Genomic DNA, 55,343 nt, shown 5'->3' on the forward strand with positions numbered 1-55,343 from the left:
GAACGGAACGGTTGTGTATTTATATTGTGATCCGTATGTTATCGCAGAACGTCTACGTGAAGATACAACGCGTCCATTATTTCAAAAAGAAAATATAGAAGCGTTTGTAGAGAAATTTGCGGGGCGTCGGGCATATTATGAAGAAGCCCATATACATATTGATACAACAAATAAAAGTGTGGAAGAGATTATAGAAGAGCTAATCTGTAAGATTAATGTGTAAAAAAAGTGGACATAATAATCAAGTAGAGGTGATGATAATATGTCTACTAATGATTATGTGCGTTTTGTGACGCAACAATTTGTATCATATATGGATGCTCCCAAAGAGGATCGAAAGCAGAAGAAAGAACAACGCCGTGCTGAAAAAGCACCGTTTTTAAACAGATGGTTTGGTATGATGCCGCTTAGCGCAGCTTTGTTTTATCAAAATGTAAAGAAGAAAAGAAAGAAAACAAGTTAATAAAAATTGGAATGATTTACCGCTAGTAATGGTGCTGAGTGGTATAGTAAAATTTTGGAGATGAGTGTATACTTGTCATCGATTCGACAGATCAACCTATAAAAAATCCCTCGGCGTAATGTTGCGCCGGGGGATTTTTATTATTTTTTTGATAATTTATACCTTATTGGGTAGACTCATTCTGTTCAGTTACCGCGTGTATTTTATTATTTACCCATACAAATCCTATGCCAATACATATGGAGATTCCCCAACCAACAGCGGTCATGATTGCTCTCATTTCACCATATCCTTCTACACCAAAAACAGAGATGAAATAGATTTTTAAAAAGCTTTTTAAAATGAATTGTAAACCGAAAAATAGTGTTAAATACTGCAGTGCTGGATATATGCGTTTATCGCGGTAAAGGGCACGACTCTTATCTCGGTCATGTCCTTGCAAGGCTGCGATATCAGCTGCGAAATATAACATGAGGGGTTTCTTAATAAAGATTGTACAGATGACAATGCATCCAAGTACGATATGGTAATATGCGTCATTCCAAAGCATTCGCTCAGCAGAGCCAGATAGTAAGTCTACTGTCGTGTTAGCAATGAGGGTAATCAGAATAAAGAACCCTGTAATGTTGAACTGCTTTTCTTTTTTAAAGCAGTACAGTGTATAAAGAATTCCCGGTACGGAGGAAATAAGCATTGCATAATAAGGATCAATATGTGTTTTTGCAAATTTCCAAAGGACAAAAGGGAAGATGAGATAAAAGACAATGTCGAATATAGCTTTCTTATTTTGATTCATTGTAGGCCTCCTTAAGTGATAGGTATATTTTACAATATAATTTCTGAATATTGTACATGATTAATTGATAATCGAAATCAAATTAAAATAATTTTAATTTAGTATTGACTTTAATTTGATAACTTGTATATAATACAAATTGTAATCATTATAAATTAGAAATTAATCTCAATTAGTTTTAGGAGGATGAATATAGATATGACAAAACGTTTAGTAGGGAAACAAGCACCACGTTTCGAAATGAATGCAGTAATGCCAAATAAAGAATTTAAAAATGTTAGTTTAGAAGAAAACATGAAAAATGATAAATGGACAGTATTATACTTCTATCCAATGGACTTTACTTTCGTTTGTCCAACAGAAATTATTGCACTATCTGATCGCTACGATGAGTTCGAAGATTTAGATGCAGAAGTAATCGGTGTTTCTACAGATACAGTACACACACACTTAGCATGGATTAACACAGATCGTACAAAAAATGGTTTAGGCGACTTACGTTACCCATTAGCAGCGGATACAAACCATGTTGTATCAAGCGAATACGGCGTGTTATTAGAAGACGAAGGAATCGCACTACGTGGATTATTTATCATTAGCCCAGAAGGCGAATTAATGTACCAAGTTGTACACCATAACAATATTGGACGTGAAGTAGACGAAGTATTACGTGTTCTTCAAGCACTGCAAACAGGCGGGCTTTGCCCAGCGAACTGGAAACCAGGACAAGAAACTCTATAATTTATCCCGCTATTTGCGGGCAGTAAGACCCCCACCTCAAAATTCAGCAAGAGCAAAGAAGTTAGGTGGGAGATTAACTGCACGTAAAAGCCCGATTGGTGCGGGCTGATAATCAGTGGGGGATGAAGAAAAACCCTACTGATTAAAGTTTCACTTTATAAGTCATAGGAGGAATAGATAGAATGAAATTACGTGAACAAATGCCATCATTAGAAGGTGCAACAGAAATTTTAAATGACGCAGTAACGAGTGAAGATTTAATTGGAAATAAGCCGACATTAATTCACTTTTGGTCTGTAAGCTGTTACTTATGTAAAGAAGCGATGCCAGAAGTAAATGAATTACGTGATGAGTACGATGATCGCTTAAACGTTGTAGCGGTTCATATGCCTCGTTCAGAAGAAGATTTAGACTTAGCAGTAATTGAAAAAATGGCAGAAAGCCATGACATCATTCAACCAATTTTAGTTGATAGCAAACATGCGATTACAGATGCATTTGAAAATAAATATGTTCCTGCTTACTATGTATTTGATAAAGATGGTAAGCTTCGTCATTTCCAAGCGGGTGGAAGCGGTATGCCAATGCTTCGTAAACGTCTTGAGCGTGTATTAAACGAAGCAAACGAAGCGTAAGTCATAGTTTAGTAGAAATAAAAAAGATTGCCACTAGCGTGGTAATCTTTTTTATTATATAATAATTAAAACGCTTTCATTTTTTAAAAGTTTGTTCACAAAATTGACGAAAACTTAAGTTATTCCTATCGTCATGTTGTTTTATAATGAAACTAATCATCTATACATGCATACAATATTGTGAAATAAATAACATAAATAATCTATATAAATGTAAACGTTATCAAAAAAGAGAGGTGGAGACAATGAGTAAATTTTTCTTCAATCATAATCCAGCAACAATAGAGGATGGAAGGCTTGTAGAATATGCTGAAATTATTTATGGTGAAGGTGGCCGTTCTGTATTAGAAAATTTAATGGTGAAAGCATCTATCAGGTTGCGTGATCGTTATCCGCATAAATCTGACGAACAGATCTCTCATCTCGTAAATCAAGGCTTACACGATATGTTTCAGAAATATGTGAAGGAATAAGAGGAGCGAAAAGCTTCTCTTATTTTTGTATAAGGATTGCCCCTCTAGCTGACAATAAGAATGAATTTGAAAAACATAAGGGGTGAAAGAGATGAGTAATGGCGTAGGACGTTCGAAAAAGAATCTTCCAACAGATGCAAACCATGTAAGTGCAAAAGACAGAGAATATCAAAAGCGAATGACAGAAAAGCAGCAACAAGAACATAACGATGGCCGGAAGTATAATGGGAAAATATAAGAAAAGCTCCTTCTCATATGAAGGGGCTTTTCTCATGAAAAAAATGATTAGCGGTTACATAAAAGAGCCCACCATTTATAATTTGCATTGTAATATGCGGTTCGTATTGCTCTTGTAATGCTTGCTTTTCTATTTCGTAGCTTTCGGGAAGCGCTTCACTTTCTTCGTAAAAGCGATTTAGAAGTGCTAAATCATGATTCCAGCGTACACGTGCTTCTTCAGCCCATGTATGATCATCTGCTGCGATAAGGTTTTTTAATGCATCTTCTATTCGCTGTAATCCACTTTGTGGTTTAATAATTGGAGTAAGTGTAAAACTGAAATCTGGTATTTTTGGCGTGAGCCGAATTTTTGCTAATGTTTCATGAAAGTTTGTAATCATTGTTCCAGAAATAAGATGAATCCCAATAGAATGAAGCATGTCTTTCTTTCGATCGCATTGATAACATACTTTTACATTGACACCAAGCCATGGATGAAGTGGTGTATGAGTTGTACCACCTGAATTCACTTCTTCGAATAAACGTATGTATGATCCGAGTTCTTTTGTTGTTTGAAAGATTTGATGCAGGCGAGGAGAGCCGTAGTGAATAAGCTCACCCTCCTCTTCGTCATTCTCTGGATCTGTAATGAGAGTGAGTCGCATGGGATTTGGTATACCGCCTGTTTTCTCAAGGTAATGCCAATAAAAAGGGCGATTCATCAATAGTTTATCCATCTCAATTGTTAATTGTACATCTAGTAGATGCGGGGAACGCTGGGAAATTTCACAGTCGTTTGCCTCAAAAAAACCCCATAAGTAATTATGAATTTCATGTTGCTGCATAACCTTGCACCTCTGCTTCGTTTCTCTTCGCAAAGTCGATGATAGACGTTAAATTTTCCATCTTAATTCGAATTTCTCCTTCACTCTTTGACCCTGCGAAAATCTCTTGAATATGCGCATCGATATTTTTCATATTGATTCTTGTTAAAATCTCATCAAGTTCACCGATGACTCGCTCAAATAAATTGATTTTTTCATATAGAAGTTTCAAGATATGTTCTTCAACTGTATGTTTTGTTGCTAGGTTATAAATATGGACATCATTTTTTTGACCAAGCCTATGAATACGTCCAATCCGCTGTTCAAGCCGCATCGGATTCCAAGGCAAGTCATAGTTAATCATATGACTACAAAATTGTAAGTTAATTCCTTCACCGCCTGCTTCTGTTGCGATTAACACTTGCGCATGATTTTGGAAGAGTTCTTTCATCCAATCTTTTTTTCCGCGTTTGAATCCACCTCGAAAGGGAACAGATGAAATACCATGTTGTTTTAAAAACCATTGTAAATACATTTGCGTTGCTCTGTATTCTGTAAAGATGACGACTTTATCATTAATTTCTTTTATAAGTTCTAGTGCTTGATTTGCTTTTGAATTAAAAGGAATATGATTGATTTTATTCATTAAAACATCGATATATGGGTCTGGTATATAATTCTCATTTTCTTTTTGTCTTTTTTCCACATGCTTTTTGAGTGAGTAATAAACCGCTTCACGGCTACTACATACCTCTCGTTTCAAAGTTAATGATGAAAAGGCAGAGGTAAAAGCGTCTTGTCCTTTCCAATTTTCAATTGCATCATATAAAGCTTGCTCTTCCTCATTAAAATCAATAAATATTGTGCGGACGTGTCTTTTCGGCCATTCGATCCCCGTACCATTTCGCCGATTTCTTACCATCACTTTGTTAATGAGTGCTTTTAAATCTTCATCTGACTCCGGTGAACGATTTTTGGAAGCATAATATTCTTCGAAGTTAGATTGATTCCCTAAATGACCTGGTTTTAATAAGGAAACAAGATTAAAGATTTCATCGATTTTGTTTTGGACAGGTGTTGCGGTTAGTAATAAACAAAACTTCTTTTTTAGACGCTGCGCAAATTCATAGTTTTTTGTTTTATTATTTTTGAGTTTATGTGCCTCATCAATAATGATGAGATCATACTCTAAGTTTAAAACGATATCACGATGCGGTGAACGCTTTGCTGTATCAATGGATGAAACGATGACGTCAGCTTGTTCCCACGAGTAGCTTTTTCTCTGGGCAACTGCAGGGATAAAAAACTTTGTGTTGAGTTCATATGCCCACTGGGAAACAAGGGAGGCTGGAACGAGTATAAGTACTTTTTTAACAAGACCGCGCACCATATATTCTTTTAAAATAAGACCTGCTTCAATTGTTTTTCCAAGCCCAACTTCATCTGCTAGTATTGCTTTTCCATTCATTTGCTCAATAACAGTTTGTGCTACTTCTAGCTGATGAGGAAGCGGCGTGAAATGAGATAAGTGTTTCGGTGCTTGTAAACCATCAAATGTAGGGACAAGCAATGATTTTTCTGTTTTATAGGCTAAATCATATAGTTCCCAATTTGTCCAAGGGCCGTCTTCATCAATTCGTTTTAAAAAATTATTTTGCCATGTCCGATCTACGGAAATATCGACATTCATTGAAACTCTCCCACCTTCTGTAAACTAAAACGGTTATTGTTATACCCTTCACCAAAAACTATAATTTCTAGCATTTTCAGGTGAAGTCGTTTTTGTAAGTATAAGAATAAAAAATTCCAAATTATTTTTTATGCTAGAATATTGATGAAATAGATCGAAAAATGTTAGGATAATGGTGTGAAATGTATGGAATCTTTCGTATTTTATCCAAGAAAGTACTTTTTTATTTACGCTTTCATAAAAAAATGCATTGAGATTCCGTATATCCCATCTTTTCTGGATAAAAAATGTTTAGGTACGGGAAGCCAACTTTTATTGATTTGTCATAGACAGCATAAGGGGGAAAGAACATGATTACATTACAACGTACACCGCTATTTGATGTTTACGCGAAGTATGGTGGAAAAACAATCGACTTTGGTGGTTGGGAATTACCAGTTCAATTTTCAAGTATTAAAGAAGAGCACGAGGCTGTTCGCACAGCAGCGGGTCTGTTTGATGTGTCTCACATGGGAGAAGTTGAAGTCACAGGTGCAGATAGTTTAGCATTTTTACAACGTGTTGTTACAAATGACGTTTCTACCTTAAAGGTAGGAGGCGCACAATATACAGCAATGTGTTACGAAAATGGTGGTACTGTAGATGATTTGTTAATCTACAAACGTGACGAAGAAGACTACTTATTAGTAATCAATGCATCGAATATCGAGAAAGATTACGAATGGTTAGCAAGTCATGTAATTGGCGATACGAAAGTAGTCAATGTTTCTAGTGAAATTGCACAGCTTGCAATTCAAGGACCAAAAGCAGAAGGCATTTTACAAAAAGTTGTGTCAGAAGATTTAAAAGAAATTAAGTTCTTTAAATTTAAAAACGATGTTCTTGTAGATGGCACTCCTGCCCTTGTATCACGCACTGGTTATACAGGTGAAGACGGATTTGAAATTTACTGCAAGAGTGAAGATGCTGCAAAACTTTGGGAGAAACTTCTTGAAGTTGGAGCAGAAGACGGCTTAAAACCATGTGGTTTAGGAGCACGTGATACACTTCGTTTTGAAGCAACACTTCCACTTTATGGGCAAGAATTATCGAAAGATATTACACCAATTGAAGCTGGAATTGGTTTTGCAGTAAAAACAAACAAAGAGGTAGATTTCTTTGGGAAAGAAACACTAAAAGAATACAAAGAAAACGGTGCACCTCGTAAATTAGTCGGCATCGAAGTAATTGAGCGCGGTATTCCTCGTACGCATTATCCTGTATATGTAGGCGAAGAAAAAATCGGGGAAGTTACAAGTGGCACACAATCTCCAACGTTAAAGAAAAGTATTGGTTTAGCATTAGTTGATGTAAAATACGCAGCAGTTGATACAGAAGTAGAAATTGAGATTCGTAATAAACGCGTCAAAGCAGTAGTCGTTCCAACACCATTTTACAAACGTTCAAAGTAACGGGGAGAGGGGTAGATTTCATGTTGCATCGTTATCTTCCAATGACAGAAGAAGACAAAAAAGAAATGTTACAAACGATCGGCGTTCAAACGATCGATGAATTATTTTCCGATATTCCAGAAAGTGTTCGTTTCATAGGGGATTTAAAGATTAAACAAGCGAAGTCAGAACCAGAACTTTTAAAAGAACTGTCTGAACTTTCTCGTAAAAATGCGAATTTAAAAGATTATGCTTCCTTCTTAGGAGCAGGTGTATACGATCATTATGCGCCAGTAATTGTTGATCATGTTCTTTCTCGTTCAGAATTTTATACAGCTTATACTCCATACCAACCGGAAATTTCACAAGGGGAATTACAAGCGATTTTTGAATTTCAAACAATGATTTGTGAATTAACAGGAATGGATGTAGCAAACTCCTCTATGTATGACGGAGGTACAGCGTTAGCAGAGGCGGCAATGCTAGCAGCTGGTCATACTCGCAAAAAGAAAATTCTTGTTTCTAAAGCAGTTCATCCGGAATCAAGAGCAGTACTTGAAACATATGCAAAAGGTCAACATCTTGAAGTTGTTGAAATTGATCATAAAGACGGTGTAACAGATTTAAATGTATTACAAAGTGAAGTAGATGATACAGTCGCTTGCGTAATCGTTCAATATCCAAACTTCTTTGGGCAAGTGGAGAAATTAGCTGATATTGAGAAAATCGTTCATCAGCAAAAATCATTATTTATCGTTTCTTCAAATCCGTTATCATTAGGTGCGTTAACACCACCAGGTAAATTTGGTGCTGATATTGTGATTGGTGATGCACAACCATTTGGTATCCCAACACAATTTGGTGGACCACACTGCGGTTATTTCGCAACAACGAAAGCATTTATGCGTAAAATTCCAGGGCGTCTTGTCGGACAAACTGTGGATTCAGATGGAAAACGCGGCTTCGTATTAACACTGCAGGCTCGTGAACAACACATTCGTCGTGATAAAGCGACATCCAATATTTGTTCAAATCAAGCATTAAACGCGTTAGCAGCGTCTGTTGCAATGACAGCACTTGGAAGACAAGGTGTGAAAGAAATGGCACGTCAAAATATTTCTAAAGCACAATATGCAAAACGTCAATTTGAAGCAAAAGGATTCACAGTAACATTTGCTGGACCATTCTTCAATGAATTTGTTGTAGATTGCAAACGTCCAGTACAAGAAGTAAATGATGCATTAGTACAAAAAAATATTATCGGTGGTTACGACTTAGGCCGTGATTATAAAGAATTAACAAATCATATGCTTCTAGCGGTAACAGAACTTCGTACAAAAGAAGAAATTGACACACTTGTAAACGAAATGGGGGCTATCCAATGAAGAACCAAGACCAAGCACTTATTTTTGAAGTGAGCAGAGAAGGACGCATAGGATATAGCTTACCCAAATTAGATGTAGAAGAAGTAAAATTAGAAGATGTGTTTGAGAGCGATTATATCCGTACTGAAGATGCTGAGCTTCCAGAAGTATCTGAACTTGATATTATGCGCCATTACACAGCACTTTCAAATCGTAATCACGGCGTTGATTCTGGATTCTATCCATTAGGATCTTGTACGATGAAGTACAATCCAAAAATCAACGAAAACGTGGCACGTTTCCCAGGCTTTGCACACATTCATCCACTTCAAGATGAAAAAACAGTGCAAGGTGCAATGGGATTAATGTACGACTTACAAGAACATTTAATCGAGATTACTGGTATGGATACTGTTACACTTCAACCAGCAGCTGGTGCACATGGGGAATGGACAGGGTTAATGTTAATCCGTGCATACCATGAAGCAAACGGTGACCATAACCGTACCAAAGTTATCGTTCCTGACTCCGCGCACGGAACAAACCCAGCATCTGCAACAGTAGCAGGATTTGAAACAATTACAGTAAAATCAAATGAGAATGGTCTTGTTGACTTAGAAGATTTAAAACGTGTTGTGAATGAAGAAACAGCCGCGCTTATGTTAACAAATCCAAATACACTTGGTTTATTTGAAGAAAATATTTTAGAAATGGCAGAAATCGTTCATAATGCAGGCGGTAAATTGTATTATGATGGTGCGAACTTAAATGCAGTATTAAGCCAAGCACGCCCTGGCGATATGGGATTTGACGTTGTGCATTTAAACCTTCATAAAACATTTACAGGTCCGCATGGCGGCGGTGGCCCAGGTTCTGGTCCAGTAGGTGTCAAAGCAGATTTAATCCCATTTTTACCAAAACCAATTTTAGAGAAAACAGAAAATGGTTATCACTTTAACTACGATCGTCCACAAGCAATTGGACGCGTGAAACCATTCTATGGAAACTTTGGTATTAACGTTCGTGCTTATACGTATATTCGTTCTATGGGTCCAGATGGTCTACGTGCAGTAACAGAATATGCTGTATTAAATGCAAACTATATGATGAGAAGATTAGCGCCGTTCTATGACCTTCCATTTGATAGACATTGTAAGCATGAATTTGTATTATCAGGTCGTCGTCAAAAGAAACTTGGTGTACGTACGCTAGATATCGCAAAACGTCTGCTTGATTTTGGCTACCATCCACCAACAATTTACTTCCCGTTAAATGTGGAAGAATGTATTATGATTGAGCCAACAGAAACAGAGTCAAAAGAAACATTAGACGGTTTCATCGATAAGATGATTCAAATCGCAAAAGAAGCAGAAGAAAATCCAGAAGTTGTACAAGAAGCACCACATACGACAGTAATTAAACGTCTAGACGAAACAATGGCTGCACGTAAACCAATTTTACGTTATCAAAAGCCAGCTCCTGTACAAGTTTGAGTAAATGTAAAATGAAAAGAACTCGTTATACGCGGGTTCTTTTTTTGTGGAGAAATTGTGCAGAGATTATGAAAATAATGTAAAATTTTTTTGTATTTTATGTAACAGTAGGGAAGGAAGGTGATTTTTAAGCTTTTTTGTTGAAAAAGTCGGTTTGATAAAATTTTGTATTTTTGTTAGAATTTTATTGAAATTAAGAGGATGTAATGAGGAGAGTAACTCATTTTTAAGTATATGTGAAAAAACGAACAATTTGGGGTGAGGGAATGGGCTATAAGTGTTATAGGATGGTGTATCATTTAGAAAACGGTAAAACGATTAAAGATATAAAGGAATTTTGTTATCGAGATCATGGGAAAATGTTAGAGCGTGTAGCACATCGTGTAATGGATAACGCAGAAGTGACAGCGATTGATAAACAGGGAACGATTATTTCAATAGCTTGTGATGACATTGTAAAGGTAGAACTCGATTATATAAAAGAAAGTTAACCTTGAGTCATATCAAATTATTCGATAAAATATACTGTTGAATGGTGAAGTGAGAAGAGAGGAGTTTATCATGGGTAGTACAAGACACTTTTATATGTTCGTTTTAGCTTTTGTGCTTGTTGTGGCATTAACGGTATATTTAATAGTTGATAGCAGCTGGTACAATGCAGTACATCCGGCATTTCTTATTTTTATGTATGTAGGAATTGCGGTTGTTAGCTTTGGGATGAGAGATGAAATGTTAGAGCGATTTGAGAAGTAATACATATACGGAAGACCAACAGGAAATTGTTGGTCTTTTTTTCTTGCCAAAAATAGGATGTTGTGTATATACTGTATATATATAGTATATACAGTATATACACAGTGGAGGAAAACATGAATATTATTATTTCAAATTCTTCCCCAGACCCTATTTATGAACAAATTAGTAAGCAATTGAGGCAGCTTATTTTAAATGGTGGTTTAAAGGGTGGAGATCAATTGCCGTCTATCCGTAGCTTAGCGAAAGAATTGCAAATTAGTGTAATTACGACGAAACGCGCGTATGAGGAACTTGAAAAGGAAGGGTACATTGAAACGGTTGCAGGGAAAGGAACGTATGTCTCCATGCAAAATAATGAGCTTATAAGGGAACAACGATTGCGTTTACTAGAAAGTAAAATAGAAGGGATTGTTAAAGAGAGTAAATTTTTGAAAATTTCACTTGGAGAGTTAGAGCAGATGATTGCGTTTCTATATAAGGGGGAATAAGGAACATGCTAGAGTTAAAAAATGTTTGTAAAAACTATAAAGATTTTTCAGTGAAAAATATAAGTTTTACATTGCCACGTGGATATATTATGGGATTTGTTGGGCCAAATGGTGCTGGCAAGAGTACAACGATTAAAATGATTATGAACTTAGTAAAACAAAATAGTGGGGATATTACGATTTTTGGAAAAGACAATCAAAAAGCGCAGAAGGAAATTAAACAAAATATTGGATTTGTATATGATGAAAATCACTACTATGAAGAGTTAACGTGTGAACAAATGAAGCGAATTATCGCACCATTATATAAAAAATGGGATGAAGAAAAATATCAATCATACATGGAGCGATTACAAGTCCCGAAAAACAAAAAGATTAAGCAGTTATCCAAAGGGATGAAAATGAAATTTGCGATCGCAATGGCATTATCACATCATGCAGAGCTCATTATTATGGATGAACCAACATCAGGGTTAGATCCTGTTGTTCGTAGTGAACTGCTCGATATGCTGCAAGAAATTGTAATGGAAGAAGAAATATCGGTATTATTTTCGACACATATCACAACAGACTTAGAGCGCATTGCGGATTATATTACGTTCATAAACGAAGGAGAAATTGTCTTTACTGGTGAGAAGGATGAGATATTAGAAAATCACGTAATTGTAAAAGGCAGCAACGACTTATTAGAATTAGATCCAGAAGGAAAAAAACTCTTTATTGGTTTACGGAAAAATAAATTTGGCTTTGAAGGGTTGGCGAAAGATAAGCAAGCGATTGAAGATTGGTTTGGACAAGAGGTTGTGTTGGAAAAACCGAATTTGGATGAAATTGTTGTTTATACAGCGAAGGGGAGAAAAGTCAATGCGTCAGCTCATATTTAAAGAGTTATATATGCAGCGTGGTCTAGTTGTTATATATATCATTTTATCAGGTTTTGCTTTCGGTTTTGATATGAAATCACAAAATGGCTTTTTAATCAGTTGTATACTTCTTTCTATCTTTGCGATGTCTACGTCATTGCGTATTGATGAGAGAAATAATAGCGATCGGATATTAAACAGTCTACCTTTATTACGTAAACATGTAGTAATTGCAAAATATATATCATTTATATTATTTATATTGATGAATATATGTATAACTGTTTTTGTGTCATTTGGTTTCTATGTAATAGGTCAATTAGATAGAATAGTAGCAGAATATTATCCTCTTTTTGGTGGTGCGGTACCATGGGAATTAGCAATAGTAGGTTTCGGAGTAACTTTATTATAGGCAATTTTAATACTTCCCATTGTATTTGCACTTGGAGGGAAAATAGCTACTTATGCTGCGATGATATTACCGATAATTATAATGATATTTAATAGACACATATTACCTCAAATTTTAAATGTATTAATGTTTGTACAACATATACTTGGAAATATGTCGACAGGGACTTTATGGGGAATAGGAATTTTCTTATTAGGTTTGTTAACTAGTATTTCTATCGGTGTATCAATTCAATGTTATCGAAGACGTGATTTGTAATGAGGAGGAAGAGAATACATGGGACAGCTTATATTGAAGGATATCTTTTTGCAAAGGCACATGTTCATTCTTTATTTTGTTACTTCCGTACTTATATTTGTTTCAATGGCACCAGAGCAAAATGGATTTGTTATTAGTTGTATGACATTAGGGGTTATGGGGATTAGTGTTTCTATGTATATAGAAGAGCGAAATCAAAGTGAAAGTGTGCTTATTAGTTTACCTCTTTTACGTAGAGATATTGTTATAGCAAAGTATATATCCACTTTAATTTTTCTTAGCGTTTCCATTGCGATTACATATTTTATAGTTTTATGTGTAGGGCAGTTAAATAATTGGAAGGAAGGATTTTCGAATCGATTCTTGTAGATATTCCGTGGCATGTTGTTCTTACTGGTATACTTTGTCCCATTATTTTTTGTGCCTTTACACTTCCTGTGCAGTATTTGGTTAAATATCAGGTTGTCAGGGCATTATCTATACTTGTTATATTTCCAATCGTTATGATATGTGGAATGTTCGGAAATATTCCAGCTAAAAAAGTAGGACCGTTATCAGAGTGGATAACAAATTCGGATCGGCTAATTAGTTTACTGGTTATTATAGTTGGCGTAATAAGTTTATATCTGTGCTCTTTGTTTTTTTCGATTAAGCTGTTTCAGGATAAAGATTTATAAAATGAGTGAATCATTTAAACCAGGGGGTAAGTAGTACGATGAGACAACTCATACTCAAAGACTTTGTTGTACAATGGAAGTTTTTAATTTGGTATTTATTGTATCCTCTTTTGCTATTTGTCATCAGTAAAGATAGTCGAAGTGTATTTACAGCTATCATTATTATCATTCCAATATTGGCTGTCATGACAACATTTTATAATGATGAGAAAAATGGTAGTGAGAAAATATTAAATAGCTTACCAGTGACTCGAAAGCAAATTGTATTACCAAAGTATGTGTTTATATTTTTAATCCTTATAATGAGCGTTGTAGTTTCAAGTTTGCTGGTTAGTATAGAGTTTGGATTGCAAGGAATCAATTTTATAAAATCTATGGTAGTTAGTAGTATAGGCATTGTCATAATTTATTTAAGTTTTGCAATTCCAATTCACTTCATATTTGGGTATCGAAAAGGTAGATTTATCACATTTATTATATTGCTAGTACCAGTATTAATCGGAGAACTTTTCTTTAAAGTAAACATTGAAAAAACAATACTTCAGTCTAGCGTATTATTGTCAATTTGTGCAATATGTTTATTATTTATCTCGATTCTTGTTTGTACGAAATTGTATGAACAAAGAGATTTATAGAAAAGAGGAGAGAAGATGATTATGAAAATCATGGGTATTTTGTTCATAATTGCTGGACTTTTCCTTATCATCGGAACTGGAATCGGAACAACATTCCGTGTTATTCCTTCATCTATTTCAGTACCTACATGTCTATTGTTCGGAACGGTTTTTGTAACAACAGGAAGTATCATTAGAAAAAAGGAAAAGCGCACAATATAAAAGGTGTCTCATCACAAGACACCTTTTCAATAGGGAAAATAACAAAGGAGTAACTTATAAACTAAAACGGTACTTGGCATCTCTTTTGGTGCATGTAAGATTAGGCTGAAACATATTACAAAGAAAAGAAATAAGAAGAATAACAATAGGATATGTTTATGTATGGAATTTTGCATGTAACCAGCTCCTTGGGGATAGTATGTCCCGCAAGTTTAGAAATATGAATAGATTTCAAAAAAGTGGGAGGGGTATGAAATGATGAGAAATCGTACATTAGTAGGAAAAATACTAATTGGAATGGGATTAATTTTGTTTAATTTAGGTCTTATACTACTTGGGTTTTACTCAGATATGAATTTATTTGAACGCACGAATAAAGAAATTGGCACAGGTGTCTTTATTCTTGGTGTACTGTGTCTTATAGCATCCAATTTCTTTAAGTTACCAAGAAATAAGAATTATTAAGTAAAAAAGACAGTTACTTCATTTTTCAGAAGAACTGTCCTTTTTACTTAATTTGCTCCAAATCTTGGCGATACTCCAAATGATAATAATTACAATGGACGCGATAATCGACCAAACGATGGATACAACTTCAAGTGCCATGTTTGGAAGGAATGTAAGAACAGAAATAACTTTATGGAATAGCCATTCTATCATATGAAAGCTTATTTGCAGTAGAATAACGATTCCAATCAGAATTCCTGTCAGAAGCTGTTTCCCTTTTTCTTTCCACATGACATTCACCTCACGTTAGCTCATTAATTTTAAGCCAACTGCACCGCACAAAATGCAGCTTAAGAAGGCAAGACGACGCCAATCAGCTGATTCGTGGAAGATAAGAATACCTAAAAGTGCACTTCCGGCAGTTCCGATTCCAGTCCAAATCGCGTAAGCTGTTCCCATCGGTAATGAGTCCATTGCAAGTGATAAGAAGAAAAAGCTGACGCCAAAGTTGGCGATTAAAATAAGCTTTGGTGTCCACCCTTTCTTTTCAGTGGCTACTTTCATAAACAGTACACCAACAATTTCACAAATACCAGCAATAATTAAAAATACCCATGCCATTTTATGCAGCCTCCTTCTCTTCTTGTTCACCTGTTACTCGTTTTAATCCAATAACGCCAAAGAAGATTAAACCGATAAATAAGATTTTTGTAATGGAAAAAGGTTCTCCGAAAATGAAGATTTCTGTAAGAACGATTCCACCAGCTCCGATTCCTGTAAAGACCGCATATACAGTTCCAACAGGTAGATCTTTATAAGCTTTAAATAATAGGACGAAACTAATTACGATTATAAGAGCAACACCAATCCATTCAAGAGGTGTTGTAGCGTGCTTTAGTCCAATCACCCAAAAAATTTCAATAATGCCAGCTAAAATTACATAAATCCATGCCATATATCATTTCTCCTTCCTACCAGTCGTTAGGTAAAGGGCTGAAAAACGACGCATTGCAAAGTAAGCAATCCGTCATTTTGAAAGGCCACGCCAAAATACTTTCCAAGAGGCGTTTAAGCGGGTCTCAAAGCGATTTAAACCTGCGTATAATAATTCAACCATCAGACCATCAAGTAAGCATAAATAAGCCTCTAGAGCGTCTTTTATTTCAATGTTATGCAGTTCATCTTGTTCATTTGCCTGTTTGAATACAGGAAATAACAGCTCTCTAATATTTTCAATGTGAACATTCGCTTTTTCAATAATTTGTTCGCGAAATGCATCAGGTGGAAAATAAGAAGTACGTAACCAAAACATTGACTCCTCACTTTCACCAAATCGTTTTGCATAACTTTTTAACAGATTTACGAGCAATGCTTCAGTAGACGATTTTGAAAAGTCTTTTATATCGTTTGTAAAGCTTTGTAAATCTTTTTGCAGGGCTGCTTCTAAGCAGATGAAATATAGTTCTTCTTTTCCCTTAAAGTGTGCGTAAATCGATGGTTTTTTAATCCCGACTTCTTGTGCAATATTTGCTAATGAAGTCCCTTCATAACCGTAGCGTGCGAAATGAGAAAGGGCTACAGCTTTAATGCGGTTTGCGGTCATTTTTTACCCCCTACCTACCGTTCGTTAGGTTAATTTTAATAGATAATCAAAATAAAGTCAATAAGTCAGATGATGAAAAAGAGTGCCAAATGCAGCAGGCACTCTTTACACAGTTTTTCGTTCAATTAAACGGAAAGGAAGTTCTTCGGAGTTCCCTATGATTTGTTCACTAAGTATTTGTTTATGAAATAAAGAAAAGGCAAGAGTCCCCATTGTTAGTCCGGGGTGCTCAATTGTTGTAATTTCTAATGCCTCCGAAATCTCATGGTTATCAAAACCGAGGATTGCTAAATCTTCTGGAACACGTATTCCGTTTTTCCTTGCTTCTGTTAATAAACCAGCGGCCACTTGGTCATTAGCAGCAAAAATAGCAGTTGGACGCTCTTTCATGTTTAACATGCTGTGTAAAACTTTTGCACCATCTTGCATCGTGTAGCATTGGTAAAACATCCAATCTGGTTGAAGTCTTTTTTTGACAGTATGGAAAACATCAGAAAAAGCCTTTTCACGCTGCTTTGTATTTACACTTTTTTGTCTTGCTAAACAAACGCCAATTCGCTCATGACCTTTACTTAGTAAATATTCTGTACCAATGCGAAATCCTTCATAATGATCAACATACACGGATGAGATAAGCGGATGCGTCATTTTTTCACAAGAAATAATAGGAGCAAATTTTGCAAATGGCTCAATTTGTTCCCAAGAGCTTGTTCTGGAGCAGATGATCATGCCGTCAAACTGTTTCATTTTCATCATTTCTAGAACTCGAAGTTCTTCCTTGCTATCGTAGTTTGTTTGGCAAAGATTAATGTGGTAGCCCGCAGTTAACGCTTCATTTCCAATCCCTTCAATAATTGTACTGAAGTAGGGTAAATTGATAAAAGGAAGCATGACACCGATTGTGAAAGTCTTACCCTTTATTAAATGTACTGCATTTATATTTTTTGCATAATTTAATTCTTCAATAGCGTCTAAAACACGTTTTCGCTTTTCATCGCTCACATATGGATGATCGTTTAATACGCGTGAAACTGTCGTTATCGATACTCCCGCAGTTTTCGCAATTTGTTTTATATTTGCCATATGTTTCACCTCTCACTTAATTATAAAGGGAAATGGGCAGGAATGGAAAATTACTTAAAAATGCTTGACCTGAAAAGCTTTTCATAATCTATTTTATAAACAAAGCTTTTCACTATTCGCGTAACCTTACTTTAGGGCGTAAGAGTAGTGAAAAGTCTTTTTTTGTCTGAAAAGATACTACATGTCAAAATGTGTGAGATAAACGAGGAAAGTTTTCAAAGGGAGAGTGGACAAGTGAAGCGAATATGAACAACATATTAACGCTTTGTTCGTAGAGAGAGCGGTATGAAAGGCGGAAACAAATTGAAAAAAAGAATCATTTGTTTCGTGTTTTCTAGTATTTTGCTTAGCTCATGTTCATTCCAACAAACGACGAAAGAAGAAAAACAATTTGTGGGAAATGCGGATGGAGCTGTGGATCGTGTATCTGGTCCTGTTTCGTTAAAGAATGCAAAAAAATATTTTCCGGAATCATTTAAAGCTCCGACGTATTTACCGTACGATGTTATAGGTGATGTAAAGGGAGAAGTAAGAACAATTGGGAAGAAGAACGCTGTCTTGACGATAAAATATAAACAACAAGAAAAAGGAAGAAAAGATTATGTAGAATTAACAGTTGCTAATTTTTCCTATAGTTTTCCTTATATTGTGGAACAAAATCGATTTCATGAAAAAATGAAATTGGATAATGGTTCAGCTGCCTATTTTAAAAATAGGGATGAGTTTGAACAGGGAGAAGAATTTGCGACGCTCATATGGAAAGAGAAAGGATTAGAGTATCAATTGTTGTACCGTAATGTAGAATCAAGAAATGAAGAAGTAGTAAAACAAAACTTATTGTATATTGCGAACAACATGGAAGAAAAGAACTAGCTGATGAGTCACGCTAGTTCTTTAAAATATTATTTCTTTTTAATTTTGCCTGTCCAAGATTTAAATCCACCTTGTAGTTGGTAGAAATCTTTGTAACCTTGTTTTTTTAGATATTGAGCTGCACGTCCTGTACGGAATCCACTTTGGCAGTATAAATAGACAGGTTGGTCTTTACGTAGCTCTTTGTAACGCATACGGATTTGTGATAATGGAATGTTACGAGCACCTAAAATATGACCAGCGTTAAATTCATCTGCTTCACGAATATCGATAAGCTGTGCTTTACGGTAGCCAGCGCGAAATTCTTCTTCTGAAAGTGTTTTAATTAATCTTTTCTGATAGAAAAACATCCATACAGAGTAGCCGATGAATGCTAGAACTACGGCTAGTATAATAATTAAATTTGTTGACACGATTCTATCGCTCCCTTTTTTCTTATCCTACTTTCAATATTATAATGCCCATATGTATTTATGCAACAGGTTCGTTCGGTGAGAAGAAGAAATTTCGTATTCTTTCACAAATTTTGTCGAATTTGTTAGACTAGAGATTGTGAAAAATAATTGGTTATATGAGGTGCAGGATGGGAAAAGAAAAATGGTGTTATATTAACTCTGGTCAATGTTCACCGGCATTTAATATGGCGTTAGATGAATGTTTGTTAAATTGGCAAAGCGAAAAGAAAATGCCACCAACAATTCGTTTTTATGAATGGGAAGTGCCAACATTAACAGTGGGGTATTTTCAGCGTGTAGAAAAAGATATCAATATGGATGTAGTAAATGAGAAGAAATATGGATTTGTTCGCCGTCAAACAGGTGGTAGAGGCGTATTGCACGATAAGGAATTAACGTACAGTGTTATTGTCTCTGAAGATCATCCGAATATGCCTAAAACAGTTACAGAAGCGTATCGCGTAATTTCGCAAGGGTTATTGGAAGGTTTTAAGGCACTAGGATTAGAAGCGTACTATGCGGTTCCAAAAACAGAAGCGGATCGTGAGAACTTAAAAAATCCACGTTCAGGTGTATGCTTTGATGCACCATCTTGGTATGAAATTGTTGTAGAAGGTAGAAAAATTGCTGGGAGCGCTCAAACGCGTCAAAAAGGTGTTATTCTGCAGCATGGATCCATTCCATTAGAAATCGACTTAGATGAACTGTATGATTTATTCTTATTTCCAAATGAACGTGTGAAAGAACGTATGAAGAGTATGTTTTCTTCTAAAGCGGTCGCAATTAATGAATTAACAGACCGTACATTTACAATTGAACAGTTGATTGAAGCGTTCCAAGTTGGATTTGAAAAAGGTTTAGATGTGGAGTTAGTTCCGTATAAACTAACAGAAGAACAGCTCCAGGAAGTGCAAACATTAGCGAAAGAAAAGTATGAAAGTACTGAATGGAATTATAAAAAATAAGGAGATGGCATTTGCCATCTCCTTATTTTTATAGTAAATTTAGTACTTTTTCTACTTTAATTCCTTTTTCTTGTAAGGAACGAAGGCGATTTACAACATCCATAATTTCTTTATCAAAAGTAACGCTAATACCTTGGCTTTGTAATTCTTCTTTTAAATTTTCAATAGAATCATCTATATCGATGCCAAGCTCGTAATCCTGACATACTTCAATTGTCTTTTTCACAAGCTTCACATAATTTTCTTGTAGTTTAGAATTTGCTTCAGCTGGAGCCGCTTGTTTTGGTTTGGTAGGCATAGCCGTAACCGTTTCTTGCTTTGCAACTGGAGTGGGTACTTCTTTTTTTACAGGTGCTGGAGTAGGTGCTGCTACAACTGTCTCTGAACGCACCGGCTTTGGTGCTGGTGCCGGAGTAGGCTTAGGGGTTACAACAACAGGTTCTTCAACACGTGTAACGGGTTTTGGAGCCGCTGTGACTACTTTAGGTGCCTTTTCTACCACTACTTCTTTTTTTGGAGCAGTTTCTACAGGTGTTACTTCCTGTTCAGCAGCTTCTTTATTTTCTTTACTCCACATAACGCGTTCGATTTGCAATGAAACATTGTTTTTGTTCATTGCTGTTAATGTAACTTTACCAACTTCGGCATTGCCAGTGAAATCGACAATTTTATAAATCACACTTTTGTTCCAATCTACGTTTCCGCTCAAAAATAATTCTTCGTTACATTTCGGCGTTAAGCCCTCGATTTTAATTTCTGCATTTACACCGTTCTCACTATATACCATAATTAGCGAAGCATTTACATCTTCGTCTGCTAACATTAGTTCACGTACCATTTTGCCGGTGCGTACTTGCGTTTTCTTCTTAAGTGACATCAAATTTCCCCTCTCAAAAATTCAGTAATAATAAAAAAATCGTATAACGAAAAATAATTGCTCACGAAGAAATATGATACCGATAATAAAAGCATTACGTCAACAATTAACTTTAATTATTTTGCATTTTTCTTATTTTCTTTATGAAATTTTTCAATTTGTAAAATTAGACAGAAGAAAAACAGCCTTTTGAAAGGCTGTTAAAAGTTTGCGTTTTTTATTATTGAGCTCTACCATATCTTGCGCTTTCATCCTCATCACTCTCCCTGTAATAAATTATTTACTGTCGTTGAAACCATCCCCCAGTTTTCTTTGAATTCTTCTAGCTGTTCAAACCCTTTATCCGTTACGTGATAATATTTTCGCTTTGGTCCAAGGCTTGAAGCTTTTAATGTACCAGCAATCAGTTTTTCTTTTTGCATTCGTAGTAAAAGGGGATATATGCTGCCTTCACTTACAAATGTAAAGCCATGTTTATTTAATTTCGTACTTAGCTCATATCCATACACTTCTTCTTGGGAAATGATGTATAAGATGCATCCTTCGAGTACACCCTTTAGCATTTGACTATGCATTCATTCACCACTTTCTAGTAACTTGTTGTGCAAGGTAGTTGTTGTTTGAATTATAACATTCAGTAACTTGCTACGCAAGTTACTAAGGTGGAAAACTTTAAACAGCGTTGTTAGTGTGCGTTTGCGCATACTAAAATGAAGGAGGTAATCGTATGAAGCCATTTATGCCAAAGCTTGTTTATTTTGAACCACAGGCACTCCAATATCCACTTGGAAAAGAGTTGTATAAGAAATTTACAGAGATGGGTCTAGAAATTCGAGAAACAACATCACATAATCAAATTCGCGATTTACCTGGAGAGAATGATTTGCAGAAATACCGGAATGCTAAAGCGACGCTTGTTGTTGGAGTAAGAAGGACACTGAAGTTTGACACATCTAAGCCATCAGCTGAATACGCAATTCCGCTTGCGACAGGTTGTATGGGACATTGTCATTATTGCTATCTGCAAACAACACTTGGTAGTAAGCCATATGTTCGTGTATATGTGAATTTGGATGAAATCTTTGAGAGAGCGAAACAATATATGGATGAACGAGCGCCAGATATTACACGGTTTGAAGCAGCGTGTACGTCGGATATCGTCGGAATCGATCATTTAACGCATGCCTTAAAGAAAACGATTGAATTTATTGGAAAGAATGAATATGGTCGTCTGCGTTTTGTGACTAAATACTCCCATGTTGACCATTTATTAGATGCAAAACATAATGGGAAAACGCGTTTTCGCTTCAGTGTTAATTCTCGTTATGTCATAAAAAACTTTGAACCGGGTACCTCATCATTTGAGGATCGAATTGCAGCTGCACGTAAAGTAGCGGGAGCGAATTATCCACTTGGTTTTATTGTTGCCCCGATTTATATGCATGAAAGTTGGGAAGAGGGGTATCGTGAATTATTTGAACGCCTTTCTGATGCGTTAAAAGATTTAACACTGCCAAATTTATCATTCGAATTGATTCAACATCGCTTTACCAAGCCAGCGAAGAAAGTAATAAAACAACGTTATCCGAATACGAAACTCGAAATGGATGAAGAGAAACGAAAATATAAATGGGGACGATATGGCATTGGAAAATATGTATATCAGAAAGATGATGCAGTAAGGTTAGAGGAAACAATGCGAGGGTATATTCACGAATATTTTCCGAATGCTGAAATTCAATATTTTACATAGAAGAATCTGTATATACATACAGATTCTTTTTATGTTTCATGTCTTTTGGCTTGCTTCCACCCTTGTCATGATATCCTTTCTGGTGTATCATTTTATTGATTGCTTAGTGCGGAAAACACAAAATGAAATTGGATGGAGGAAACCGATGCCTACCCCTAGTATGGAAGATTATATTGAACAAATTTATTTGTTAATTGATGAAAAGGGATATGCCCGCGTATCTGATATTGCTGAAGCGCTTAGTGTACATCCATCCTCTGTAACGAAAATGGTACAAAAGTTAGATAAAGATGAGTATCTAATTTATGAAAAATATAGAGGGCTTGTATTAACATCAAAAGGGAAAAAAATCGGGGAGCGTCTTGTATATCGTCATGAGTTACTAGAACAATTTATGCGTATCATTGGTGTGGATGAAAGTAAGATTTATAATGATGTAGAAGGAATTGAACATCATTTAAGTTGGGAAGCTATTGACCGCATTGGTGATTTAGTACAATATTTTGAACAAGATGAACTTCGAATTGAAACACTTCGCGGTGTTCAAAAAGCAAATGAAGAGCAGGGAAAGTAAAGGGAACGAGATGCGTTTCCTTTTTTGTTTGTAAAAAAGAAAGACCGCATTTCCTAAAAGGAAGCGCGGTCTTTCTTTTTATTTTTTTTACCTTCAATCACGGTTAAATGAGACTGTTTTCGTTTCTTTTTTAACAATGATGAATTGCCTTTTTTAACTTTGTCATCGGAAGCATTTCGTTTTAATAAAGAATTGCTTAGGGGTGCTACATTTTGTTTTCCGTATTTTCGGTTCGATTGTTTCGCAGCACGCTTATAAGAGTTTTGCGAATTGGCTGAACCGCTGGAGCTTGTAAACATTTTATATAACAAATAAAACACACCAACAACAAGTAACATAATGACAATGTTTTTTACCATACCATATGGATCTGTAATTGCAAATGATACGAGACCAAATATTGCTAACCCAATAATAAGCACGAATAAAGCGAACGTAAACGAACGACCGTTCATAGGGAACACCTCCTAAATAACATATATTAAAATTAGTATATTAGCGACAAGGGAAGGAGTTGAGTACCATTTTAAAAATTATTGTTGTTTTTCTTCTAAACGTAATAATTCTTCAAAGGATGCAATCGCAACTTCAACTTGATCATCTTCTGGTTCTTTTGTTGTTAATAGCTGAAGCCATAACCCTGGGTACCCTAAGGCGCGTAAGATCGGAATATCTCGTAATCGATTTGTAAATTGTAAGACTTCAAAAGAAATACCTAGAACAACTGGGATTAATAAAATTCGATTTACCACTCTGACCCAAAGAGGATCAGTTGGAACAAGAAAGTAGACAAACATTCCGATAATGACTGTAAATATAATAAAACTACTACCGCAACGATAATGGAGACGAGTTTGTTTTTGTACATTTGCTACTGTCAGCGGAAGATTGTTTTCGTAAGCGTTGATGACCTTATGTTCCGCACCGTGATATTGAAACACACGCTTAATGAGCGGAGTTAGCGACACAATATATATATAGCTCAGTAATAGGATGAGCTTAATGATGCTTTCGACAATAATTTGCCCGGTATGAGATGGGAAAATTGGTCGTGTCAATTCCGCTAAAAGTGCGGGAACTGCTGTGAAAATAATTTTGCCAAATATGAACGATAAGACTCCGACTGCGGCTACTCCTAATATCATTGTTAGCTTTGATTGTTCTTCTTTTTTGTTTGCAAGCTGTTCATCGTCTTTAGGATGAACATCAAATCGCTCCGAAGCAAAGTTTAAATGCTTTGCTCCATTAGCACTTGCATCAACGATAGCGGCGATACCACGTAGAAATGGAACTTTCTTTAGCGCAGATAATACTGTATTGCGCACGCGTGGTAATCGATAAAATTCGATTGATTTATCTTTACGACGAACCGCTGTAACAGTATATTCTCTACCACCAAACATAACTCCTTCTATGACCGCTTGCCCACCGTATATTTGTTTTGTCTCCTCTGCCATGTTAACACCAACCTGTATTTGTTTCTCTCTTATGTAGAAAAGAGGCAATTGCCACACTTGGTTCTGTCATTGTGAGATTTGACAATCACCGAGTTTCCTTTATTTTATCGACAAACACAAGCTGCTGACAAGGAAAATTGTTACGGAGGCCAGACATTTCTTCTTCTTTTTATAGACAAATTTCGCATGATTTAAACATGCTTCAAAATAGTTTCGGACATACTAGTAAGCGGAGGTGTTGATGTGAAGCAAGAACAATCAGGAATAAATAAATTTGTACAGATTGGTTTATTTGGTGGTTTTTTTTGGGGGAGTATATGGTATTTTCTTCATATTTTTTCATTTACGGAAGTTGGACCGAACTATTTGCTTTTACCATTTGCGCTTGGGAATTGGAAAGAAGGAGTTTGGGGAAATGTATTAGGCGTTGTCTGTGTAGGACTTCTTTCTGTTTTAGTGGCATTTCTCTATAAGGCCCTTTTCAAAAGATTCGAAGGGGTACTACCTGGGATACTTTATGGTCTCTTTTGGTGGACTATTTTATTTTTCGGGCTTGGTTCTATTGCGCCTATTATTAAGAATGCACTTCATTTACCGAAAGAAACAATTGTCACAACGATATGTATTTTTATTTTATATGGTGTATTTATCACATATTCTGTTTCGTTTGAAGCGAATAATGTGAATCTGGGGGAAGGGAGAGAGTAGACGAACTATTCAAACAAGTGGCTCCTGTGTTAAAATGTTGTATAGACATTTTTATATTAAGGAGTTTACAAGTATGAAGAGATTACTCCTCGTTAACGGTCCTAATCTAAATCGCCTTGGCGTTCGAGAGGTGAATGTATATGGGAAAGGAACGCTAGCGACACTTGAAACAGAGATGAAGCAAGAAGCAGAGAAATTGGGAGCGGAGTTAGAATGTTTTCAATCGAATCATGAAGGTGCTCTTATCGACATCATTCATGAGGCTGATGACATATATGAAGGAATCATTCTAAATCCAGGGGCATTTACGCATTATAGCTATGCGATTCGAGATGCGATTGCGAGCATTTCGATTCCGGTGATTGAAGTACATATTTCCAACATTCATCAGCGTGAATCGTTTCGTCATGAATCTGTGACGGCAGCAGTCGCGACGGGACAAATTGTTGGATTTGGTTTTTATGGTTATAAGTTAGCGTTATTTGCATTATTGGAGAAACTTAGGGAGGCATAAACTGATGGAAAAGATCACGAAGTTAAGAAGTGCATTTGGTGAAGCTGGTATTGATGGTATTTTATTAACGAATGAATATAGTCGTAGATATATGACAAACTTTACAGGGACAGCTGGTGTTGTACTTATTTCTAATGATCGTGCTCTATTTATCACAGATTTCCGCTATGTGGAGCAAGCTAGTAAGCAAGCTGTAGGTTATGAAATTGTTCAACATACAGGACCAATTCTTGATGAAGTTGCGAAACAAGTGAAAGAATTAGGAATTCAAAAGCTTGGGTTTGAGCAAGATACGCTTACATATAGCTCTTATACAGCACATAAAGAAGCCGTTGAAGCGGAATTTGTTCCAACTTCTGGGCTTGTAGAAAAGTTACGCTTGATTAAGACGGATTCAGAGATTAAGATATTAAAGGAAGCTGCACAGATTGCAGATGCTGCCTTTGAACATATTCTATCATTCATTCGCCCAGGCGTATCTGAAATTGAAGTGTCAAATGAACTTGAATTTTTCATGAGAAAACAAGGAGCAACATCTTCTTCGTTTGATATTATCGTTGCTTCAGGACTTCGTTCAGCATTGCCGCATGGTGTGGCATCTGAAAAAGTGATAGAAAAAGGAGATTTCGTAACATTAGACTTCGGTGCTTATTATAAAGGATATTGCTCTGATATTACACGTACGATTGCAGTTGGCGAACCATCTGATAAATTAAAAGAAATTTACAATGTCGTTTTAGAAGCGCAGCTTCGTGGTGTAAACGGCATTAAAGCTGGTTTAACTGGTCGTGAGGCTGATGCATTAACACGTGACTACATAACTGAAAAAGGATACGGTGAATATTTCGGGCATTCTACTGGTCATGGAGTGGGTCTTGAGATTCATGAGGCACCTGGTTTAGCGTTCCGCTCTGAAACGGTACTTGAGCCTGGTATGGCTGTGACAGTAGAACCGGGTATTTATATTCCGGGTGTTGGCGGTGTACGTATTGAGGACGATATTATTATAACAAGTGAAGGTAATGAAGTAATCACGAAGTCTCCAAAAGAACTTATTATTTTGTAATACACAGGAGGATTTTTTGCATGATTTCAGTAAACGATTTTCGTACAGGTTTAACAATTGCGGTGGACAACGGCCTTTGGCAAGTTATAGATTTCCAACACGTAAAGCCAGGTAAAGGTGCTGCGTTCGTTCGCTCTAAATTACGTAACCTTCGTACAGGTGCTATTCAAGAAAAAACATTCCGTGCTGGTGAAAAAGTAGAAAAAGCACATATCGAAAACCGTCGTATGCAATATTTATACGCGAGCGGTGAGTCTCACGTATTCATGGATAATGGAACTTATGAGCAAATCGAACTTAGTGAAGCTCAGATCGAGTATGAACTAAAATTCTTAAAAGAAAACATGGAAGTAGCTATTATGACATACCAAGGTGAGGTACTTGGTGTTGAGCTTCCAAATACTGTTGAGTTAAAAGTTGTTGAAACAGAACCAGGTATTAAAGGTGATACAGCTTCTAACGTAACAAAACCAGCTACATTAGAAACTGGCCTTGTTGTACAAGTACCAATCTTCATTAACGAAGGTGAAATGCTTATCATCAATACAGGTGAAGGTAAATACGTTTCTCGTGCGTAGTTTAAAAAGCACTCGTGATCATCACGAGTGCTTTTTTATGTGAAATACGGTAGATAATAAATAATAGTTATAATAAGGCTAATGCCCACAAGAGACAGGGTACTTGTTATGTATGGATTTAATGTGATTTGAAATGGTTTTATTTCTCCCGTTTCAACACTCGTTAAGCCTTTGTATACAGCGTGATCCATATTGGCATTACGAGATATGTTCATGATAATTAACCATATAACCGCAAATATAGCTAAACTTCCTAGAAAAAAGGCCTCCATAAATGACCAACCGACCATTTTTGAAAACAGGTAGATTCCAACTACTTCTAATGTGATTGTAATAATAAATTTAATTGCTTTCACTGCAAAACCTCCTAATTATTTAATTCCATCCAATTTAAAAAATTCTCACGAGGTATAACATGCAGTACACAAGGGAATTTGGTTTCTTTTTCTAGTGTAACATGTTCAGCTGGAAATTGTTTTTCTACATGTAGTGAAATATAAGGTAGTTTCTCCTGCGCTTTTTGAGAGCGGATATTAGTAGTTTTAGCACCCGAAAATACGTATGCGAGGTTTAATTCTTCAAATGCAATTCTAAAAATTTCCTTTTTAGCGGCTTCATTGTACCCTTGTCCCCAATAGGGATAGCCAAGCCAACTCCCGATATGAGATGTCTTTTTTTGGTGATCGATATGTTTGAGGGAGGTAATGCCAATTATCTCTTGTTGTTCATTGACAATTACTCTGGATAGAGATTGTTTTATTCGTTCTTCTTCCATTGCAAAACGAATAAATGCTTTTGTATCTTCGATCGTTTCTGCTTTTAGCCCTAGGGCGTCTTTCACATGTGGATCGCTAGATAATGTAAAAATAATGTCTGCATGTTGTAAATCGAGTGGTAATAATGTGACGTGCTTCATAGAAAACCCCCTTTCGTACACTAAATATAACATAAATTAATGGGAATATTCAGATTTTAATCATGGTAATGTGAAAAATTATGTTTTTACTTCTGAAATAGACAACCTCTGCATATGGTTGTACAAATATATGCTTTTTGGAATAAGAATTTTTTAGCTAGCTGAAAAGTAATTGGTAGGGGAGAAGGTGGGAGAATGAAACAGTGGCTGGCGGCAATGGAAACATCCGTGCTTGTCATGGGGTTGCTTCGGTTGTTTTCAGGTAGTGCGGAGATATTCGCCGCTTTGCTTATGCTCTATGTGAATGATGCGAAAAAAGCATTGTTTATAAACGGTATGTTGGCATTTGTTGGACCGACTGTATTGATTCTAACGATGACAATTGGTATTGCGAGCGTTGCAAATGAAATTTCCTTTCTGAAACTTTTTTTTCTAACTCTTGGAATTGGCTGTATTTTTATTGCAGTGCTGAAATAGTAAGTCAATTATAGTGGGGAGAAGCTTATGAAAGAAGTATTAGAAGTGTTACCAAAGCATATGAAACAGTTCATTGAAGGCTGTGAACAATATAGCATGTTAGAAGAAATTCGGGTCCGGATCGGAAGGCCACTTGAATGTATTGCACATGGAGAAGTGTTCTTTTATGACTATGTCATTACAGCAGAGGATGCCATCTACTTATTAAATAAGCTGAGTCAATATTCTATTTATACGATGGAAGAGGAGTTGAAACGTGGGTATGTTACTTTGCGCGGTGGTCATAGAATTGGTTTAGCTGGAAAAGTAATCACAGAAAACAGTGCGGTGAAGATGATTCGAGATGTGTCATCATTTAATATTCGGATTGCCCGTCAAAAAATAGGGATAGCCGAGCCGCTCCTATCTTATTTGTACGACTCACGTTGGTTAAACACAATGGTAATTGGTCCGCCGCAAACAGGGAAAACAACACTTCTCAGGGATGTGGCACGCTGTATGAGCCAAGGAGTTCGTTCTTATGAAATTCCTTCTTGCAAAGTGGGGATTGTTGATGAGCGCTCAGAAATTGCCGGATGTGTAAAAGGGATTCCGCAATATGAGTTTGGCCCGCGTGTTGACGTACTGGATGCGTGTCCAAAAGCAGAAGGAATGATGATGATGATTCGTTCTATGAGCCCGGATATATTAATAGTGGATGAAATTGGGCGTATGGAAGATAGCGAAGCAATTATGGAGGCAATCCATGCAGGTGTTCAACTTTTTATAAGTGCTCACGGATTTTCTTTTGATGATGTAATGAAAAGACCATCTTTAAAGGTTGTGATGGAGCTTGGTGTGTTTGATCGCTTTATTGAACTATCAAAAGCAAAGGGACCTGGAACCGTTGTTCAAGTGAAGGATGGGGATGGAAAGCCTGTTCAAAGGCGAGGAAAGGTTCAAAGCGTATGGTGAAAATATTTGGTGCGGTGTTAATTGTAGCGGTGAGCACTTTCTTTGGTTTTTCGTATGCAAAAAGATATAGTGAACGCCCTCGTCAACTTAGGCTTTTAAAAGCAGCGCTGCAATCGCTAGAAGCTGAAATTATGTATGGGCATACACCTTTATCAGAGGCAGCAAAGCGTTTAGTAAAACAAATGCCCAAGCCTTTGAACTGGATATTTCAAAGTTTTTCGAAGCGGCTAGAAATCGGTGAGCAAACAGTTAGAGAAGCTTGGCTCGATAGTTTACAAGAAAATTGGAAACTAACTGCATTTAAGCAAACTGAATATGAGATTTTACAACAATTTGGTGAAACGTTAGGACAACATGACCGTGAATCGCAACAAAAGCATATTCGTTTATGTATTACGCATTTAGAAAGAGAAGAGGGTGAAGCGAAAGCGCTACAACTTCAATATGAAAAGATGATAAAGAGTTTGGGTGTATTAGCAGGACTGCTTATCGTAATTTTACTGCTATAGGGGGGAGAAAGGCGATGTCCATCGATGTTGGATTAATATTTCAAATCGCCGGAATCGGCATTGTTTTAGCTTTCATTCATACAGTACTAAAAGAGTTAAAACGGGAGGATATTGCAAACTGGGTTATTCTTGTCGGTTTTGTCGTTATTTTATTTCATGTTGCATTTTTGATTAATACTTTGTTTGACAAGATTAAAAGTGTCTTTCTCTTCCAGTAAAGGGGGCGGTTCGAATCGAGATCTTGCAAATTGTCGGATTGGGCCTCGTCGCGACATTTTTAGCAGCTGTTTTGAATCAACATAAATCTAGTATTACTTCTTTGTTTATTGTGTTCATCGCGAGTGTTATGTTTCTGCTACTAATCGATCAAATCCACTCTATTTTAAGAATGATTGAGAGAGTTGCAAGTGAGGCGAAAGTGAGCAATGTCTATGTAGAGACGCTGCTGAAAATCATTGGAATTGCCTATATTGCCGAGTTTGGAGCGCAAATTACAAAAGATGCTGGTCAAGGAGCGATTGCTTCGAAAATTGAGTTAGCGGGAAAAATTTTAATTCTTGTTATGGCTATTCCTATTTTAACGGTGGTCATTGAAACAATTCTCGGTTTTTTACCTACGGGATAAGGAGGAGTGAATGTTGCGAAGGTTTGGAGCTAAGCTGTTGTTTGCTTGCTTCCTTTTCTTTTCTTTACCAATTGTCGTACAAGCTTCTCCTGTAGAAAAAAACGTCGTAGATCAGCAATTGGATAAACTCGGAATCGAAGATGTGAAGCAGTTTTGGGATGGACTTGTCACAAAATATGGAGGTTATTTACCAGAGAGTCAAAAGGGGAGCTTTATGGAATTTGTAAAAGGCGAAAAGGAATTTTCCATAAAAGAATGGATGATAGGGTTATTAAAATATTTATTTCATGAGCTTGTTGCAAATGGAAAGTTACTCGGAACGCTCATTATGCTCACAATTTTTAGTGCGCTATTACAGTCCTTACAATCAGCTTTTTCAAAGAGTAGCGTTAGTAAAATTGCAGATGCAGTTGTATACATGGTGCTAATTATTTTTGCTTTAAATAGTTTTTATGTAGTAATGACGTATGCGCGAGAAACGATTCAAACGATGGTAGATTTCATATTAGCTCTACTTCCTATTCTCCTAGCGCTCATAGCGACAGGAGGCGGGGTTGTATCAGTGTCATTCTTCCATCCGATTATCATTTTTTTAATGAATACAAGTGGGCTGCTCATGAACTATATTGTCCTTCCACTCTTATTACTTGCGACCATCTTAAGTATTGTAAGTACAATGAGTGATCAATATAAAGTTACGAAATTGTCCAAGCTCTTGCAAAATGTAAGTGTTGGGATCATTGGTATTTTTTTAACAGTCTTTCTAGGAGTATTATCTGTGCAAGGGACAGCGACAGCAGTCGCTGATGGTATAGCTGTTAAAACAGCGAAGTTTGTAACGGGAAACTTTATTCCTGTGGTAGGCCGGATGTTTACAGAAGCAGCGGATACTGTTATTAGTGCCTCTGGATTGTTAAAGAATACGGTTGGGATTATCGGGCTTGTTATCTTATGTTTAATCGTTGCTTTTCCAGCGATTAAAATTTTTTGTATCGCGTTTATTTATAAATTCGCAGCAGCAGTACTACAGCCAGTTGGTGGAGGAGCTATTATTAAATGTTTAGATATTATAGGACGAAGTATCATTTATGTATTTGCCTGCTTAGCTATCGTATCCTTTATGTTCTTTTTAAGCATTACCATTATTATTGCTGCAGGGAACATTACCCTCATGATGCGATAGGAGGTGATGGGTATGCAATTTGTTACAGAGTGGATTCGAAATATTATCGTATTTTTGCTCTTAGCGACGATGCTGCATCTTATTCTTCCTAATTCGAATTTACAAAAGTATGTCAAATTTGTTGTGAGCTTATTGTTAGTCGTTTTAATCTTGACGCCGCTATTTAAATTGTTACAAACAGATGTAAATGAAGTGATTGCGAATTTTAATCAAGAAAAATACGTAGCGGATGGATCAATAAAAAATTCAATTGATGAAAAGAAAAAAGAAATACAAGCCCTAACACGTGCATATAGTTTAGAAGAGATGGCTGTCAAAATGAAAAAAGAAGTTGGAAAAGAATTTGAGAAAAAATATGGCGTGACAGTGTCTGAAATAAAAGTAATCGCAGCAGAAACTAAGGAAGAAGTAAAAACAGAAAAAGATATTCAATCTGTTATTGTGACATTACAAGAAACTGAACCAAAGAAAAATGACGCTATTGAAACAGTAAAACCAATTGAAATTGATACGAAAGAACCACGAGAAACTTCGGAAGAAACAAACATAGAAATGAAACAGTTCTTTTCAAGCAGGTGGCAGCTAGAGGATAAACAAATCCAAGTTCAAATGGAAGGGGGACAGGTAGAGTAAATGGACAATAAAAATAAAAATTCGAAATTCTCATTTTTTCGCAACTTATTAAAAGGGGACGAAGCAGATGATAAGGAGAAGGGAAAAAAGGTAACACCAAAGTTTTTGCTTGTCCTACTCATACTTGGAATGTTGCTTATGTTTTCTAGTAATTTCTTTGGGCCGAAAAAAGAAGAAGTGCCTGTATTCAAAGAAAAGACAAGTCAAGATTCAGGAAAAGATGTGCCAACCTTTGGACAAAAGAATAACGATAACATGTCAATTGTAGAAAAATATGAAAAAGCATATGAACAAGAATTGAAATCTTCATTAGAAGATATAACAGGGGTAAAAGATGTATCTATTGAAGTGAACTTAGATTCATCTGAACAAAAAATACTCGAAAAAAATATTGTAAAACGATCACAAACAACAGGTGAAACAGATAAAACAGGAGGCAAAAGGCAAGTTGAAGATGAATCAATTGATGAAAAAACAGTGATTATACGCGAAGGTGATAAAGAAACTCCGCTTGTACTGCGAACAGAGAAACCGAAAGTGCGAGGTGTCCTTGTCGTAGCAAAAGGAGTGGATAATATACAAATAAAAGCAATGGTGAAAGAAGCGGTAACACGTATGCTTGATGTACCATCTCACCGCGTAGCGGTACTACCAAAAAAGGGTTAGGGAGGAACTAAAGTGTTAAAAAAACAAACAGTTTGGTTATTAACAATGCTAAGTTTAGTAGTTGTGTTGTCCGTATACTATGTCACAACACCTGAGAAAATGAATACTGCAACACCGACAGCGGGTGAAAAGGTTGGACAAGAAAAGCAAGGTGTTGAAAAAGAAGTGACGAAAGAAACAACAAAGGAAACATCGAATAAGGAAGCTACTTCAAAAGAAACATCGAGCAAAGAAACAGAAAAAAAAGATGATAGTAAAAAAGAAACAGGTAAAAAAGAAGGTGATGTAACTGTTCAATCAAGTGATGAAAACTTTACAGCACTTCGTTTAAAAATGGAAGATCAACGCAGTGCAGAGAAAGAAAAATTACAAGAGGTTATGAAATCAACAAAATCTTCTGCCGAAGAAATAAGTAAAGCGAAAGATCAATTAAACGCAATCGATAAGATGGAAACAAAGGAAGGATTGCTTGAAACAGTAATTAAATCACAAGGTGGCTACAAAGATGCGCTTGTAAGAGCGGATGGAGAGGATATTAAAGTCACAGTAAAAGCTACGAAGCATTCTCAAAAAGAAGCAAATAAAATTATCCAACTTGTTCGCGCTGAGGCAGGATCCAAAGATGTAGGCGTCAAGTTTGATCCAGTAAAATAAAATATATATCTACCAGTAACTTAAATATGCACTGCAAGTACTACTCGCGAACAGCGGGGGAAATAGAAAAGAGCTATCGTTTTCGATAGCTCTTTTCTATTTCATCTTTTTGAGTGGTTGCAATGTTTTCTATAGGGAAAGGAGAAATGCGCTGAGAGTGAAAAATTAAAGGTTCCTGGTAATGGTGATTGCCTTTTCCATATTTTATATGAGTGAAGACAACGATGAGCCATATCATATTTCTGCACCTCACTACAAGATATTTTACTTTGAACATACTATTCGTATGTGAAGGAAGGATGAACGGCTTGTAAATAAAAAAAAATATTTGGTAAAATATGTTTTGATAAATCAACAAATAAAGGGATATACATAAAAAGTGAAAAAGCGAAAGGAATTCTTTCTTTTTAGGAGGTAGAGAGGATCCGTCCATGCATAGAAGTGGTCAGAACCTTTTTCTGCCCCGTGCCAAGTTTAAAACAAAGAGAGAAAACGAGAGTGGTTCTCCTTTGTTCTTCGTAGCAACGATTTATATGTTGGAAAATCAAAATGCATTTAGGGAGAACAGTAAATCTAAGCTTTCTATTTCATAGTTCTAAAAAAGAAAAAACATGTTTTTTATGAAGTGGTCTTGCCAATTTCGAGTGAAACTTGGTATTATTACTAGGTGATAATTTTTTAGTGAAATAATATTTTTACAGGAATTTCGATTTATCGTAAAGAAATATAAATTGGAATGTTGAAAATATTTATCGTAAGATGAGAGTAGCAAAAGTTTCTATTAGAAAATGTTATAGGAATGATTTCTCTAGTAGAATGAATCGTATCTTTACAGACAACGTAGTTTGCTTTTATATGTTCAGTATCTGTAAGAGCGGGATAAACAAGTGTATAGGAGTGGATTTTACATGTTTAAAATTCAAGAAGTTCGTGAATTAATTAAGTTAATTGATAGCTCTAATATTGATGAATTTGAATACAAAAAAGATGGTACGACAATTAAAATGAAAAAGCGTGGTAATGAAGTCGTTTCAATGCAGACAGCTCCAGTAGTGAAGCAAGCATTACAAACGCAAGCGGTAGGAACGGAAACAGCAGTAGCAGCGGCTCAGGTAGAAGCACCGAAGCAGGAAGAGAAGAAGGTTGTCCAAGATGAGAATTTACATAAAATCACATCACCGATGGTTGGAACATTCTATGCCTCTTCTTCTCCTGATGCACCAGCATATGTAAGTGTTGGAGATCGTGTTTCAGAAGGGACAGTTGTTTGTATTGTTGAAGCGATGAAGCTCTTTAATGAAATTGAAGCAGAAGTAAATGGAGAGATTGTTGAAATTCTTGTTAACAACGGACAACTTGTTGAGTATGGACAACCGCTATTTCTTGTAAAAGCGTAATAAGGGAGTCTTTGTGATGATAAAAAAAGTATTGATAGCCAATCGTGGGGAAATTGCTGTACGAATTATTCGTGCTTGTAAAGAGATGAATATTGAAACAGTAGCTATTTATTCAGAAGCGGATAAAGAATCACTTCATGTGCAAATCGCAGATGAAGCGTATTGCGTTGGGCCGACAATGTCGAAAGAAAGCTATTTAAATTTGACAAATATTATAAGCGTTGCAAAATTAACAGGTTGTGATGCAATTCATCCTGGTTATGGATTTTTAGCGGAGAATGCAGATTTTGCAGAACTATGCCGTGAGTGTAATTTAATTTTTATTGGTCCTAGCCCAGAAGCAATTTCAAAAATGGGTACAAAAGACGTTGCTCGTGATACAATGAAAGAAGCAGGGGTTCCGATTGTACCAGGTTCACAAGGAATTATAAAAAACACAGAAGAAGCGATAGAACTTGCAAATCAAATTGGATATCCGGTCATTATTAAAGCAACTGCGGGTGGCGGTGGAAAAGGCATCCGTGTTGCTCGTGATGAAGAGGCGCTTGTAAAAGGGATTCAAATTACACAGCAAGAAGCTAGTACCGCTTTTGGAAACCCTGGTGTATACTTAGAAAAGTACGTTGAAGATTTCCGCCATGTTGAGATTCAAATAATGGCAGATACACATGGCAATGCGATTCATTTAGGAGAGCGTGATTGTACAATTCAGCGCCGTTTGCAAAAACTATTAGAAGAAAGTCCTTCGCCTGCACTTGATGTCAACATTCGTAAGCAAATGGGTGAAGCGGCAGTAAAAGCAGCGGTAGCGGTTGATTATACAGGTGCTGGTACGGTTGAGTTTATTTATGAATATAAAACGAAAAGCTTTTACTTTATGGAAATGAACACGCGAATTCAAGTAGAACATCCGGTTACAGAGCTAGTAACAGGGGTGGATTTAATTAAAGAACAGATTCGCGTTGCTTCTGGAGAAACGCTATCGTTACAGCAAGAAGAAGTACAATTTAACGGTTGGGCAATAGAATGTCGAATTAATGCGGAAAACCCTGCCAAAAACTTTATGCCATCTCCAGGGAAGGTAGAAATGTATTTACCACCAGGAGGATTTGGTATTCGCGTCGATTCAGCTGTTTATCCTGGATATTCAATTCCACCTTTTTATGATTCAATGATTGCAAAATTAATTGTTCACGGGAAAACACGTGAAGAAGCAATTGCAAAAATGAAACGAGCGCTTAGTGAATTTGTCATTGAAGGCATACATACGACAATCCCGTTCCATTTACAATTGCTAGATCATCCTGATTTTATAAAAGGGGAATTTAATACGAAATTTTTGGAAGAGCATGAACTTGTGACGCAGTGATACATTTAAAGGAGGTTTTTTTCATGGCTGAACATATGTTAGATATGGGTCAAGATACAACCCTTGGAAAAGTAGAAATTGCACCAGAAGTAATTGAGGTAATTGCAGGCATCGCTGCTGCTGAAGTAGATGGTGTAGCGGCAATGCGTGGTAACTTTGCTACAGATGTTGTTGAGAAGTTAGGAAAGAAAAATCACGGTAAAGGCGTGAAGGTTGAATTAGTAAACGACGATATTATCGTTGACGTTTATGTTGTCATGTATTTTGGTGTAGCAATCCCAGTTGTTGCACAAAAAATTCAAGATAATATTCGCCAAGCACTCTTTACAATGACGGGTCTTGAGCCGAAAGAAGTGAATGTTCACATCGTTGGCGTAACATTCGAAACGCAAAAAACAGAAATCGAGCCAGTGTAAGAATGAGAAGGTGCCTTGTCAAATGGGCACCTTTTTTCTCGTTTCATCTCTTCACGCACAAAACCCTCTAATTATTATACTATTTTAAAAAATGCAAAATATAAAAAGAAAATGATGCGTTTTTCCAAAAAACGTACATTGTGATAGGATATGGAACTTGAAGTTAATCTTTTTATTATTTTTCAGCCTTGTAACTCGTGTATGAAACGATAAATTGTGTTATTATCATTGTATTATAAGGTTGCAAAATCAATGAAAACTGTAAGAGTAAGTAAATTGACGGCTTATAAATTATAATAATATAACAAAACATAAGGGAAGACTTGAAGTATAAAGGAGAGTTACAATGAAACGTAGGACGGCTAGAGAAAGAGCCATGCAAGCATTATACCAAATGGACATTACTGGAGAATTAGAGCCGAAAGTAGCGGTGGAAAATACGCTAGAAGAAGGCGAAGAAACAAATGAGTTTTTAGAATCACTTGTTGTTGGTTTTGTAGAGAATAAAGAAGCAATTGATGAAGCAATTCGTCAAAATTTAAAGAAGTGGAAATTAGAACGTATTAGTATTGTGGACCGCAGTATTTTACGTCTAGCTGTGTATGAAATGAAGTATATGGAAGAAATTCCACACAATGTAACAATTAACGAAGCAATTGAAATTGCAAAAACATTTGGGGATGAGGAATCTCGTCGTTTTATAAACGGCGTTTTATCTAATATAAAAGACACACTGTAATTTCTTTAAGGAGGAATCTTAAAATGGTAGCAGTAATCATCAAAGGAAATGAAGTTGCGGAGAAAAAACGAGCACAATTAAAAGAAGAAGTTGTGAAGTTGAAAGAGCAAGGGATTGTACCAGGATTAGCAGTTATTTTAGTTGGAGAAGATCCAGCATCTCGTTCTTATGTAAAAGGAAAAGAAAAGGGCTGTGAACAAGTTGGAATTTATTCAGAGTTAATTGAGTTTCCAGATACAATTACAGAAGAGCGTTTGTTAGCTGAAATCGATCGCTTAAATGAGGATGACCGTATTAATGGAATATTAGTACAATTACCTTTACCGAAACATATTGAAGAGAAAGCTATTATTGAAAGAATTTCACCTGAAAAGGACGTAGATGGATTCCATCCAATCAGCGTTGGCCGTATGATGACGGGACAAGATACATTTCTTCCGTGTACACCGCATGGCATTGTGGAATTAGTAAAAGAAACAAATCTTGATATTTCAGGAAAACATGTTGTTGTAATTGGAAGAAGTAATATTGTTGGAAAACCAGTGGGACAGCTATTTTTAAATGAAAATGCGACTGTAACATACTGTCACTCCAAAACGAAAAATATAAAAGAATTATCAAAGTTAGCTGATATTTTAATTGTAGCAGTTGGAAGACCAAAAATGGTAACAGCTGACTATATAAAAGAAGGCGCAGTTGTAATTGATGTTGGTGTCAATCGTCTAGAGACAGGAAAACTATGCGGTGATGTTGACTTTGATAATGTACTAGATATCGCAGGTTATATTACACCAGTACCAAAAGGAGTCGGTCCAATGACAATTACAATGCTCCTTCATAATACAGTTGAATCTGCAAAACGTGCAGGGGTTGCTTGTAAATAATTTGAATCGGCTATGAGGAGAGAGAAATGGAAAAGCAATATTTAACCGTTACAGCATTAACACGCTATATCAAAACAAAAATAGAGTATGACCCGCATTTGCAGTCTGTTTGGTTAAAAGGAGAAATTTCAAACTTTAAATATCATAGCCGTGGCCATATGTATTTCACATTAAAGGATGAAAATGCAAGGATAGCAGCGGTTATGTTTGCGGGGCATAATCGTAATATAAAGTTTAGGCCAGAAGATGGAATGAAGGTGCTTGTAAAAGGGAAAATCTCTGTCTATGAAGCAAGTGGTTCATACCAAATTTATGTTCATGACATGCAGCCTGATGGAATTGGTAATCTTCACTTAGCTTATGAGCAATTAAAGGTTAGACTAGAGGAAGAAGGATTGTTTTCTCAAGTATATAAACAGCCAATTCCTGCATATGCAAAAACAATTGGTGTCATTACATCACCAACGGGAGCGGCGATTCGTGATATTATAACGACGATTAAACGCCGTTATCCAATTGGGAATGTTATTGTATTTCCGGTACTTGTACAAGGGGAGTCTGCGGCTCCCTCAATTGTACAAGCGATTCAAACAGCGAATGAGATGAAGGATATAGATGTATTAATTGTCGGTCGTGGGGGCGGTTCTATTGAAGAGCTATGGGCCTTTAATGAAGAAATGGTTGCGCGAGCGATTTTTGCAAGTGAAATCCCAATCATCTCAGCAGTTGGACATGAAACAGACTTTACAATTGCTGATTTTGTAGCAGATTTACGTGCACCAACTCCAACGGCAGCAGCAGAACTTGCAGCACCAAATATACTTGAATTACAGGAGAAAGTGTTACAACGAACCCTTCGTCTGCAAAGAGCAATGCGAGAGATGTTACATAAAAAGCAAGAACAATTGCAAACACTTCAAAAATCGTATGCGTTTCGTTATCCAAAGCAAGTGTATGAGCAAAAAGAAGAGCAGTTAGATCGTACTCTTGAACAGTTAGTTTTAGCGAAAGAGCGTTATATAGAAAAAAAGAAAAATCAGTTAAAACAGCTCTCATTTTATTTGGAGAAGCATCATCCCTCTCAAAAGATTTTGCAAACAAAGACAAGGGCAGAAACGTTGCAAAGGCAATTGCAACGTGAAATGCAAACATTACTGCAAACGAAAGAATTTTCGTTTATGAGGGTGGCTCAGAAACTAGAAGTATTAAGTCCACTTAAAGTAATGATGAGAGGATATGGGCTCGTATATAGAGAGAAGACGCAAGTGTTAAAAAGTGTAAAAGATGTCAGCCTTGGTGATGTTGTTTCAGTACAATTACAAGATGGAGTGTTAGATTGTAACGTATCGGGCATAGAGGAGCGTGAATTGGACAATGGAAAATAAATTAAGCTTTGAAGAAGCAATTTCTCAGCTTGAACATCTTGTTTCTAAGCTCGAACAAGGCGATGTTCCTTTAGAAGAGGCGATTTCATATTTTAAAGAGGGTATGGAATTATCTAAGTTATGTGATGAGAAATTGAAAGATGTACAAGAACAAATGGCAGTTATCCTTGGAGAAGATGGAGAACTTAGACCATTTACTGCTGTAGGAGATGAAGCATAGTGGCATATGTAGCTTTTGATGCTTTTGTGAAAGAGAGTAAAACTTTCGTCGAGGAGCAGCTTGTACGCTATGCAAATCAATTACAATGTTCAAATGTACTTCGTGAAGCGATGACATACTCATTGGAAGCGGGCGGAAAACGCCTCCGTCCGTTACTTTTATTTGCAACGTTGCAAGCGTTTGAAAAGGAAAGAGAACTAGGCATAGGAGCAGCTTGTGCTCTTGAAATGATTCATACGTATTCATTAATTCATGATGACTTACCATGTATGGATGACGATGATTTAAGACGAGGAAAACCAACAAACCATAAAGTATTTGGTGAAGCAATGGCCGTTTTAGCAGGAGATGGATTGTTAACATATGCTTTCCAAGTAGTGACAGCGTACGATCACCAAGACGTTTCTACAGAAACAAAGCTAAGACTTGCGCTTGAACTTGCAAAAGCAGCTGGACCAGAAGGAATGGTTGCTGGACAGGTAGCGGATATGGAAGCGGAAGGAAAGCAGCTAGGGGCTAGTGAATTAGAATATATTCATAAACATAAAACTGGACGCTTATTAGAATACGCCGTGCTTGCAGGAGCTATACTTGCAGGAGCAACGCTAGAGCAAGAGAAAAAACTACTTGCGTTTGCAAAATATATTGGGCTGGCTTTCCAGATTCGAGATGATATTTTAGATGTAGAAGGTACAGAAGAAGAAATTGGAAAACCAATTGGTAGTGATGCTTCCAATGAAAAAAGTACATATACGACGTTATTTACTACAGATGAGGCAAAATGTATCTTAGAAGAAACAATTGTCAAAGCGAAAGATGCGATAGCATCTTTACAATTACAAGATGAGTATTTATTATCAATTTGTGATTTAATCGCAAAGCGTAATAACTAATGTAAGAGCGTTTTCATTTGTTGAGTCATTTATCAATTTGTGATATAAATGTAGAAAAAGGTTTTTCTTTTATTGTTATTGGCAAAAATATATCTAGATTACGTTGCCGTTATCACTTTGTGTTAGCGGCTCTTTTTTCATCGGATAGAGAAGCTATGATTCACGTAGGCTTCTTACTTGAAAGGGATATTTCGTTTTCTAACAACATAGAGGAAGATGGCGAATTGTCTGTTTAAGCAGGATAGAATAAAGTGTAATGAGAAAGATATTGAAGAATTTCTTGTGTTGTACAAATATTTTTTATAGTATTTGACATGTTGACAGATTATGAAATGAAAGTGAGTGATCCATGTGGATCTAACGCAAATTCAAAACCCTAGTTTTTTGAAAGATATGTCTATCAGCGAACTAGAGGCATTGAGTGAGGATATTCGGAAGTTTTTAATTGAAGAGCTCTCTCAAACAGGTGGACATATTGCTCCTAACTTAGGCGTAGTAGAACTCACAATTGCTCTGCATAAATTATTTGATAGTCCAAAAGATAAATTTTTATGGGATGTAGGACATCAATCCTATGTGCATAAAATTTTAACAGGGCGTGCAAAAGAGTTTGGCACATTAAGACAATATAAAGGTCTATGTGGTTTCCCAAAACGTTGTGAGAGTGAGCATGATGTATGGGAAACAGGTCATAGTTCGACTTCATTATCTGCTGCAATGGGAATGGCTTTAGCACGCGATTTAAAGAAAACGAAAGAGTGCATTATACCAATTATTGGGGATGGCGCTTTGACTGGCGGAATGGCTTTAGAAGCGTTAAACCATATTGGCCATGAGAAAACAGATATGATTGTTATCTTAAATGATAATGAAATGTCGATTGCTCCGAATGTTGGAGCTCTTCATAACGTTCTTGGTCGCTTGCGTACTGCTGGAAAATACCAATGGGTGAAAGATGAACTGGAGTATTTACTCAAGAAAATCCCAGCAGTTGGTGGAAAAGTTGCAGCAACCGCAGAAAAAGTAAAAGATAGCTTAAAATATTTACTTGTATCAGGTGTCTTTTTTGAAGAATTAGGGTTTACATATTTAGGTCCTGTTGATGGGCATAGTTATGAAAATTTATTTGAAACGCTTCAATATGCAAAGAAAACAAAAGGCCCGGTACTGGTTCATGTGATTACGAAAAAAGGAAAAGGTTATAAACCAGCAGAGAGCGATGTGATTGGAACTTGGCATGGAACAGGACCATATAAAATCGAATCTGGTGATTTTGTGAAGCCGAAAGAAGTTGCACCGGCATGGAGTGCGGTTGTAAGTGAGACAGTTCGTAAGCTTGCAAGAACTGATGAGCGTATCGTTGCGATTACACCAGCAATGCCAGTTGGTTCTAAGCTTGAAAAGTTTCATCAAGAATTCCCAGATCGCATGATTGATGTGGGGATTGCTGAGCAACATGCAACGACGATGGCGGCTGGAATGGCAACGCAAGGGATGAAGCCGTTCTTAGCGATTTACTCAACATTTTTACAACGTGCATATGACCAAGTTGTTCATGATATATGCCGTCAAAATTTAAATGTCTTCATTGGAATTGACCGTGCTGGATTGGTTGGAGCAGATGGCGAAACGCATCAAGGTGTATTTGATATCGCATTTTTACGTCACTTGCCAAATATCGTCCTTATGATGCCGAAAGATGAAAATGAAGGTCAGCATTTAGTGTATACGGCGATGCAATATGAAGATGGTCCAATTGCTCTGCGTTATCCGCGTGGAAATGGACTTGGTGTTCAAATGGATGAAGAACTCAAAGCTATTCCAATTGGTACATGGGAAACCTTAAAAGAAGGTACGCAAGCTGCAATCTTAACGTTTGGTACAACGATTCCGATGGCAATAGAAGCGGCGGAGCGTCTCGAAAAGGCTGGAGTTTCAGTGAAAGTCGTGAATGCTCGTTTTATTAAGCCGATGGATGAAACATATTTACATGAACTCCTAGGCAAGAATATGCCGATTTTAACAATTGAAGAAGCTTGTTTAATCGGTGGGTTTGGTACAGGTGTAGTAGAATTTGCTACTGAGCATGGATATCACAGTACTTTAATTGAACGAATGGGAATTCCGGATCATTTCATTGAACACGGTAGTGTTACAAAGTTGTTAGAAGAAATTGGTTTAACGACAGAGGCTGTTGTGGACCGTATTCATACAATGATTCCATCAAAACAAAAAAGGGCGTAACAAATGAATGTAAAAAAAGAAAGAGTAGATGTACTATTAGTAGAACGAGGGCTTATAGAAACGCGTGAAAAGGCAAAACGCGCTGTTATGGCGGGGCTTGTATATGCAAATGAAATGAGACTCGATAAGCCAGGGGAAAAAATTCCACAAGATACACCGATTACGGTAAAAGGACAAGTTATGCCATATGTGAGCCGTGGCGGTTATAAGTTAGAGAAAGCATTAGAGACTTTTCACCTTGATTTACAAGATAAAATTATGTTAGACATTGGTTCATCAACTGGTGGTTTTACAGATTGCGCGCTGCAAAATGGTGCAAAGCTATCTTACGCTTTAGATGTAGGTTACAATCAACTTGCTTGGAAGCTTCGTCAAGATGAGCGTGTTGTTGTTATGGAACGAACGAATTTTCGTTATGTAACACCAGCTGATTTAGAGCGTGGCTTGCCGCAGTTTGCTAGCATTGATGTTTCGTTTATATCATTAAAATTAATTCTTCCGGTCTTAAAAACGATATTGACTCCAAATGGTGATGTTGCGGCTTTAATTAAACCACAATTTGAAGCCGGAAGAGAGCAGGTCGGGAAGAAGGGCATCGTTCGGGATCGTAAAGTTCATGAGGCTGTCGTAGAAATAATTGTTGATTTCGCAATACAAGAAGGATATGATGTTGAAAACTTAACATTCTCTCCAATTACAGGTGGAGACGGAAATATTGAGTTTTTAATTCATTTAAAATGGCATGGTGAGCGTGAGAGTGGTGAAAATCATTCCCTAGTTTCTGTAGAGCAAGTTGTAACAGAAGCTCATGAGGTCTTAAAGCAAAAAGGGAAAGGGGAATAACTGTTGTTGTTCCTCTTTTTGTTGGAATTGTATAATGATTGTAAAAACAATTATGTACAAGTAAACGATTATAAGTTAACATAAATAAGTGAAGTATACCAATGTTTAAACTATGGTAAGAGATAGTGTGAGGTGCAAATGTATGAATAAAGGTCAGCGCCATATTAAAATCAGAGAAATTATCGCGAATAAAGAAATTGAAACACAAGATGAACTAGTTGATATTTTACGTAATGAAGGTTTTAATGTAACGCAAGCAACTGTATCACGGGACATTAAAGAGTTGCACTTAGTAAAAGTGCCATTACATGATGGTCGCTATAAATATAGCTTACCAGCAGATCAACGATTTAACCCGTTGCAAAAATTAAAACGCAATCTAGTCGATTCGTTTGTAAAGTTAGACACAGCAGGACATATGCTTGTGTTAAAAACATTACCAGGTAACGCACACGCGCTGGGAGCACTTATTGATCATTTGGAATGGGATGAGATTATTGGAACCATTTGTGGTGATGATACTTGCTTAATCATTTGCCGTACGCCTGAAGATACAGGTTTTGTATCAGATCGTTTCTTAAATATGTTGTAACAAAAAGGATCTTGTTTACTTTTTTGCTAAAAGCAGAAAGTAAACAAGATATTTTTTATTATAGGAAAATAGATGAATGTAAAGTGAAATATAGTGTTTTTTAGAATCAAGTTAGGAAATCGATGGATTGACCCGTAAAACAAATGTTTGGTACAATGGAGCGGGCTAGAAGAGTAAATGCTACATACAATAACTACTTGAGTGAAAAGTGCTCAGCGAAAGCCCTTAGTAGGGGATTAGTTTATAACGAGGTGAATGGGGCATTGTTATCGGAATTATCGATTAGAAACTTTGCTATTATTGAGTCATTAAATATTTCTTTTCAAAAAGGTTTAACAGTTTTAAGTGGTGAAACAGGTGCCGGAAAATCAATTATTATTGATGCAATCAGCTTACTTGTTGGTGGCCGTGGTTCAGCAGAGTTTGTTAGATACGGAACAGAGAAAGCTGAAATTGAAGGTTTATTTTATATAGAGGATAGTAAACATCCATGTATTGCGAAGGCTGAAGAGCTGGACATTGAAATTGAAGATGGGATGATCATTTTAAAACGTGACATCGCTGCGAATGGAAAAAGTGTGTGCCGTGTAAATGGTAAGCTTGTCACATTGAGTATATTAAAAGAAATTGGAAAAACACTTGTCGATATTCATGGGCAACATGAAACCCAAGATTTGATGAATGAGGAACGCCATTTGTTTATGCTCGATCATTTCGATGGAGATCGTATCGTGAACCAATTAGAAATATATCAAGATGTATACGGTGAGTATGAGCAGTTAAAAAAGCAACTTAAATCTTTAACAGAGAATGAGCAACAGATGGCACATCGGTTAGATTTAATTCAATTCCAGCACGAAGAAATTCGGAAAGCAGATTTGAAAGCTGATGAAGAAAATGAATTGACGGAAGAGAGATTAAAAATCTCCAATTTCGAAAAAATTTATAAAGCGCTTGGTGATGCATACCGTTCATTAAGCGCAGATGGTAGTGGACTTGACCATGTACGAAATGCAATGGGACAAATGGAGAGCATTACGCACTTAGATGAGGCGTATCAAGAGAATCATGATTCGATTGCTAATAGCTACTACTTATTAGAAGAGGTTGCTTATCAGCTTCGGGAAAAGTTAGATATGATGGAATATGATCCGAACCGTTTAGACGAAATTGAAACGCGTTTAAATGAAATTCGTATGCTAAAGAGAAAATATGGAAATACTGTAGAAGAGATTTTAGCGTATGCTGATAAAATAGAGCAAGAAATTTTTACAATTGAAAATAAAGATGTGCATATTGAAACGACGAAAAAGAAATTAAAAGAATTAGAAAGCGTGATTTTGAAGGAAGCAAGGATATTGAGTAATATGCGTCATCAGCTGGCAGATCATCTTACGAATGCAATCCACCAAGAATTAAAAGAACTGTATATGGAAAAAACAAAATTTGAAGTGAGGATTGCGAAAAGAGAAGGAATTATTGATGATCCGCTTGTAGATGGGGCGCCAGTGAAACTTACGGCAGATGGATACGATCATGTGGGATTTTATATTTCAACAAATCCAGGTGAACCATTAAAACCACTTTCAAAAGTAGCTTCTGGTGGAGAATTATCCCGTATTATTTTAGCTCTGAAAAGTATTTTTTCTAAGCATCAAGGTGTTGCATCTGTTATTTTTGATGAAGTAGATACAGGAGTGAGTGGCCGAGTGGCACAAGCGATTGCGGAAAAAATTTATCGTGTATCTGTAAACTCGCAAGTACTTTGTATTACGCACTTACCTCAAGTAGCGTCGATGGCGGATTCGCATTTATTTATCCGTAAACAAGTTGCAAATGATCGGACGATTACATCAGTTACTGTATTAAGTACAGAGGATAAGGTAACGGAGATTGCTCGAATGATTTCTGGCGTGGAAATTACTGATTTAACGACGGAACATGCAAAAGAGTTACTTACGCAAGCACATCGTTTTAAACAGACAGCAGAGGCTATCCAATAATGGATAGCTTTTTTGCTCAAATGATGATTTCTTAATTCTTCCGGTTATAAACAAAGCGTTGCAAGGAGAGATTAAAAGATGAAGTCGTTAGGCTGAATGTGGGGTAGGAGCGAGGAGAGTGAACGAATTGAAATTAGAGCAATTCCGAAAAATAATAGGTCTTTGTCTCCTTGTTTCATTAATTTTTATCGGATGTTTTAAACCGCTTCGTACGTTTATTTCATCCCCAAAGCAACTCGTTATTTTTGAGGGACAACAATCAGAAATAGCATCATTTCCAGTTTTTCAGGCTTCATCGACAAATCATAATGTTTTTACAGTAAGTTCAAATACAGAACAGAAATCTGGACTTGTAGTAAATTCGCACCAAAATGGTGAAGCGGATATGGTTTTTCAACTTGCTGGCTTTCCGGTTAAAAAAGTAAATGTTAAAGTATTAAAAGATTTTAAAGTAATTCCAGGTGGGCAATCAATTGGAGTAAAATTGAATGCAAAAGGTGTACTTGTTGTTGGGCATCATTTAATTCGAACAGAGAGAGGGAAAGTATCACCTGGAGAAGTGGCTGGTGTACAAGTTGGGGATATGATTACTGAAATTAATGGAAAAACAATTGAGAGAATGAGCGATGTGGCCCCTTTCATTCATGATAGTGGAAAAACAGGTGAACCACTTAACCTTGTCTTATTACGAGATGGTAAGTATATTCGCACAAAACTAACACCAGAAAAAGATAATGGTGAGTCGTCTTATCGAATTGGTTTATATATTCGTGATTCAGCTGCTGGTATTGGAACGATGACTTTTGTTCATACGGATTCTATGAAATATGGAGCGCTTGGTCATGTTATTTCTGATAATGATACGAAAAAGCCAATTCAAGTGGAGGATGGACAGATAGTTCGTTCAACAGTTACTTCCATCGAACGCGGTAGTCATGGAAATCCAGGAGAGAAATTAGCAAGATTTTCACCGGATCGTGAAGTGATTGGTAATATTACAATAAATAGTCCGTTTGGTATTTTTGGCAAGTTAAGTACAGGTATAAAAAATGGCATAATGGATGAAGCAATGCCAATTGCGTTATCACATCAAGTGAAAGAAGGACCAGCGAAAATACTAACAGTTATCGATCAAGATAAAGTAGAGGCATTTGATATTGAAATCGTAAGCACGGTACCACAAAAGTTCCCAGCTACAAAAGGAATGGTTGTAAAAGTTACAGACAAACGCTTGTTGGCCAAAACGGGTGGTATTGTTCAAGGGATGAGTGGTAGTCCGATTGTTCAAAATGGAAAAATGATTGGTGCTGTTACACATGTATTTGTTAATGATCCAACTTCAGGGTATGGTGTCCATATTGAATGGATGCTACATGAAGCAGGAATTAATATTTATGAGCAAGAGAAAAAGGCAAGCTGACTAGCATCAGCTTGCTTTTTTGTTGAGAAATTCGTTGAAATTTTGTAAAAGCTCCGCAAGAGCTGTTTTTTGTTGTAAAATAAAAGAAATGAGTGAACGTTTCGTTGTAAACCTATGATGGAATGTGTAAAGAAAGAAAATAAATGAACGATAAACATATTTTTTTGTGATTTTATCGGAAATTAAGAAACTTTAAAAGGGAAATTTCACACAATTGTCGAACAATTCATGTAGTCTAGAAGCTTACACATGTCGGGAGAATCGATTCGGTAAGGGAGGAAAAGCTGTGGAGAAAATTAAAGTGTGTCTTGTGGATGATAATAAGGAACTAGTATCAATGCTAGAAAGTTATGTTGCTGCTCAAGACGATATGGAAGTGATTGGAATCGCTTATAATGGTCAGGAGTGTTTAAATTTACTGAAAGAAAAACAACCAGATGTACTCGTTTTAGATATTATTATGCCTCATTTAGATGGTCTAGCGGTACTAGAGAAAATGCGACATATTGAACGACTAAAGCAGCCCAATGTTATCATGTTAACAGCATTTGGACAAGAAGATGTAACGAAAAAAGCAGTTGATTTAGGTGCTTCTTATTTCATCTTAAAGCCATTTGATATGGAAAATTTAACGAGTCATATTCGTCAAGTGAGCGATAAAGCGAATACTACAATTAAACGTCCACTACCATCTTTTCGATCTGCAACAACAGTAGATGGAAAACCGAAGAATCTAGATGCGAGTATTACAAGCATTATTCACGAAATTGGTGTACCAGCTCATATTAAAGGATACATGTATTTGCGAGAGGCAATATCTATGGTATATAACGATATCGAGCTCCTTGGCTCTATTACAAAAGTTTTATACCCGGATATTGCGAAAAAATATAATACGACAGCAAGCCGTGTGGAACGTGCAATTCGTCATGCGATTGAAGTAGCGTGGAGTCGTGGGAATATTGATTCAATCTCGTCCTTATTTGGTTATACTGTATCGATGTCAAAGGCAAAACCTACGAACTCAGAATTCATTGCAATGGTTGCGGATAAGTTAAGGCTTGAACATAAGGCTTCGTAAACTTGTTTTGGCGCGGGTTTGAGCGGATTTTAACGTTAGAGATCGTTGAGCAATAAATATCTTTTCTGACCGATAAATAACACGGTCAAAAGGCGATAAACGCCGTCTTTCGGTAGTTTTTACAAACTATTGAGAGGCGGTGTTTTTTTGTTGTCCGAATTTAATTTTCAGATTGAAAACTTTATGTTGTATTGTACGTCGAAGAATTTGTCCGTCAAGACATTACGAAGTTATGAACAGACGTTAAAGTTATTTTCGGCGTATATGCAAAATGAATTTGATATAAATGAGGTCGATAAGGTTAAATCGGCCCATATACGTCATTATATTAAATATTTAAGAGAACGGGGGAAATATACAGTTACAGTTAACGACAAATCTGTGAATGTAAATTTTCCGCATAAACGTGAAGATTATAGCAAGCCCATCAGCTCGACAACGATTGCTAATTATATTCGAAATATAAAAGTGTTCTTTAATTATTTATACGAAGTAGAACGAGAAATACGCAAGAATCCAATCGAAGCAATAGAGAATATAAAACCAAGCCGTAAGAAGAAACCGTTATTATCGAAGGAAGAATTATTAAACGTAATCGGAACCTTTGATAATACGACTTTTCACGGATATAGAGATTGGTTAATAACGCGCTTAATACTGGACACTGGAATGAGAATAGGAGAATGTTTAGAGCTTACACCTGACAAATTAGATTTTAAAACAAAGTCTATTCTTATCGAAAATCCAAAGAATAGCCAACAACGTTATGTCTATTTCTCCTTCAAGATGTCGAGAGAATTAAAGAGTTGGCTACTATACAGGGATCGTTATTCAAATAGTGTCTACCTGTTCCCGACGATTAGAGGGACTAAATTAGAAATACGTAACTTTGAGAGATCGCTTAGAATGGCAGGTAAGAAGGTTGGGGTAGATATACACCCGCATCAATTAAGAAATAATTTTGCCAAGTATTATTTGCTAAATGGAGGAGATTTCGTGACCCTCTCTCGTATTCTCGGTCATTCAAGTGTGGAAGTAACACAAAAGGCATATTTAGACTTTACGGATGGTGAGGTAGGGCAGAAGTACCAACGTCACTCGCCGCTAAATCATTTAGATATATAAAAAGAAAAAAGTCCCCAGCGCCAACTGGAGACTCAAAATAATCGACTCAAAAACTAAATAACGGATATTCCGTGTACCTAGCACTTGTATTATACCATTTTTGAAAAATGGATAGCAAGGGGCTTAGTTAGCTATTGCCTTCTTACGAGCGTTAGTGCGGGATTTCCGAATGTGGGAACGACCTAACACCACGCTAAAAACTTGAACAGGTGAGCCTAGCCGATGTCGGAAAGTAAGGCGCTACACATTCAACGCATAACCCTTCCGTGCGTGTGTAGGCTAGGTGATTGCGACCATTAACGGCAAGGAGTGGACGTACGTTGTCATTACGGTGACAGGGTGTAGCGTCAGAATTAATGCATTGTGGGACGTACTGCGATGTAGAAAGGCGCTATAGACGAAAGTCTAAAGTCGGAAGGGGCGTACGCGGAAACCTCAGCCAACGACTGACGCTAGTTACAAAGACGCGCTTTACCTCTTCGCGCCTCGTTTATTTTTTAACGTGGCGCCTAGGGGTGAAGCCTGCCCATCGTTTCCTAGACCGTCCTCCTTCCGCTAGCAAAAAGCGTAAAGACAGTCAAGCTTAAATAAGTAGAAGAACGCTAAAATAATATGAAATTAACATAGAGGAGGTCGACAAATATGAGCGGTACAGTAAGTAAAGATAAAGCGACAGGTAAATGGATGTTTGTATTTAACATTCCGAGAGATCCAATGACTGGAAAGCGGAAGCAAGTCCGTCGAAGGGGATTTAAAACAAAGCGGGAAGCTCATGACGCTATGGTGAAGTTAAAGGCGGAAATGTTAGGCGGTGAGCATTCGGATTTATCGAAACTATCGTACAATACATATGTGGACGAGTGGATGAAAGAGCGTACCTTCCACTTACAGGAGACTACTTATGAAATACATAAAATGTACTTAGAAAACGTCATTAAACCGAGATTAGGACATTTTCAATTGAGGCAGATTGAACCGATACATATGCAAAAGTTTGTTAATGACTTAGCTATCGATGTAGGTTATGCTCCGGCTACCGTTCATATTATTTTCAGGATAGTGAGCGCCTCTTTACGAAAAGCTAAAATTTTAAAGCTTATTAACGAGAATCCTACGATAGGGATTACGTTGCCCAAGCTAAGAAAAACATCGGAAATAAACGTATGGACGTTAGAAGAAGTTAATTATTTTATCGATGAGTCTAAGAAAATCAAACGTCTCACTAGATGCTACATTGCTTTCGTAATGGCATTATTGACGGGGATGCGACAAGGGGAGATTATGGGACTTCGTTGGAAAGATATCGATTTCGAGAATCAAATTATATATGTTAGGCAAACGTTAACACAGACGGCCCGAATTAAGGAAGGTGCTAAGAATAACGCAAGCATACGTAATGTACATATTCCGTTTAAGTTGATAGAAGAGTTAAAGTTACATCAAAAACGAATAATTGAAGAGAAGAAATACTACCAAAGAGACTACTACGATCATGATTTAATAATTTGTACGCGAGATGGACGTCCGATGATTCCACGCAATCTACGTAAAGAGTTTTATCATTTGGCGGAGAAATTAGGGTTACCTAAGATACGCTTTCATGACCTACGTCATACACATGCGACTATGTTGATTCAGCAAAACGTGAATGTAAAGCTGATATCAGAACGGTTGGGACATACCGATATACAGACTACGTTGAATACATATAGCCATGTGCTTCCGAACATGCAGAAGGAAGTGGCAGATAAGTTGGATGAGATATTTGGAGAGTAGGTGATTGTATTGTTATAGAAATATAAATAAAGTATGCGAAATATTTAATATCCCAAATGTGAGTTTTACACTAGAATCTAGTATACTTAAAATAGTAAAAGGAGTGGTAATCATGGCTGAAATTTCCTGTCTATATAAACTCGCAGAATCCAACGAGTATCCTATGATATTTATTGGATCGGGCATATCAAAACGTTATCTTCAAAATTATCCTAGTTGGCTCGATTTATTAGAAGAGTTTTGGAATATCGTCGAACCAGAAGAAGGTTTTTTTGAGACTTTAAATAAAATAAACTATGAACTTAAACAAAAAAATAATTATGAAAATGAATGTGACTTAGAGTATGATACTAACATTGCTATAAGTACGCTTATAGAAGAAAAATATACAAAAAAATACTTTAACTCTGAAATAACTATTGAAGGATTTTCCGCAAAAGATGCGCATTTCACTAAAATTTCTCCTTTTAAAAAAGCTTTATCTAATAGATTTTCTGAATATGAAGTAAAGCCTGAAATGCAGGAAGAAATTGATTTATTTAGAGAGGTATTAAACAAATCACAAATAATATTAACAACTAACTACGATAAATTAATTGAAGATATATTTGTAGAAGGAGATGAAGCTTTAAACCCTCAGATATTTATTGGACAGAAAGGTCTATTTAAGCAAGCAACGGATTGGGGAGAGATTTTTAAAATACACGGTTGCGTAACTGATCCAGAATCTATAATCATATCAGAAGAAGATTATAAACAATTTGATAACAATTCTGTACTTATTAGCGCAAAAATAACTTCACTCTTACTGAATTCTCCAATTATATTTTTAGGATATTCTTTGACTGATAGAAACATAAGGAATATTATTAAAGATTTCTCAAATTCATTATCCGCCAGTGAAAAAGAGATTATGAAAGATAGGATTATCCTTGTTAATCGTAAAGAGGGAGAAAATAACCTAATAGAATATAAAACAACTGAAAACGGTTTAGATTGTACATATACAGTTATCCAAACCGATAACTACGCTTCAATTTATAGGGAGTTACTTAGTATAAATCAAGGAGTCTATCCTTCTGAAGTAAGAAAGTTCCAAAGCTTAATTAGAGAATTGATAGTCGATAGAGGTAAGAAGGGAAGTCTTAAATCGGTACTAATTTCGCCTCAACAAATAGAGGAGCTAGGCGATAGAGTTAATGACGAAAATTTAGTTGTTGCTTTAGGTGATTCCACATTAATATTTAAGTTACCTGATTTATCTACATACATGGAGGATTTCCTATTCAGTACTGGAAAAATCCATACGGATGTTGCTTTAAAATTTGCTACTACACAAGCTCCGAATGCTAGATTACCTATATTTAAATTTTTAAGAGGTGTGGAACTTGAACAAACTTCCTTAAATGGAGACCAAAAACAAAAAATACGTACAAGAATTCGAAACTACGGTGGTTTACAGGATTCTATTGATAAAATAAACACTTCTCATAAGAAAGCATTCGATTCTTTAAGTAAAATACAAGAACAATCTTTTTATGAGGCGAAAGAGATGGATGTAATCTCTTATAACATCGAAAGATTAAACATAGACGATGTTGAAACGTATATTATCAAGAAATTTAAGGAGTATAGTCAGCAAGAAAAAGTAAAGTATAGTACCGAATTTAGAAGACTTACAGCATTATTTGATATTAAGAAATATAAAGAGGAGACCTACTAAGAAAGGTCTCCTTCGTCATTAATTGCACGTCCACCTATAGATGAGTGGCTATGTAAATTCACTTATGATGTGTATGACAACCGAGAAACGATGAATGATAAAAAGAGCGCTATATTGAGTACTTCGATTTTCCAAATATGTTCATGATAGGTAAGTTCATTCCCCACGTTCTATAATATTGCCTTTATAATCATATGGATACGGTCTTTTAAAGACTTTTTGGTGCCAATAATCCGCATCTTCTCTAGCTTCTTCACACTCATCTTGAGTATAATGCTTGATATTATATGAGTATGTAATACTGCGAAAAGATTTGTTGCTAAACTGTATTTCACAATCTCTTAAAATATCTTTTTTCTTATAGTATTGTATTGATTGAAAATCTATATCGTAGTTTGTTGTATACCATATTTCGGTTCCTATTGCACCAATTATTAGAGTTAATATTATATATCTTTTTTTCATCAATAAACCGCCTTTTAGCATAGTAATTAACTAAACTATTATATCTGAAAGTAGAGATGTGTTAAATGATTTTTAGATTTCTTTTCTTCTCGTCCTTAATTAACTATAAAACAATTTTTTTCTATTCGTTTAAACATTTGTCTAAGTAGACAAAATCCAATAAAAATGAAGATTACGTAAATTTCAAGTTCATTAAATATAGCACCGTCGTTTCATTATCGTTACTATGTACTGAACAAAAGTTAACAACATGAGCAATTTTCACTGTTTCAATATTCGTTCCTCCCACGCACGGAAACCGTGCATCGTAACCCGCGTAATATCTAACGATGGGAAGTGGCGTTTTTCCTTCGTATATATAGAAGCAATTACATTATCGACTTCCCAATCGTTCCCATTTCGTCAGCTTTTCGCTCTTTACACACGCGCTCTACCGAAATTTCAATAAGGAACTATAATGCCAATAATCCGCGCTATATAAGGAAGAAATAGGTTATATCGAATATAGTACGGTATAGTAAATACTAGGAGAAGGGATCAGACGGACGTACATCCGATAATTTTTAACGTAAGTGTAAAGTGGCCTATTTCAACGCTATATATAGAAGGAATTGGTTACCGTAGTTTACGACGTTTTACATTTCGGAAGCCTCCGCCGTCTGATAGACAACCACTCGGAACTTTCGGAAGAGGCTTTATTTCGGTGCTTATATTAGAAGAAACTCGTTTTGTACCTTTCCGAAATTTTCCGATTTCACCAGCCTCACCCCTCCGACAGAG

Annotated in this window: 71 protein-coding genes and 1 pseudogene (1 of these 72 cut by a window edge); 55 read left to right on the plus strand and 17 right to left on the minus strand. The window is 36.3% G+C overall.

Annotated elements, in window-relative coordinates; genetic code table 11:
- Positions 1 to 223: the end of a shikimate kinase gene (locus Y7E_RS0108435; protein WP_017150835.1), read on the plus strand. Its footprint begins 275 nt before the window's first position; only the last 223 of its 498 coding nucleotides appear in the window; its start codon lies beyond the left edge, outside the window; its stop codon occupies positions 221 to 223.
- A 39-nt stretch (positions 224 to 262) separates the two neighbouring features.
- Entirely contained in the window at positions 263 to 463 is a 201-nt protein-coding gene (locus Y7E_RS0108440; RefSeq protein ID WP_000106078.1) for a YqzE family protein, read from the plus strand.
- A gap of 163 nt (positions 464 to 626) precedes the next feature.
- Here the strand turns inward: Y7E_RS0108440 and Y7E_RS0108445 are convergent, their stop codons facing one another.
- A complete protein-coding gene (locus Y7E_RS0108445; RefSeq protein ID WP_017150836.1) occupies positions 627 to 1,259 on the minus strand; it encodes a VC0807 family protein in 633 nt (210 codons plus the stop codon).
- 198 nt (positions 1,260 to 1,457) lie between these two features.
- Here Y7E_RS0108445 and Y7E_RS0108450 point away from each other — a divergent pair, with 198 nt between their 5' ends.
- The 4 genes from Y7E_RS0108450 (at position 1,458) to Y7E_RS33590 (ending at position 3,346) form a co-directional block, all read left to right on the plus strand.
- Positions 1,458 to 2,000, plus strand: a complete 543-nt coding sequence (locus Y7E_RS0108450) for a peroxiredoxin (protein WP_017150837.1) — start codon at positions 1,458 to 1,460, stop codon at positions 1,998 to 2,000.
- Between the two features lie 182 nt (positions 2,001 to 2,182).
- Entirely contained in the window at positions 2,183 to 2,635 is a 453-nt protein-coding gene (locus Y7E_RS0108455; RefSeq protein WP_017150838.1) for a TlpA disulfide reductase family protein, read from the plus strand.
- A 245-nt stretch (positions 2,636 to 2,880) separates the two neighbouring features.
- Positions 2,881 to 3,108 carry a hypothetical protein gene (locus tag Y7E_RS0108460; protein ID WP_017150839.1) on the plus strand — a complete coding sequence of 76 codons (228 nt, stop codon included), beginning with the start codon at positions 2,881 to 2,883 and terminating at the stop codon, positions 3,106 to 3,108.
- Between the two features lie 91 nt (positions 3,109 to 3,199).
- Complete coding sequence (locus tag Y7E_RS33590; RefSeq protein WP_000064866.1) at positions 3,200 to 3,346, plus strand: hypothetical protein; 147 nt, start codon at positions 3,200 to 3,202, stop codon at positions 3,344 to 3,346.
- A gap of 13 nt (positions 3,347 to 3,359) precedes the next feature.
- On the opposite strand, the gene Y7E_RS0108470 is transcribed toward Y7E_RS33590, so the two are convergent.
- Together Y7E_RS0108470 and Y7E_RS0108475 are read right to left on the minus strand one after the other, a co-directional pair.
- Positions 3,360 to 4,172, minus strand: a complete 813-nt coding sequence (locus Y7E_RS0108470; protein WP_017150840.1) for a YqhG family protein — start codon at positions 4,170 to 4,172, stop codon at positions 3,360 to 3,362.
- A complete protein-coding gene (locus Y7E_RS0108475; RefSeq protein ID WP_017150841.1) occupies positions 4,159 to 5,841 on the minus strand; it encodes a DEAD/DEAH box helicase in 1,683 nt (560 codons plus the stop codon). Before Y7E_RS0108475 ends, Y7E_RS0108470 begins: the two co-directional genes overlap by 14 nt.
- Before the next feature lie 350 nt (positions 5,842 to 6,191).
- Between Y7E_RS0108475 and gcvT the strand changes: the two genes are divergently transcribed.
- The 14 genes from gcvT (at position 6,192) to Y7E_RS0108535 (ending at position 14,883) form a co-directional block, all read left to right on the plus strand.
- Positions 6,192 to 7,292, plus strand: coding sequence for a glycine cleavage system aminomethyltransferase GcvT (gene gcvT / locus Y7E_RS0108480; RefSeq protein ID WP_017150842.1), 1,101 nt, complete (start codon positions 6,192 to 6,194; stop codon positions 7,290 to 7,292).
- 20 nt (positions 7,293 to 7,312) lie between these two features.
- Positions 7,313 to 8,656, plus strand: coding sequence for an aminomethyl-transferring glycine dehydrogenase subunit 1 (gene gcvPA, locus Y7E_RS0108485; protein ID WP_017150843.1), 1,344 nt, complete (start codon positions 7,313 to 7,315; stop codon positions 8,654 to 8,656).
- On the plus strand, positions 8,653 to 10,128 hold the full coding sequence (gene gcvPB, locus Y7E_RS0108490; protein WP_017150844.1) for an aminomethyl-transferring glycine dehydrogenase subunit 2: 1,476 nt from the start codon (positions 8,653 to 8,655) through the stop codon (positions 10,126 to 10,128). Before gcvPA ends, gcvPB begins: the two co-directional genes overlap by 4 nt.
- A 266-nt stretch (positions 10,129 to 10,394) precedes the next feature.
- Complete coding sequence (locus Y7E_RS0108495) at positions 10,395 to 10,619, plus strand: DUF3929 family protein (protein ID WP_026049147.1); 225 nt, start codon at positions 10,395 to 10,397, stop codon at positions 10,617 to 10,619.
- Between the two features lie 70 nt (positions 10,620 to 10,689).
- On the plus strand, positions 10,690 to 10,881 hold the full coding sequence (locus Y7E_RS0108500) for a hypothetical protein (protein ID WP_017150846.1): 192 nt from the start codon (positions 10,690 to 10,692) through the stop codon (positions 10,879 to 10,881).
- A gap of 116 nt (positions 10,882 to 10,997) precedes the next feature.
- Positions 10,998 to 11,372 (plus strand): GntR family transcriptional regulator, encoded by a 375-nt coding sequence (locus Y7E_RS0108505; RefSeq protein ID WP_017150847.1) that lies wholly within the window; start codon positions 10,998 to 11,000, stop codon positions 11,370 to 11,372.
- A 5-nt stretch (positions 11,373 to 11,377) separates the two neighbouring features.
- Positions 11,378 to 12,256 carry an ABC transporter ATP-binding protein gene (locus Y7E_RS0108510; protein WP_017150848.1) on the plus strand — a complete coding sequence of 293 codons (879 nt, stop codon included), beginning with the start codon at positions 11,378 to 11,380 and terminating at the stop codon, positions 12,254 to 12,256.
- Positions 12,237 to 12,647, plus strand: coding sequence for an ABC-2 transporter permease (locus Y7E_RS0108515; protein WP_017150849.1), 411 nt, complete (start codon positions 12,237 to 12,239; stop codon positions 12,645 to 12,647). The genes Y7E_RS0108510 and Y7E_RS0108515 overlap by 20 nt, the downstream gene beginning before the upstream one ends.
- A 60-nt stretch (positions 12,648 to 12,707) precedes the next feature.
- Positions 12,708 to 12,905: a hypothetical protein gene (locus tag Y7E_RS34245; protein WP_237741360.1), complete on the plus strand. Its 198-nt coding sequence runs from the start codon at positions 12,708 to 12,710 to the stop codon at positions 12,903 to 12,905.
- Positions 12,906 to 12,923: 18 nt separating this feature from the next.
- Positions 12,924 to 13,274 carry an ABC-2 transporter permease gene (locus Y7E_RS0108520; protein WP_017150850.1) on the plus strand — a complete coding sequence of 117 codons (351 nt, stop codon included), beginning with the start codon at positions 12,924 to 12,926 and terminating at the stop codon, positions 13,272 to 13,274.
- Positions 13,241 to 13,582 (plus strand): ABC-2 transporter permease, encoded by a 342-nt coding sequence (locus Y7E_RS31530; protein ID WP_081584576.1) that lies wholly within the window; start codon positions 13,241 to 13,243, stop codon positions 13,580 to 13,582. Before Y7E_RS0108520 ends, Y7E_RS31530 begins: the two co-directional genes overlap by 34 nt.
- Before the next feature lie 38 nt (positions 13,583 to 13,620).
- Positions 13,621 to 14,217 carry an ABC-2 transporter permease gene (locus tag Y7E_RS0108525; RefSeq protein ID WP_017150851.1) on the plus strand — a complete coding sequence of 199 codons (597 nt, stop codon included), beginning with the start codon at positions 13,621 to 13,623 and terminating at the stop codon, positions 14,215 to 14,217.
- Between the two features lie 15 nt (positions 14,218 to 14,232).
- Positions 14,233 to 14,418, plus strand: coding sequence for a hypothetical protein (locus tag Y7E_RS0108530; RefSeq protein ID WP_017150852.1), 186 nt, complete (start codon positions 14,233 to 14,235; stop codon positions 14,416 to 14,418).
- Positions 14,419 to 14,673: 255 nt separating this feature from the next.
- Positions 14,674 to 14,883, plus strand: a complete 210-nt coding sequence (locus Y7E_RS0108535) for a hypothetical protein (protein ID WP_017150853.1) — start codon at positions 14,674 to 14,676, stop codon at positions 14,881 to 14,883.
- Positions 14,884 to 14,901: 18 nt separating this feature from the next.
- On the opposite strand, the gene Y7E_RS0108540 is transcribed toward Y7E_RS0108535, so the two are convergent.
- From Y7E_RS0108540 to Y7E_RS0108560, 5 genes are all read right to left on the minus strand, one after another.
- The gene (locus Y7E_RS0108540) at positions 14,902 to 15,156 is read right to left on the minus strand and encodes a DUF3975 family protein (protein WP_017150854.1); all 255 of its coding nucleotides are present in this window, start codon (positions 15,154 to 15,156) and stop codon (positions 14,902 to 14,904) included.
- Between the two features lie 15 nt (positions 15,157 to 15,171).
- Complete coding sequence (locus Y7E_RS0108545) at positions 15,172 to 15,486, minus strand: DMT family transporter (protein WP_017150855.1); 315 nt, start codon at positions 15,484 to 15,486, stop codon at positions 15,172 to 15,174.
- Position 15,487: 1 nt separating this feature from the next.
- Positions 15,488 to 15,820, minus strand: coding sequence for a DMT family transporter (locus Y7E_RS0108550; RefSeq protein ID WP_017150856.1), 333 nt, complete (start codon positions 15,818 to 15,820; stop codon positions 15,488 to 15,490).
- 72 nt (positions 15,821 to 15,892) lie between these two features.
- Positions 15,893 to 16,468: a TetR/AcrR family transcriptional regulator gene (locus tag Y7E_RS0108555; protein ID WP_017150857.1), complete on the minus strand. Its 576-nt coding sequence runs from the start codon at positions 16,466 to 16,468 to the stop codon at positions 15,893 to 15,895.
- A 105-nt stretch (positions 16,469 to 16,573) separates the two neighbouring features.
- A complete protein-coding gene (locus Y7E_RS0108560) occupies positions 16,574 to 17,551 on the minus strand; it encodes a LacI family DNA-binding transcriptional regulator (RefSeq protein ID WP_017150858.1) in 978 nt (325 codons plus the stop codon).
- Between the two features lie 327 nt (positions 17,552 to 17,878).
- On the opposite strand from Y7E_RS0108560, the gene Y7E_RS0108565 reads away from it, so the two are divergent.
- Positions 17,879 to 18,424 (plus strand): hypothetical protein, encoded by a 546-nt coding sequence (locus Y7E_RS0108565; RefSeq protein ID WP_034278349.1) that lies wholly within the window; start codon positions 17,879 to 17,881, stop codon positions 18,422 to 18,424.
- Positions 18,425 to 18,453: 29 nt separating this feature from the next.
- Here the strand turns inward: Y7E_RS0108565 and Y7E_RS0108570 are convergent, their stop codons facing one another.
- Positions 18,454 to 18,837: a rhodanese-like domain-containing protein gene (locus Y7E_RS0108570; protein ID WP_017150860.1), complete on the minus strand. Its 384-nt coding sequence runs from the start codon at positions 18,835 to 18,837 to the stop codon at positions 18,454 to 18,456.
- A gap of 170 nt (positions 18,838 to 19,007) precedes the next feature.
- Here Y7E_RS0108570 and Y7E_RS0108575 point away from each other — a divergent pair, with 170 nt between their 5' ends.
- Positions 19,008 to 19,844 carry a lipoate--protein ligase family protein gene (locus tag Y7E_RS0108575; protein WP_017150861.1) on the plus strand — a complete coding sequence of 279 codons (837 nt, stop codon included), beginning with the start codon at positions 19,008 to 19,010 and terminating at the stop codon, positions 19,842 to 19,844.
- A gap of 28 nt (positions 19,845 to 19,872) precedes the next feature.
- Here the strand turns inward: Y7E_RS0108575 and Y7E_RS0108580 are convergent, their stop codons facing one another.
- A complete protein-coding gene (locus tag Y7E_RS0108580) occupies positions 19,873 to 20,721 on the minus strand; it encodes a hypothetical protein (RefSeq protein ID WP_017150862.1) in 849 nt (282 codons plus the stop codon).
- A gap of 257 nt (positions 20,722 to 20,978) precedes the next feature.
- Positions 20,979 to 21,296: a PadR family transcriptional regulator gene (locus Y7E_RS0108590; protein ID WP_017150864.1), complete on the minus strand. Its 318-nt coding sequence runs from the start codon at positions 21,294 to 21,296 to the stop codon at positions 20,979 to 20,981.
- A 152-nt stretch (positions 21,297 to 21,448) separates the two neighbouring features.
- Here Y7E_RS0108590 and splB point away from each other — a divergent pair, with 152 nt between their 5' ends.
- Complete coding sequence (splB, locus tag Y7E_RS0108595; protein ID WP_017150865.1) at positions 21,449 to 22,474, plus strand: spore photoproduct lyase; 1,026 nt, start codon at positions 21,449 to 21,451, stop codon at positions 22,472 to 22,474.
- Positions 22,475 to 22,619: 145 nt separating this feature from the next.
- Positions 22,620 to 23,048, plus strand: a complete 429-nt coding sequence (mntR, locus tag Y7E_RS0108600; RefSeq protein WP_016116280.1) for a transcriptional regulator MntR — start codon at positions 22,620 to 22,622, stop codon at positions 23,046 to 23,048.
- Between the two features lie 53 nt (positions 23,049 to 23,101).
- On the opposite strand, the gene Y7E_RS0108605 is transcribed toward mntR, so the two are convergent.
- Both Y7E_RS0108605 and Y7E_RS0108610 read right to left on the minus strand, forming a co-directional pair.
- Positions 23,102 to 23,503, minus strand: a complete 402-nt coding sequence (locus Y7E_RS0108605) for an SA1362 family protein (RefSeq protein WP_017150866.1) — start codon at positions 23,501 to 23,503, stop codon at positions 23,102 to 23,104.
- 78 nt (positions 23,504 to 23,581) lie between these two features.
- Positions 23,582 to 24,505 (minus strand): DUF1385 domain-containing protein, encoded by a 924-nt coding sequence (locus Y7E_RS0108610; RefSeq protein ID WP_017150867.1) that lies wholly within the window; start codon positions 24,503 to 24,505, stop codon positions 23,582 to 23,584.
- Positions 24,506 to 24,748: 243 nt separating this feature from the next.
- Between Y7E_RS0108610 and Y7E_RS0108615 the strand changes: the two genes are divergently transcribed.
- The 4 genes from Y7E_RS0108615 (at position 24,749) to efp (ending at position 27,371) form a co-directional block, all read left to right on the plus strand.
- Positions 24,749 to 25,213, plus strand: coding sequence for a YqhR family membrane protein (locus Y7E_RS0108615; protein WP_017150868.1), 465 nt, complete (start codon positions 24,749 to 24,751; stop codon positions 25,211 to 25,213).
- A gap of 73 nt (positions 25,214 to 25,286) precedes the next feature.
- Complete coding sequence (aroQ, locus tag Y7E_RS0108620; RefSeq protein ID WP_017150869.1) at positions 25,287 to 25,727, plus strand: type II 3-dehydroquinate dehydratase; 441 nt, start codon at positions 25,287 to 25,289, stop codon at positions 25,725 to 25,727.
- Between the two features lie 4 nt (positions 25,728 to 25,731).
- Positions 25,732 to 26,793, plus strand: coding sequence for a Xaa-Pro dipeptidase (pepQ, locus tag Y7E_RS0108625; protein WP_017150870.1), 1,062 nt, complete (start codon positions 25,732 to 25,734; stop codon positions 26,791 to 26,793).
- 20 nt (positions 26,794 to 26,813) lie between these two features.
- The gene (efp, locus tag Y7E_RS0108630; RefSeq protein WP_017150871.1) at positions 26,814 to 27,371 is read left to right on the plus strand and encodes an elongation factor P; all 558 of its coding nucleotides are present in this window, start codon (positions 26,814 to 26,816) and stop codon (positions 27,369 to 27,371) included.
- Between the two features lie 35 nt (positions 27,372 to 27,406).
- Here efp and Y7E_RS0108635 read toward each other — a convergent pair whose 3' ends face one another.
- Positions 27,407 to 27,727 carry a hypothetical protein gene (locus tag Y7E_RS0108635; RefSeq protein ID WP_017150872.1) on the minus strand — a complete coding sequence of 107 codons (321 nt, stop codon included), beginning with the start codon at positions 27,725 to 27,727 and terminating at the stop codon, positions 27,407 to 27,409.
- Between the two features lie 11 nt (positions 27,728 to 27,738).
- A complete protein-coding gene (locus Y7E_RS0108640; RefSeq protein WP_017150873.1) occupies positions 27,739 to 28,287 on the minus strand; it encodes a GNAT family N-acetyltransferase in 549 nt (182 codons plus the stop codon).
- 195 nt (positions 28,288 to 28,482) lie between these two features.
- Here Y7E_RS0108640 and Y7E_RS0108645 point away from each other — a divergent pair, with 195 nt between their 5' ends.
- From Y7E_RS0108645 to Y7E_RS0108685, 9 genes and pseudogenes are all read left to right on the plus strand, one after another.
- Positions 28,483 to 28,764: a YqhV family protein gene (locus Y7E_RS0108645; RefSeq protein WP_017150874.1), complete on the plus strand. Its 282-nt coding sequence runs from the start codon at positions 28,483 to 28,485 to the stop codon at positions 28,762 to 28,764.
- A gap of 27 nt (positions 28,765 to 28,791) precedes the next feature.
- Positions 28,792 to 29,718, plus strand: coding sequence for a stage III sporulation protein AA (gene spoIIIAA, locus Y7E_RS0108650; protein ID WP_017150875.1), 927 nt, complete (start codon positions 28,792 to 28,794; stop codon positions 29,716 to 29,718).
- Positions 29,712 to 30,227 (plus strand): stage III sporulation protein SpoIIIAB, encoded by a 516-nt coding sequence (gene spoIIIAB / locus Y7E_RS0108655; protein WP_017150876.1) that lies wholly within the window; start codon positions 29,712 to 29,714, stop codon positions 30,225 to 30,227. Before spoIIIAA ends, spoIIIAB begins: the two co-directional genes overlap by 7 nt.
- 14 nt (positions 30,228 to 30,241) lie before the next feature.
- Positions 30,242 to 30,445, plus strand: a complete 204-nt coding sequence (spoIIIAC, locus tag Y7E_RS0108660; RefSeq protein WP_000020914.1) for a stage III sporulation protein AC — start codon at positions 30,242 to 30,244, stop codon at positions 30,443 to 30,445.
- Positions 30,446 to 30,468: 23 nt separating this feature from the next.
- Entirely contained in the window at positions 30,469 to 30,852 is a 384-nt protein-coding gene (gene spoIIIAD, locus Y7E_RS0108665; RefSeq protein WP_017150877.1) for a stage III sporulation protein AD, read from the plus strand.
- Positions 30,853 to 30,862: 10 nt separating this feature from the next.
- The gene (gene spoIIIAE, locus Y7E_RS0108670) at positions 30,863 to 32,035 is read left to right on the plus strand and encodes a stage III sporulation protein AE (RefSeq protein WP_017150878.1); all 1,173 of its coding nucleotides are present in this window, start codon (positions 30,863 to 30,865) and stop codon (positions 32,033 to 32,035) included.
- A gap of 12 nt (positions 32,036 to 32,047) precedes the next feature.
- Positions 32,048 to 32,679, plus strand: a pseudogene (gene spoIIIAF, locus Y7E_RS29425) (stage III sporulation protein AF).
- Complete coding sequence (gene spoIIIAG, locus Y7E_RS0108680; protein WP_017150880.1) at positions 32,669 to 33,334, plus strand: stage III sporulation protein AG; 666 nt, start codon at positions 32,669 to 32,671, stop codon at positions 33,332 to 33,334. Before spoIIIAF ends, spoIIIAG begins: the two are co-directional and overlap by 11 nt.
- Before the next feature lie 12 nt (positions 33,335 to 33,346).
- A complete protein-coding gene (locus tag Y7E_RS0108685; protein ID WP_017150881.1) occupies positions 33,347 to 33,988 on the plus strand; it encodes a SpoIIIAH-like family protein in 642 nt (213 codons plus the stop codon).
- Between the two features lie 73 nt (positions 33,989 to 34,061).
- Here the strand turns inward: Y7E_RS0108685 and Y7E_RS34250 are convergent, their stop codons facing one another.
- On the minus strand, positions 34,062 to 34,226 hold the full coding sequence (locus tag Y7E_RS34250; RefSeq protein ID WP_081584578.1) for a DNA recombination protein RecO: 165 nt from the start codon (positions 34,224 to 34,226) through the stop codon (positions 34,062 to 34,064).
- A gap of 670 nt (positions 34,227 to 34,896) precedes the next feature.
- Here Y7E_RS34250 and accB point away from each other — a divergent pair.
- From accB to Y7E_RS0108775, 18 genes are all read left to right on the plus strand, one after another.
- Positions 34,897 to 35,385: an acetyl-CoA carboxylase biotin carboxyl carrier protein gene (accB, locus tag Y7E_RS0108695; protein WP_017150883.1), complete on the plus strand. Its 489-nt coding sequence runs from the start codon at positions 34,897 to 34,899 to the stop codon at positions 35,383 to 35,385.
- Positions 35,386 to 35,401: 16 nt separating this feature from the next.
- A complete protein-coding gene (accC, locus tag Y7E_RS0108700) occupies positions 35,402 to 36,754 on the plus strand; it encodes an acetyl-CoA carboxylase biotin carboxylase subunit (protein ID WP_017150884.1) in 1,353 nt (450 codons plus the stop codon).
- A gap of 23 nt (positions 36,755 to 36,777) precedes the next feature.
- On the plus strand, positions 36,778 to 37,170 hold the full coding sequence (locus Y7E_RS0108705) for an Asp23/Gls24 family envelope stress response protein (RefSeq protein ID WP_017150885.1): 393 nt from the start codon (positions 36,778 to 36,780) through the stop codon (positions 37,168 to 37,170).
- 346 nt (positions 37,171 to 37,516) lie between these two features.
- Positions 37,517 to 37,909, plus strand: a complete 393-nt coding sequence (nusB, locus tag Y7E_RS0108710; protein WP_017150886.1) for a N utilization substance protein NusB — start codon at positions 37,517 to 37,519, stop codon at positions 37,907 to 37,909.
- A gap of 23 nt (positions 37,910 to 37,932) precedes the next feature.
- Complete coding sequence (gene folD, locus Y7E_RS0108715; RefSeq protein ID WP_017150887.1) at positions 37,933 to 38,793, plus strand: bifunctional methylenetetrahydrofolate dehydrogenase/methenyltetrahydrofolate cyclohydrolase FolD; 861 nt, start codon at positions 37,933 to 37,935, stop codon at positions 38,791 to 38,793.
- 26 nt (positions 38,794 to 38,819) lie between these two features.
- Complete coding sequence (gene xseA / locus Y7E_RS0108720; RefSeq protein WP_017150888.1) at positions 38,820 to 40,178, plus strand: exodeoxyribonuclease VII large subunit; 1,359 nt, start codon at positions 38,820 to 38,822, stop codon at positions 40,176 to 40,178.
- Entirely contained in the window at positions 40,168 to 40,398 is a 231-nt protein-coding gene (gene xseB, locus Y7E_RS0108725) for an exodeoxyribonuclease VII small subunit (protein ID WP_017150889.1), read from the plus strand. Before xseA ends, xseB begins: the two co-directional genes overlap by 11 nt.
- On the plus strand, positions 40,398 to 41,291 hold the full coding sequence (locus tag Y7E_RS0108730) for a polyprenyl synthetase family protein (RefSeq protein ID WP_017150890.1): 894 nt from the start codon (positions 40,398 to 40,400) through the stop codon (positions 41,289 to 41,291). The genes xseB and Y7E_RS0108730 overlap by 1 nt, the downstream gene beginning before the upstream one ends.
- Before the next feature lie 17 nt (positions 41,292 to 41,308).
- Positions 41,309 to 41,527 (plus strand): hypothetical protein, encoded by a 219-nt coding sequence (locus Y7E_RS33600; RefSeq protein ID WP_081584580.1) that lies wholly within the window; start codon positions 41,309 to 41,311, stop codon positions 41,525 to 41,527.
- A 115-nt stretch (positions 41,528 to 41,642) separates the two neighbouring features.
- Positions 41,643 to 43,535, plus strand: coding sequence for a 1-deoxy-D-xylulose-5-phosphate synthase (dxs, locus tag Y7E_RS0108735; protein WP_017150891.1), 1,893 nt, complete (start codon positions 41,643 to 41,645; stop codon positions 43,533 to 43,535).
- A 3-nt stretch (positions 43,536 to 43,538) separates the two neighbouring features.
- Positions 43,539 to 44,378, plus strand: a complete 840-nt coding sequence (locus tag Y7E_RS0108740; protein WP_017150892.1) for a TlyA family RNA methyltransferase — start codon at positions 43,539 to 43,541, stop codon at positions 44,376 to 44,378.
- A gap of 142 nt (positions 44,379 to 44,520) precedes the next feature.
- Positions 44,521 to 44,970, plus strand: coding sequence for an arginine repressor ArgR (gene argR, locus Y7E_RS0108745; RefSeq protein ID WP_017150893.1), 450 nt, complete (start codon positions 44,521 to 44,523; stop codon positions 44,968 to 44,970).
- A 263-nt stretch (positions 44,971 to 45,233) separates the two neighbouring features.
- Positions 45,234 to 46,973 (plus strand): DNA repair protein RecN, encoded by a 1,740-nt coding sequence (gene recN / locus Y7E_RS0108750; RefSeq protein WP_017150894.1) that lies wholly within the window; start codon positions 45,234 to 45,236, stop codon positions 46,971 to 46,973.
- 118 nt (positions 46,974 to 47,091) lie between these two features.
- Positions 47,092 to 48,393, plus strand: coding sequence for a SpoIVB peptidase (gene spoIVB, locus Y7E_RS0108755; RefSeq protein WP_017150895.1), 1,302 nt, complete (start codon positions 47,092 to 47,094; stop codon positions 48,391 to 48,393).
- Positions 48,394 to 48,679: 286 nt separating this feature from the next.
- Entirely contained in the window at positions 48,680 to 49,474 is a 795-nt protein-coding gene (gene spo0A / locus Y7E_RS0108760) for a sporulation transcription factor Spo0A (RefSeq protein ID WP_017150896.1), read from the plus strand.
- A gap of 150 nt (positions 49,475 to 49,624) precedes the next feature.
- Positions 49,625 to 50,599 carry a tyrosine-type recombinase/integrase gene (locus tag Y7E_RS0108765; protein WP_026049150.1) on the plus strand — a complete coding sequence of 325 codons (975 nt, stop codon included), beginning with the start codon at positions 49,625 to 49,627 and terminating at the stop codon, positions 50,597 to 50,599.
- A gap of 642 nt (positions 50,600 to 51,241) precedes the next feature.
- Positions 51,242 to 52,375: a site-specific integrase gene (locus Y7E_RS0108770; RefSeq protein ID WP_017150898.1), complete on the plus strand. Its 1,134-nt coding sequence runs from the start codon at positions 51,242 to 51,244 to the stop codon at positions 52,373 to 52,375.
- A 112-nt stretch (positions 52,376 to 52,487) separates the two neighbouring features.
- Positions 52,488 to 54,098: an SIR2 family protein gene (locus Y7E_RS0108775; protein WP_017150899.1), complete on the plus strand. Its 1,611-nt coding sequence runs from the start codon at positions 52,488 to 52,490 to the stop codon at positions 54,096 to 54,098.
- Between the two features lie 156 nt (positions 54,099 to 54,254).
- Here Y7E_RS0108775 and Y7E_RS0108780 read toward each other — a convergent pair whose 3' ends face one another.
- Positions 54,255 to 54,563: a hypothetical protein gene (locus tag Y7E_RS0108780; RefSeq protein ID WP_017150900.1), complete on the minus strand. Its 309-nt coding sequence runs from the start codon at positions 54,561 to 54,563 to the stop codon at positions 54,255 to 54,257.
- Positions 54,564 to 55,343: the final 780 nt, after the last annotated feature.

It is taken from the genome of Bacillus bingmayongensis, from assembly GCF_000299035.1.
Taxonomy (GTDB): domain Bacteria; phylum Bacillota; class Bacilli; order Bacillales; family Bacillaceae_G; genus Bacillus_A; species Bacillus_A bingmayongensis.

Excerpts from the sequence above, each read along its gene's own strand:
- Y7E_RS0108440 (WP_000106078.1), top strand. The coding sequence starts at position 263 with ATGTCTACTAATGATTATGTGCGTTTTGTGACGCAACAATTTGTATCA.
- Y7E_RS0108445 (WP_017150836.1), bottom strand. The coding sequence starts at position 1,259 with ATGAATCAAAATAAGAAAGCTATATTCGACATTGTCTTTTATCTCATC.
- Y7E_RS0108450 (WP_017150837.1), top strand. The coding sequence starts at position 1,458 with ATGACAAAACGTTTAGTAGGGAAACAAGCACCACGTTTCGAAATGAAT.
- Y7E_RS0108455 (WP_017150838.1), top strand. The coding sequence starts at position 2,183 with ATGAAATTACGTGAACAAATGCCATCATTAGAAGGTGCAACAGAAATT.
- Y7E_RS0108460 (WP_017150839.1), top strand. The coding sequence starts at position 2,881 with ATGAGTAAATTTTTCTTCAATCATAATCCAGCAACAATAGAGGATGGA.
- Y7E_RS33590 (WP_000064866.1), top strand. The coding sequence starts at position 3,200 with ATGAGTAATGGCGTAGGACGTTCGAAAAAGAATCTTCCAACAGATGCA.
- Y7E_RS0108470 (WP_017150840.1), bottom strand. The coding sequence starts at position 4,172 with ATGCAGCAACATGAAATTCATAATTACTTATGGGGTTTTTTTGAGGCA.
- Y7E_RS0108475 (WP_017150841.1), bottom strand. The coding sequence starts at position 5,841 with ATGAATGTCGATATTTCCGTAGATCGGACATGGCAAAATAATTTTTTA.
- gcvT (WP_017150842.1), top strand. The coding sequence starts at position 6,192 with ATGATTACATTACAACGTACACCGCTATTTGATGTTTACGCGAAGTAT.
- gcvPA (WP_017150843.1), top strand. The coding sequence starts at position 7,313 with ATGTTGCATCGTTATCTTCCAATGACAGAAGAAGACAAAAAAGAAATG.
- gcvPB (WP_017150844.1), top strand. The coding sequence starts at position 8,653 with ATGAAGAACCAAGACCAAGCACTTATTTTTGAAGTGAGCAGAGAAGGA.
- Y7E_RS0108495 (WP_026049147.1), top strand. The coding sequence starts at position 10,395 with ATGGGCTATAAGTGTTATAGGATGGTGTATCATTTAGAAAACGGTAAA.
- Y7E_RS0108500 (WP_017150846.1), top strand. The coding sequence starts at position 10,690 with ATGGGTAGTACAAGACACTTTTATATGTTCGTTTTAGCTTTTGTGCTT.
- Y7E_RS0108505 (WP_017150847.1), top strand. The coding sequence starts at position 10,998 with ATGAATATTATTATTTCAAATTCTTCCCCAGACCCTATTTATGAACAA.
- Y7E_RS0108510 (WP_017150848.1), top strand. The coding sequence starts at position 11,378 with ATGCTAGAGTTAAAAAATGTTTGTAAAAACTATAAAGATTTTTCAGTG.
- Y7E_RS0108515 (WP_017150849.1), top strand. The coding sequence starts at position 12,237 with ATGCGTCAGCTCATATTTAAAGAGTTATATATGCAGCGTGGTCTAGTT.
- Y7E_RS34245 (WP_237741360.1), top strand. The coding sequence starts at position 12,708 with ATGATATTACCGATAATTATAATGATATTTAATAGACACATATTACCT.
- Y7E_RS0108520 (WP_017150850.1), top strand. The coding sequence starts at position 12,924 with ATGGGACAGCTTATATTGAAGGATATCTTTTTGCAAAGGCACATGTTC.
- Y7E_RS0108525 (WP_017150851.1), top strand. The coding sequence starts at position 13,621 with ATGAGACAACTCATACTCAAAGACTTTGTTGTACAATGGAAGTTTTTA.
- Y7E_RS0108530 (WP_017150852.1), top strand. The coding sequence starts at position 14,233 with ATGATTATGAAAATCATGGGTATTTTGTTCATAATTGCTGGACTTTTC.
- Y7E_RS0108535 (WP_017150853.1), top strand. The coding sequence starts at position 14,674 with ATGATGAGAAATCGTACATTAGTAGGAAAAATACTAATTGGAATGGGA.
- Y7E_RS0108540 (WP_017150854.1), bottom strand. The coding sequence starts at position 15,156 with ATGTGGAAAGAAAAAGGGAAACAGCTTCTGACAGGAATTCTGATTGGA.
- Y7E_RS0108545 (WP_017150855.1), bottom strand. The coding sequence starts at position 15,486 with ATGGCATGGGTATTTTTAATTATTGCTGGTATTTGTGAAATTGTTGGT.
- Y7E_RS0108550 (WP_017150856.1), bottom strand. The coding sequence starts at position 15,820 with ATGGCATGGATTTATGTAATTTTAGCTGGCATTATTGAAATTTTTTGG.
- Y7E_RS0108555 (WP_017150857.1), bottom strand. The coding sequence starts at position 16,468 with ATGACCGCAAACCGCATTAAAGCTGTAGCCCTTTCTCATTTCGCACGC.
- Y7E_RS0108560 (WP_017150858.1), bottom strand. The coding sequence starts at position 17,551 with ATGGCAAATATAAAACAAATTGCGAAAACTGCGGGAGTATCGATAACG.
- Y7E_RS0108575 (WP_017150861.1), top strand. The coding sequence starts at position 19,008 with ATGGGAAAAGAAAAATGGTGTTATATTAACTCTGGTCAATGTTCACCG.
- Y7E_RS0108580 (WP_017150862.1), bottom strand. The coding sequence starts at position 20,721 with ATGTCACTTAAGAAGAAAACGCAAGTACGCACCGGCAAAATGGTACGT.
- Y7E_RS0108590 (WP_017150864.1), bottom strand. The coding sequence starts at position 21,296 with ATGCATAGTCAAATGCTAAAGGGTGTACTCGAAGGATGCATCTTATAC.
- splB (WP_017150865.1), top strand. The coding sequence starts at position 21,449 with ATGAAGCCATTTATGCCAAAGCTTGTTTATTTTGAACCACAGGCACTC.
- mntR (WP_016116280.1), top strand. The coding sequence starts at position 22,620 with ATGCCTACCCCTAGTATGGAAGATTATATTGAACAAATTTATTTGTTA.
- Y7E_RS0108605 (WP_017150866.1), bottom strand. The coding sequence starts at position 23,503 with ATGAACGGTCGTTCGTTTACGTTCGCTTTATTCGTGCTTATTATTGGG.
- Y7E_RS0108610 (WP_017150867.1), bottom strand. The coding sequence starts at position 24,505 with ATGGCAGAGGAGACAAAACAAATATACGGTGGGCAAGCGGTCATAGAA.
- aroQ (WP_017150869.1), top strand. The coding sequence starts at position 25,287 with ATGAAGAGATTACTCCTCGTTAACGGTCCTAATCTAAATCGCCTTGGC.
- pepQ (WP_017150870.1), top strand. The coding sequence starts at position 25,732 with ATGGAAAAGATCACGAAGTTAAGAAGTGCATTTGGTGAAGCTGGTATT.
- efp (WP_017150871.1), top strand. The coding sequence starts at position 26,814 with ATGATTTCAGTAAACGATTTTCGTACAGGTTTAACAATTGCGGTGGAC.
- Y7E_RS0108640 (WP_017150873.1), bottom strand. The coding sequence starts at position 28,287 with ATGAAGCACGTCACATTATTACCACTCGATTTACAACATGCAGACATT.
- Y7E_RS0108645 (WP_017150874.1), top strand. The coding sequence starts at position 28,483 with ATGAAACAGTGGCTGGCGGCAATGGAAACATCCGTGCTTGTCATGGGG.
- spoIIIAA (WP_017150875.1), top strand. The coding sequence starts at position 28,792 with ATGAAAGAAGTATTAGAAGTGTTACCAAAGCATATGAAACAGTTCATT.
- spoIIIAB (WP_017150876.1), top strand. The coding sequence starts at position 29,712 with ATGGTGAAAATATTTGGTGCGGTGTTAATTGTAGCGGTGAGCACTTTC.
- spoIIIAC (WP_000020914.1), top strand. The coding sequence starts at position 30,242 with ATGTCCATCGATGTTGGATTAATATTTCAAATCGCCGGAATCGGCATT.
- spoIIIAE (WP_017150878.1), top strand. The coding sequence starts at position 30,863 with ATGTTGCGAAGGTTTGGAGCTAAGCTGTTGTTTGCTTGCTTCCTTTTC.
- spoIIIAG (WP_017150880.1), top strand. The coding sequence starts at position 32,669 with ATGGACAATAAAAATAAAAATTCGAAATTCTCATTTTTTCGCAACTTA.
- Y7E_RS34250 (WP_081584578.1), bottom strand. The coding sequence starts at position 34,226 with ATGATATGGCTCATCGTTGTCTTCACTCATATAAAATATGGAAAAGGC.
- accB (WP_017150883.1), top strand. The coding sequence starts at position 34,897 with ATGTTTAAAATTCAAGAAGTTCGTGAATTAATTAAGTTAATTGATAGC.
- accC (WP_017150884.1), top strand. The coding sequence starts at position 35,402 with ATGATAAAAAAAGTATTGATAGCCAATCGTGGGGAAATTGCTGTACGA.
- Y7E_RS0108705 (WP_017150885.1), top strand. The coding sequence starts at position 36,778 with ATGGCTGAACATATGTTAGATATGGGTCAAGATACAACCCTTGGAAAA.
- nusB (WP_017150886.1), top strand. The coding sequence starts at position 37,517 with ATGAAACGTAGGACGGCTAGAGAAAGAGCCATGCAAGCATTATACCAA.
- folD (WP_017150887.1), top strand. The coding sequence starts at position 37,933 with ATGGTAGCAGTAATCATCAAAGGAAATGAAGTTGCGGAGAAAAAACGA.
- xseA (WP_017150888.1), top strand. The coding sequence starts at position 38,820 with ATGGAAAAGCAATATTTAACCGTTACAGCATTAACACGCTATATCAAA.
- xseB (WP_017150889.1), top strand. The coding sequence starts at position 40,168 with ATGGAAAATAAATTAAGCTTTGAAGAAGCAATTTCTCAGCTTGAACAT.
- Y7E_RS0108740 (WP_017150892.1), top strand. The coding sequence starts at position 43,539 with ATGAATGTAAAAAAAGAAAGAGTAGATGTACTATTAGTAGAACGAGGG.
- argR (WP_017150893.1), top strand. The coding sequence starts at position 44,521 with ATGAATAAAGGTCAGCGCCATATTAAAATCAGAGAAATTATCGCGAAT.
- Y7E_RS0108770 (WP_017150898.1), top strand. The coding sequence starts at position 51,242 with ATGAGCGGTACAGTAAGTAAAGATAAAGCGACAGGTAAATGGATGTTT.
- Y7E_RS0108775 (WP_017150899.1), top strand. The coding sequence starts at position 52,488 with ATGGCTGAAATTTCCTGTCTATATAAACTCGCAGAATCCAACGAGTAT.
- Y7E_RS0108780 (WP_017150900.1), bottom strand. The coding sequence starts at position 54,563 with ATGAAAAAAAGATATATAATATTAACTCTAATAATTGGTGCAATAGGA.